Genomic DNA, 57671 nt, shown 5'->3' with positions numbered 1-57671 from the left:
ACACGGAAAAAAAGCTGCCTAAATCATTTTTTGTCGCCGATGATAGCATAGCAAAAAATGAAAAACCACTTTTGACCTATGATACATTTTTCAAACGGATCAATAGCTTTATAAACGGCAGTCATATAGTAGTTGCGGATGCCGGTTTTCCTTTATTGGGAGCTCAAGGCATCCGTATTGCAGAACCTAATGGATTTGTGGCGCAGGCATCATGGCTTTCTATCGGTTATTCGGTACCTGCTGCAACCGGAATAAAATGTGCCAGACCGGATAAAAGACCGGTGGTATTTGTTGGCGATGGTGCTTTTCAGGAAACCTGCCAGGCCATATCAACACAGAATAAACTGAAACATGATACTATTGTTTTTGTATTGGATAATGGTATTTATGGTATCGAACAAATGCTGGTGAATCCAAATCCTTTCCGTGGTGCTGATCAGGTAGATTATGATATCCCCGATTTAAACAGTGTCTATGACTACAATGAAATGCATCGTTGGAAATATGCCAAACTCGTTGATGTATTTGGAGGGAAAGGTTTTGAAGTGAACACTCTCGATGAACTCGAAGACGTTTTACAACAGCTTGATACTATTAAGGAAAATACAATCATACACGTGAACATTCCAAAAACATCCATTCCGGAAGCGATTGCCTATAAAACGGAGGAACCGGGAGAGGATGAATTTTTAGATAAAGACTGGAGTTTGTGTTAGGTTTGAAATCAATTGATTTGTTGCGCCTAAACATGATTTGTTATGATTAGGCTATAAGGAATATTATATGAATATCTAAAAGACAAATAAGTAGCATCCCTATAAAAAGTATGCAATGAGTAAATAAAATTCCGTTATCGGCAAAAATGTTCTAAAATAGGATGTAAAAATCATTTAATTTTTGCCGATAAGGAATTATGAAATAAAAAATGCTCCACTTCTTTTTCTACTGGGAGTATAGGCTAATGGTTAGCAGTTTCTATCTGCACCTTTGACAGAGGTTGGTGAAAGTGTTTTTTTAACCTGTAGATGGGAAGATAAGTAAACAATATTGAAAGCAGGCCTGCAAGAACAGCATCCAGAAGAGCCATAAGGGTAGGATCTAATTTATGGTTCGTGCTTAGGCTTTGCTGCGCAAGAAGCAATACAGCCAATAGGAATAAACCGGTTATGATACCGTGCAGCAGACATAATTTTGTGATAAACTTGTTTTTATTCAGCTTATGGTCTATTGCCACTTCGATTAATTCTTGTTTGGAGGCAACAATAACCCGATTGATGATATCCATTGTCAGGATTACAGGCAAGAAGATAGCCATTGGCAATGTTAAACGTGCTAAGCTTTGAGGACCGGCAAAAAAATGAGTATATCCTAATTCCTGGAAACTGGCGTAAGCAATAATAAAATTGAAACATACGTTGGGAAGAAAATAATAAATCGCACGTTTTCTTAAAAAGCGTTTGAGGGATGTTTTTTTGGACTGAGCTGCTGTTTTCATACGTAATTTATAAGGGAAAAGCCAGTATTTCCAAGGCCTTATCTTTAATTTTTGAAGCTTCTTGTTTCGGTAAGAAGTCTTCGTTGGACATTAAGGTAAAGTCCATTTGATCGTTAAAGGTAGTCGTTACTAAAGTGTTTGAATTTAGCCAGGGAAATGCTACTGTTGGACTGAAGATATCTTCCAGAATGAAATTTTTGTAATCGTTCCGGATTTGAAGGTTACCCATATTCGACAGCGTCAGATCGTGTGCACCTCGGCTGGATTTTAGCAGCGCAATCATTCGATGTACCAGAGGATGCATCTGTTCACCCATCCAGAGCAGTTCCCGGGCGTCCATTTTTTCTATTTTTTGAGCAAGATCTTTTTTGATGTGTTTAGCCTGATCCAGTATCTGATTTTTTTCTTTTTTTAAAGACAGTTCCACCGTTGGGGCAAAGGCAAACATTTGGTCTTTTCTGATTTCAGGAATAAAATGGCGGATATCAATAGGACTGATGACCTTTTTTTTCGCTGATTTTCCTTGCAGGTCCTGAAAAGCCTGCATAAAAGCGGTACAAAGAATGGCGTGTACCGAAATACCACTGTCTTTGCATTTTTGCTTTATAACGGCGGAGTTTGTTGGATCTAATTTCCAATGAATGGCATAATTTTTTCCAAGATTTCTTTTTTTATTTTTCCGTTGCAGTAAAAAGAAAAATTTCCCCAAAAATAAAAAAAGCTTTGCTTTGCGAGCTTTTTTTTGAAGATCAAACTGGGGCGTTAGGAAATTGTTGACCGATTGGAAGAGTGGATAGGGTTTCAGATCAAGTGTCGGATTATCGATTAAGGCAAGTAATTCCTGCATCAAAGTGACCATGCTGGTTCCATCGCAGATACAATGGGGCACTACCCATAACAATTCAGAGAATTTTTGTCCTTTGATCCATACCAATTGAGCCAAAGGGGAGCCTTCGCCTTTAAACTGCCGATACCATTCTTGTTCAGATTCTGCTAACCAATGGGTATCTGTTTGACGTTTTACGATGCGAAGCGGAATAGGTTTCATATTTTCCCTGATGGCATAAGCCGGATGCTGCTTATCCTGTAAATCAACCTCTGCACGGAGCAATGGATGCTTGTGTTGGATTTTTGTTAAGGCAATTTCGATCTGTTCTTGTAGAATTTCACCTTTTATTTTTGCTGTAAAGACACAGTTTAGAGGTGTGGCGGAATCCACATACATGATTCGTTCCACTAATAAGAGTTTTCGCTTGTTCATGAGGCGGCTTGATAATTTAATTGGCGTTTGATAGAATCAGTTATTTCATTACGAATGGCTAAGGCTTCGTGATAAGGCAAATAACCTTCGCTTCCCATAAACGAGAAGTCGATAACACCTTGATAAGTAGAGGTAAGGATAGTTGTTGTATTACCCAATGGCCCAATTACTGATGGACTGCGAATAGTTTCCAACGCAAAGGATTGGTATTGATGGGGTATCTGAATACGTCCCAGGTTAGAAAACATACAATCGTTGGAGGACTTGCCTCGTTTTAGAAGTTTTGTAAAGTTGTTCAGCGCCTTATGAGCAGATTCCATAACCATCATGGTGATATAGGGATTAAGTTTCGCGGTTTTGCGATCTACATGCTGCTGCATGACACGTAAATTGTCTAAGAAATCGAGTTTAGGATCTGATGACAGGACAATCATCAGGCCGAAGGCGAAAATATGATCTTTTTTTACCTGAGGAGCAAAGCGCCTGATATCTACCGGACAAGAAACTTTATTGAAGGCTTTGTTTCCGCGTACTTTTTTAAAGGTATCCAATACGATAGCACTTAAAAAAGTATTGACGGTTATGGCTAGTGATTGACAATGGGAAATAAGCTGTTGACTTGTGGCCGGATCTAATTTCCAATGAATCAAATAGTCTGTCTGTCGATCAATCGCTTTTTTGCTGACGGGAATGCATTTGATGGCGAATGTTGCCAGTCGACCAATCATTTTTGCTTTGAATCTTTGTCTGTTACTATTTAAAATTAGGGAAGGAACGACGTCCTGAATACCTAAAATAGGATTTTCAATGCCTATATCTGCTTTAGGATTATCCAATACTTTTAAAAATTCATGAATTAAATTCATCGCAGCACCACCATCACATAGACAGTGATGAAAAGTCAGGAGCATATCTGAAGTATCATTTCCTTTGATCCACACCAGGCGGATCAAAGGTTTGTTTTTATAATCAAAGAGTGTCTGCAATTCTCGCAAGGTTTCTTGTTGCCAGTCCTCTTCTCTTTTTTGATCCACAATACGGATAGGAATTGGATTCGGTAGCTTAGATAATTCAAACCATGGGATATTTTTTTCATCAATATGGATACATGCCCGTAACCAGGGATGTTTTTTCTGAAGTCTGCCCAAAGCATACTGAATCTCTTTTTCCTCCAATACACCGCGCAGGCGAAAAGGAATAACAACATGGAAGGGGTCTTTTCCTTCTCCCAAAAGCATACGCTCTCCAAATAACAATCTTCTTTTCATATTTTATACTGAAGCTAATACTAAACGTTCTTGTTTTACAAAATCTTCTAATAATGCAACCGCTTTGTCATTGCCGCCTGCTGTTAGAAAAGCGGTTTGAACTTCTTTGGCTGCATTTCTGTATTTAGGGTTTTCTAAAAGCTCAAAGACAGTTTTTCTCAGGTCTTCTATGCGAAGTCGTTTGTATCGAATGCTGATTCCACAGCCCGCTTGTTCAATCAACTTTGCGGTATGAAAGTGATCGTAAGCGATTGGTGTAATCAACATCGGCAGACCATTGGTAAAGGTGTCGTTTACAGTATTGAAACCACCGTGACAGATGACCATATCCATGTGGGGCATCAATGTAGATTGCGGGACAAAACCATTTACAATAAAATTAGAAGGCCATTTGTCAAATATATCAGGCGGTGTCGCGGCTATTATAGTAACGGGTTGGTCGGCAAATGCTTCAATGAGTTTGCCAAAAAAATCTTTTCGGATATCCACTAATAAAGTACCCAAAGACACAAATATTTTTGGCGTTGTGCTGGCTGCTAATCGTTCCCAGTCAAATGGACTATTATTAGGACGGCCTTTTACCGGACCTACAAATTTCATATGCGAGGGTACCGTTTCAAAACCGGCAAATGATTGCGAGGTGAACACCAGATTTAGTTGATGTGAATGTATGAAGATACCCTCATCAGCGATACCGACTTCTTTTTGCAGCTCTTTGATGAGATTTTGCTGCCATTCAAATATTTTGGGAGCACTTTTCTCGGTGTCCCCCATAACATCCGGTGGTACCGGGGTTGTTGTCACAGAAGGGATACGATGTTTGTGTGCAAATAAAGCGCCACCAAAAGTGATACAGTCATTAATAATTACATCAGGCTGCCAGTGACCGAGTAGTGTTTCTAAGCCCGGCATCATCATTTTGGCAAATGGAACATAGGTTTCTTCCAGTGCCAGTTTCATGACTTCCGGCCCCGAACAAGATGGGCCATCGTCTTGTCGTTTTAATATTCGCTGAAGTTCTTCCTGATAAGGCAGGAGATCTTCCTCGGGATAGATATAAGTTCCTCCTGTTGGAATATGTTCCTTCGCCAATGGTGTAATACCAAACCATTTGACTTCATGACCACGAGCCAATAAACTGGCACCCAAACTTAATGTTGGACTGATATGTCCGAAAAATGGCGGAACAACAACGAGAAATTTGGCCGGAGATTCAGTAGATCGCTGTGCGGAAATTATGGCATGTTCGAGTAGATCTGCTGCAGTCTTCGTTCCGCCTGCATCTATAAAAGATTGGCGAACTTTGAGGGCAGCTTCGCGATATTGAGGATTATTCAGAATATCATGAACACTACTTTTTAGATGATTTGCTTTAAATCGGTTAAAATTGAGACGTTCACCGGCTCCGGTACGTACGACACGCCCTGCAACATGTGACTGATCGTATGCAATTGGAATAACAACGAGTGGCAGACCCTGTGAAAGGGCTTCTGAGACCGTGTTGTGTCCACCATGGCACACAACAGCATCTAAATGAGGTAACAAATCCAATTGAGGAATTTGCGCATAGACCATAAAATTTTCAGGCCACTGATCAAATAAATCTGGATCTGAAACCACTACAACCGTTAGATCTTCGTCCTGAAAGGCATCGATTACCTTTTGAAAAAAGGCTTTCTTATGCTCGTGGTCGAATGTGGTGCCGATGCTGACTAAGATTTTTTTCCCTGGACTGTTTTTCAAACGCTCCCAATCGAAAGTGCTGGATATACGGCGTTCTGTTATTACCGGACCTGTAAATTGATAGTTTGAGCTGAGATCCATTTCTCCAAAGAAATACTGAGAAGTTAACACTAAAGTAAGAAGATCAGAGCAAGCCAGTGATTGTTTTTCTTTGACACCAAGCTCTTCTTGTAGCGCCAGGATCTGATTGACTTCCCATTCGTGTACTTTGGGTAACTCACTTATAATTTTGATTGCTGCCGGGGCGGTTACGGAGGTCGCATAAGGACGATTCACTTTTTTTGCCGCAATTGCCGCCGCAAATAATTGATGATCACCAATGACTAAATCTGGTTCATAGGCTTCCAACAGCTTAACAATTCCGTTATAACAATGTCTGTTTAAAGGGATCAACACTTCGTCGTATAAAAACTTGATACTGTCAATACCGTAAACGACCTTTTTTGAAATGATATCGAGATACTGTTCGCTCTCTCTTTTTTCTTCGTCAGTCTGATCGTATTGGATAAGCAGTAATTGTCCGCCTTCAGGAAGTTTAGATTCTAAGTTTTGGTCAAGACTGATCCATGCTACTTTATGTCCTCTTTCTAAAAGCTCGGCACCAATACTCAATGTAGGATTGACATGACCTGTTAATGGGGGGACAACAAATACAAATTTAGCCATAGTTCTGTAATAAAGGGTTAGTTAAAAATTGAACAATAGTTTCTGCTATCTGAATGGGAGCCTGAATGGGAATATTGTGATCTCCATCGATGAGTTTCAGCTCGGCTGTACCAATTTGAGATTCTAACCATTCTCCTGTCGGTTTACAGTCAGAAGCTGATCCATAGAGTAACAGAGTGGGTATGCGTAATTCGGAAATAAGAAACTGATACAGAAAATCTTTTTCTTTAACCATATCTGCTTTGATACTGGTCTGATTGAATAGAAACTCGTATAACCGATGGTTTTTTTCGAATTGTCTTTTCCCCATTTTCACTTTTGTGGTATCCGTAAAATTGGCGATGTAATGTTCGAGAAATTCCTTGCTGTAAGCTTCGATAATACCTCGTGCCTTTTCATCTTGCGGATCCGGTGCTTCAATGACAACCAATTGATCTACACGTTCAGGGGCTATCAAAGCAGTTTGGAGTGCAATAAGTCCGCCAAAGCTATAACCAACAAGTTGTGCTTTTTTGATTTGGAGGCAATCCATCATTGCGATTAAATCAGAGGACATATTTTCTAAATCATATCCTTCTAAGGTACGCTCACTTCTGCCATGACTTTTTAGATCATACATCACCACATGAAAGTGTTGTGCCAAAATGGGAGCAATGTTAAAATAATAAATAGAAAGATTACTAAACATACCGTGGATCAGTACCACGGTATCTTCAGCACCTTTATTGAGTTCCTGTACGTGAACTTTTTTATTATTAATAGTGATTATTGGCATTCGTAGATATAATTAATGATTTTATTCAGATCAAGATTGATCAGTTCATCCAAATCCATAGCAGACAACCAGCCCGTGAAATCGATCTGATCGCCAAAGTGTGCTTTGATTTTTTCTGAAAAGGATACAATTTCTATACTGTCCATTTCCAGATCTTTGGTAAATGAACTTTGCGGAGTGATATCCATTTCTTCTACAAATTCTTCACCAATAATTTCTGTAATAAAACCCTTTAAAAGGTTGAATAACTCCTCATGATTTCTTTTTAATGTCGTGTTTAAAGTGTCCATCCGATAATATAATTTAGGTGTTTGATTGTTTTGATTTCTACTTGATCGATCCACAGATGATCGCCTTGTATGCAGGTTACTTCGTGTCTTTTGGGGTTACCTTTCAGCCCCGTTCCCAATAATTTTCCATAAGCTTCTTTTGCTACCCAAAATCGGGTGGTCCATTCGGCCTGATCTCGTTCTTCCAGTAAGGCTAATTCTGTATCGGTGAATACCAATTGATAAAATTCAGGACTGCGTTCGGCAATGATTTCCATGTCAATACCCACCGGTTTATCGTGCCGCGCAATGGCTACAGCATCTTTTCCTTTATGTGCCAGTGAGATCTGAATCTGCTCTGTAGCATTGCCTTTGAGATGAGGTTTGCCTGTTTTATCAGAATAAATCTCAAAGGTGATAGGATAACTGGGCTGCTTTTTCTTTTCGCTCAGCACCTGTCTTACGGCATCTTTTACGGCTACACGGCTCACCATCCAATTTTTTCTGCGATTGGGCAGGAGCTCCTGATAGTATTGTTTTTCCTTTTGATTGAAATAACGTTTCAGTATAAAATCCCAGGAACTTACGCGCGAGTAGGCCTGATGAAAGAAAAAGACTTGTGGGGCAATTTCTTCTGACAGACGGTTATGGAGCGGAGACATGGAAACATTCCATAAAGCTTCGTCAATTTCTAATCTCCGGTTTTGCCATCCTTTTATCGCACACCAAACTTTTCCGTCTCTTTGTAGTACAATGTCAGCGATAGCAAACTCATCGTTTAATTCAGTCAATATACAGGTACACTCAAATACACCGTCCTGATCGTGCATATCTTCGAAGAATTCAATTTGTTTGATTTTGACCGGAAAAGCAATGCGGTCTTTGGTTAAGGTAAGCTGTAACCATAATCCAAACAATTGTCCGGCATTATCCAATAAGGAACCTTTACCGCCATTACCTTTTATTTGTCCAGTAATACCTTTCTTTCCAACAGCTGATATGACCGTAATACCCTGATATTTTTCTCCATGGAACATGTGCTTCTCATAGATTTCCAAAGGAGTTCGCTCAATAGGCAATCGTTCGCCTATTGAAAGATCAAAAGTAGGTTGTGGTGGATGTGATGCTGTTAAAAACACCTCTGAATTGGCAAAATTCTCTATGTCCAGATAGGCGTGATGGTTGGAACGCCAGACGCCTTTTATCATTTTTTCAAAAGGCCTGGCAACGTTCATCCATTGAAATACACTGACGTTCATGATTTTGTGAATTTTGGTTTCCGGCTGTTCTGCTTGTGCTGCTTCTGCCAGTAATTCAAAAATCATGGTCATTGGAATCACAGGTTCCATATCTGCCACATCCGACCAGCCTTTGGGTTGTCGCAAAAGGCTGTGATCAATCAGATAAGGATGCGTATCTAAATTGACGTGTAGTGTTTTTGTAAAAGGACTGTCGGTCAGTTGTTTTTTCGTTAAAACAGGTGTTAAAACGACGGCTTCTCCCTGATTTTGAAAGACATCCAGTACTTCTTCCTGCATTCGGATCATATCGGCGATATTTTCCTGAAAGGCACGGACCAAGGGGTGACTTACTTTTGCTTCGGTTAAAACCTTTTTGGGTTGTACGGTATGGATTGATTTCCGTAAGTTTTGCAGAGGTTCAAAATCACGTATAATAGGTGACCCTAATTGTAATTTTATGCCTTTTTTTGGGACTATTTTTCTGTGATTTTGAATGTTTAAAAAATCGAGCGCCAGTACTTTTCCTTCTACAAATAAAGCGGCTACTACCCGTTGCAGCTGAGCAAGTGCTGTTCGATTGGCTACACTTGAAGCAAGGGTACTGAAGGGGCTGCCTTTTAGCGTATCATCAATAAAACCGATTAATCCTCCTGTACCTACCTGAATAAAAAAACGAACTCCTTCCGCATAAAGTTTTTCGGTTAGTTCCCGAAATCTTACAGGCTGTACCAAATGTTCGGCGCTTAATTTACGGATAGACTTCTGATCTGCCGGATAAGGCAGGAGTGTAGTGGCTGACCACAACGGAATTTTTGTTTTTTGGAATTGAACTTTTTCCATACCGGCTAAGATCACATCCAGTTTATCTGCAACAAATGGAGAATGAAAACCGGATTGAAACGGTAAAACCTGGTGGAATATCTGTTTTGATTTTAATAAAGGGGTCAATTCCTGAAGTGCCGCATTTGTACCACACAGGATAACCTGATGTGGACAATTATCATTGGAAATATAAAGGTTAGGAATTTGTTCAATCAATGGCTTTACCTCTTCAAGACCTGCTCCGATAGCAATGAATTTTGAATCTTTTAGTTCAAATGTTTTCGGATCAAGAACATTGATTAAATCCTTGACAGAACTGGCTTCGGCCAAATCTGAAGCATATCCCGCTAACCATTCTCCTAAACTATGTCCGGCATTCATATCCGGATAGATTCCCAATTTTTTTAAGGAACTGTCCAGTATGCCACAAGTATTAAAAATACCTAATGCGTCGTTCAGCAGTCCTTCACCGGCTGTTTCTATAGGTGCTGTCAATCCAAAATATCGACTGACTGTTTCAACTTCGCCTTTTTCTAAACCGTCTAATCCCGGGAATACAAAAGCTAGTTTGCCGCCATTTTGTAAAAGGGGAGCAGAGGTGTACCAAATATCTTGTTTATTGCGCCACGCATTATTTTTGGACACAATTTTGATTGCTTTTTGAATACGCTCGGGTGTTGGATCAAAGAGTGCAATACGATAATCTCCATTTCCTACGGAGGTATCGTTATCCTGAAGAGCCGAAAGTAAAGCTTCACGTGTCGGTCTTGCAAGCAACAATACTTCGTCTTTTTTGGGAATATCATAACCCTCCAGAACTACGTGGGCGTTGATCCCTCCAAATCCAAATGCATTTACTGCTGCGATTTTGGGTAAACCGGTTTGTGACCAGCTCTTAGCTTCCTGAATCGGTGTAAATCTGGTGTCTTGTATAGAGGCGGTTGGGTTTTCACAATATAAGGTAGGTGGCAATGTGTCGTGATGCAGAGCCAGACAGGTTTTAATTAAACCCGCTATTCCGGCAGCTGGCATGGCGTGCCCTATGTTGGATTTGACTGATCCTATACCGGCGCGTGCAGCGGTTTCTTCTTTGCCAAAAAATTGAGACAGAGTTTGCAGTTCTGTTTTATCACCTAAGGGAGTTCCTGTGCCATGAGCTTCCAGATAGCCAATTTGTTCTTTATTTAAATTGGCTTGTGTCCACGCTTGTTCCAATGCTTTTAACTGGCCTTTTACAGAAGGGCTCATCACGCTTGTTCCATTGCCATCACTGCTGATACCAACTCCTTTAATAACGGCATAAATTTTATCCTGATCGCGTACAGCGTCTTCCAACCGTTTTAGGACAACGAAACCACAGCCTTCTCCAATGAGCAATCCGTCTGCATCTTCGCTAAAGGGCTTGATTTGCTGTTGCTGTGATAATGCACCCAATTGGCTGAATATGCTCCAAAATGCAGCATTTTGACCGGTATGAACTCCGCCGGCAATCATCATATCGCTTCGGCCACGCAGCAACTCTTGCACGGCATGGTCTACGGCTACAAGAGCGCTTGCACAGGCCGCATCAACGGTGAAAGCAACGCCTCCAAGATTGAATCGGTTGGAGACTAATGAGGCAACAAGGTTGGGGATTAACCCCATGGCGGTATCTGCAGAAAACCGCCCTTTGCGTTCCTGAAAGGCCTGTTTTATTTTTTCAATATCGGAAGAAGATACCTCCGGCAATAGTTCTTGCAAAAGTGAGAATATCTGTTCGCCAGTACGTACAATTTCAATGGCGCGTGTAGCTCCGGGACCTGTATAATTCCCTTTTCCGATGACAATTCCGGTTCGTTCCAATGAAACTTTTTTTCGGAATACACCTGCGTCTTCTAATGCTTTTTGAACGAGTTCGAGTGTTAATAGATGGTCAGGTTCAGTGCCTTCAACGGCAAGAGGTAAGATACCAAAGGCCGTAGGGTCGAATTCATAATCAGGAATAAACCCGCCACGATTACAATAAAAGCGGTCCGTAGCTTCCTTGCTTCCGTAAAAGTGAACAGGATCGATTCGATCTGCCGGAACAACTTGCGTGGAGTCGACTTTATTGATGATATTCTGCCAGAATTCGGCTGCATTTTTTGCACCAGGAAACAGGCAGGATAAACCTACAATAGCAATATCTGTTTTTTTCATAATAGAGGAATACGACGGTTATTACCAATTTTTGCCGGACATAATTAATACCTGACTTTCTGTTCCATATTTGATTTCGTTCAGAAACAGTTCTTTCCCTTCTTCTAGTGGAATTAATGAAATTCCGCGGCGTTCGTACTCACTTTCTAATGATGAAGAAACCATTCCTGCGCCTTTCCATGGCCCCCAGTTGATCGAGATTACTTTTCCTTTCAGCCTTTTGTTTAAGACCTTGGCATAATCATCCAATACACTATTGGCTGCGGCATAATCCGTTTGTCCTTTGTTACCATACACAGAAGCAATGCTTGAAAATAAAACTACAAACTGGCAATCTGAGCGCAATTGTTCCGCTAGTACACGTAAGGGTTTTACTTTTGTATCAAAGACACGTTCAAAAGAACTGGTGGTTTTCTGCTTGAAAAGTTTGTCTTCTAAAAGACCTGCACCATGAATGACACCGTCCAATTGTCCATATTGTTTATAAATATCATGGATAAGCTGAGTCAAGCCCTCTTCATCGCAAACATCTAAGGATTGATAGACTACTTTATTTCCCAATTCTTCCATATGTCGAATGGTACGCAGAATTTGATTGTTTTTGAAAATTCGCAGCGTCTCTTTTTCAATTTCAGATGGAGCACTGAAATTACCGGTCTTGATGAAGTAGCTTCTGATTTCTTCTTTCGATTCCATTAGTTCTAATTCTTTTGAATCGGTAATAACTTCTCTCGGATCTGTTGATCTGCCCACAAGAACATAGGTACATGGATAAGTGGCAGACATGTGTTTGACCAGTTCCGCAGTAATCCCCTGTCCTCCGCCAAGGACTAAAACAACCGATTTTTTGTCCAATTCGATATGTGCCCGATCAAGAGCTGTTAACATGGGCGAAGGTATTATTTCGACTTTATGGCGTTGATTGTTTTTGTAAATCACTTCAACGGATTGGTCTGTTGTCAGGATCTCGCGTAAAGTAATTTCGGCTATTTGGTCTACTTCCTGTGCCGTATTGAGACTGATCAGCCTGAAGTTGGTTTGTTCAAACTCACGAGCTAAACTTTTGAATAAGCCGGGATAACCCTGATAATGACGTAATGCACGGGTGTCTTTTAATTCTTCTACATGTGCCGGGATATCGGAGATCAAATAAATCCATTGCGCTTTTTCAAGATCCATATTCTTAATTAAACCAACGTGGTCGATGATACTATGCTTCACAGTAGCGGAGTATATATCGGTAATAATCAGTCCATCAAAGAGCGCTAGATTTTGTTCGTTATGAACCAATTCAGTGATTGCACCGTATTGCTCCAATATCGTTTTAATAGCCAATGTTTGTGTTCCATTGTCCGGAACTATTGCAAATCGTTTTCCTTTAAGGATTTCGGTGTTTTGTGCTTCGGAAATAAGGGTGGGTACTAAATCAAACCTCAGGCGTGTCAATAAACTTTGCACAGGTTCAGTTGTGCTCATTTCACTTATCCAGGCAGCTAAACCATTTAACGTTTTTATGGCGGCTAATTTTTCCATAAGATCATCAGCCTGCTCCTTGTCATCACCAAATCCGATTTTATTTTTCAGATCGCTGATGATTTCCATTCGTTTAATGGAATCTATACTTAAATCGGCTTCCAGATCCAGATCCAGTCCCAACATTTCTTTCGGATAACCGGTCTTTTCACTAACAATATCTAAAATAGCCGTTTGCAGTTCTGCAAGTGTCACGGTGGTTTTATCTGCTGGTACAGGTGATAATTCAATTTTTGTTGCAACTGAATCAACAGTACCTGTGTATTCCGTAAGCCAGATTACAAGTCCGTTTAAAGTTTTTATGGCCGCCAGTTGTTCCATCACCGTATCTTCATTTTCATGATCACTGTTGAGTATGCCAAGCTCATTACGGAGCGCGCCGATAATTTCAACTCTTTTAATAGAATCAATGCTGAGGTCAGCTTCCAGATCCATTTCCATTCCTAACATTTCCTGCGGATAGCCGGTTTTTTCGCATACCACTGTTAACAACAAAGATTTGATATCTCTTGAAGGTATTTGCAGGGATACTTTAGCTATCGGTTTATCGTTCGTAATTACGGTTGCTGCCAATGGATTAGCCGTCTTATTTTCTACTGTCGCAGCATAAACGGGAATAGGAGCTAGGTGCTGCTGTTGTCCTAAGAAGGAAAGCATGACATCCCGCTGCGCCTGGATCAACATTTTCATACTGTTTAAATATTCTTGTAGTATGTGTTCTGCGGCAGGTTGTGTATCTGGTGTCTGGATGATCTTGGAGTTTGTCATTTGAATGGGAGTTACGATTGGTAATGCACCATGAGCAGGTAAAGTACCTGTGGTTGGATGAGCGGCTTGTCCATTTACACGCCAAATCGTTGGGCTCTTTTGATAAAGATCCGGTTGATCGATTTGGATTAAATTTGCGTATCTGTCTTCAAAAAGTTTATTTAGATTAAAAGTGCGGCCAGTTCCAAGGTATTGTGCCAGCATACAAAGGAGGTGGGTGAGACTGTTATGATTGTTATCCTCAACATGTAGGATCAGTTCCTCTTGATTGAGGCAGGCCTTTGTTAGTCCTGTTAATATTTTTCCGGGACCTACTTCAATAAATATCCTTGCTCCATCGGCATACATGGCCTGGATTTCGTCAACAAAATGCACGGGTTGCACCAGGTGATCGGTCAATTGTGCTTTAATGTCAGATACCGCGCTTGGGTATAAGACTGCTGTGGTGTTGGACCAAACCGGAATCTGCATTTCCTGAAAAGGAATTTCTTTCAGAACATCGGCATACAAATCTTTGGATTTGCTCACCAAAGGACTGTGAAAGGCACAGGCAACCTCTAGTTTTTTGGCTGAGATGCGTTCGTTTTTAAGTGCCTCCATGAATTTATCAATGGCTGCGGTACTTCCGGCAACAACGCATTGAGTTGGCGAATTGTAATTGACCGGATAGCAGTCCTGATGTTGATCCAGAATTGTTTTCAAACGATCCGCATCAATGTTTACGGCTACCATAGCTCCGGGATCACCATCTGTAATGGCATCTAGAATAGATTGTGCACGTTTGCTGCTGAGTTCAACCAACTGTTGTTCGTTAAATACACCGGCAAAACATAAAGCCGGTAACTCTCCATAACTATGTCCTGCTAGCATATCAGGTACAATACCGAATGACTGTAACAATTGAGCTAAAGCAAGATCTACAATACCTAAAAGTGGTTGTGCCAGACGGGTATCCTTAATGGTTTCTTTTTGTTTTTTTAAGGATGCGGTATCAAATGTGGCTGCAGGGAAGACCACTTTTTCTAAATCAGGATATTGTGATATGATTTTTCGCAGAGCAGGAAACAGCACGAACAGATCTCGCGCCATATGAATGTTTTGGCTGCCTTGTCCGGGAAACAAAAAGGCAGTTTTACCCGCTCGTTTACTGACCATAAAAATATCTTTACTTTCAATGCCCGTTAACAAGAGTTCGATTTTCATCACCAGATCTTCGGCTGTATCTGCAACAATGCTCAATTGTATCGGTTTTTCTGAACCCACGGCTAAGCTGTAGGCAATGTCTTTTAAAGATAAACTATCATTGATTTGCAATAAAGTTTTTACCTGTTCTAATTGAATTTTGGCTGCATCATAATTATCTCCCCGGAAGACGAATAATTCGGAGGGCCAGGATTGCAGAATGGCGGCTTCTTCTTTTTGTGGATGATTTTCGATTACCATATGAAAATTGGTACCACCAAAACCGAAGGCACTAATACCTGCATAACGCTCTTTTTCGGACCATAATCCTGTTTTTGCATGAAAAGCAAAAGGACTTGTGTGGGCATCGAAGTAGGCATTGGGCTGTTGGAGATGAAGGGTAGGAGGTTTTACTCCGTGGTATACGGCCATCGTGGCTTTGATCAGTCCGGCCAGACCGGCAGCACATTTGGTATGTCCGATTTGAGTTTTTACAGATCCAAGATGGGTCTGAGACGGTAAAGCCCCGGATTTTAGAAATAGATTGGTGAGTGCCGTAAGCTCTGTTTTATCTCCTACCACTGTTCCGGTACCATGAGCTTCAACTAAACCAACTGTAGCGGCACTGATACCTGCCTGATCATAGGCGCGTTCCAGTGCGCGTTCCTGACCGATTTTTCGCGGTGCGGTAAGACCAAGGGCTTTACCGTCGCTCGATCCTCCGACACCTTTTATCACCGAATAAATACGGTCACCATCACGAAGGGCATCTTCATATCGTTTTAAGACTAAAATAGCGACCCCTTCGCCCAGCGCAATACCGTCGGCAGCACTGTCAAATGTTGCACAGCGCCCTTTGCGGGAGAGGGCATGCGTGCTGGAAAACATCAGATAATCGTTGATACCGTTATGCAAATCTGCTCCTCCGGTAAGTACCATATCCGATTTGCCCAGGATCAATTCCTGGCATGCTAAATCAATAGCAGCTATTGATGAAGCACAGGCAGCATCTACGGTAAAATTTCTTCCTCCCAGATCCAGACGATTGGTGATTCTGCCGGCAATTACATTGGCCAATATACCCGGAAATGAATCCTCGGTGGTTTGTGGAAATGCTTTTTCTACTTCTTCGTGAAGCTCTCCGAAAACTTGTTTGTAATAACCTCTGAAACTGTAACTGTTGGCAAGATCATTTCCGCCTTCAGCACCAATTATAACCGATATATTTTCTCTGTTGATTTGTTTTTCACCATAACCCGCATCTTCCATTGCACGTTTGGCAACGAGTAAAGTTAAAAGCTGCGTTGGCTCTATGGCTGCGAGAGATTGTGGCGGAATGCCAAATTCTAATGGGTCAAAATCTATTTTTGGAATAAAACCGCCCCATTTTGAATGTGATACATCCGAACCATTAGAATCAGGCTGATAATAGAGGTCTTTATTCCATCGTTCCTCCGGTACTTCCGTAACGCAGTCTTTTCCAAGAATGATATTACGCCAGTATTCTGCTAAATTTTTGGCACCCGGGAACACGCATTCCATACCTATAATAGCGATATCCAGGGCTTTGTCGGCTGATGAAGGTTTTTCCGGCAGAGCAGCCTGTTCAATGTATTTTTGATTTTCGATAGCAACGTTATGATGGAGTGATTCCAGTGTAATCACCTGATTGTGCATGGTGGCTACCTGCCCAATCATATACATACCTAAATCAAGTTGTTGGTTTTTAGGTATCGTTACGAGTGCATCACCTTGACGGTCAATGCCTTTTGCTGCAATCCTGAGACGTCCTACATTCAGTTTTTCAAGCTCTTCCCAAATTTGCTTTTTGTCCGTTCCAAGGGCTAGTAACTTTTTCTTTTCATTGTCGAAATGTAAGGCGAATGCCGTATTTAAACAACGTGTTTCATGACCTGGTGCCGTTTCCAGCAAGACGGTATCTTTAGCTTTCATTGCTTGCTGCTGAAACTCTTGCTGAATTGCTCCTGTACTCACTGCTTCTTGTGTATACAAATAGGCTGTTCCCATTAATACACCAACTTTTACACCTCGGGCAGCGAGAGTGGCGGTCATAATAGATACAAAGGCCGTGGAAAAAGCATCATGAATTCCGCCGGCAAAAAATACACTTATATTTTCCGGATGATCTTCTTTTAAAATACGTTCAATTTGTTTTTCCCAAAGTACTGTGCTGGAGAGCGGGCCAACATGTCCACCACATTCCCGACCTTCAAACACGAAATTTTTGGCGCCTTCTTTTAGGAAAATATCCAGTAACGCTGGGGAAGGTACATGTAAAAAGGTAGTTATACCAGCTTTTTCAAATACTTTAGCTTGTGCAGGCCGACCTCCTGCGATCAATACTACGGGAGGTTTGGCTTCAAGGATATAGGCGGTTTGTTCTTCTCGTAATTCTTGTGGAGCAAAACCTAATATCCCTACACCCCAGGTTTTATCACTGGCCAGTTTTTGAGTTTCGATGACTAATGCTCTTGCTTGTTCTCCTTTGAGTAAAGAAAGAGCTATAAAAGGTAAAGCTCCTGTTTCGGCTACCGCTTTGGCAAATGCCGGAACATCACTTACGCGGGTCATCGGTCCCTGGGCGATCGGGTAGCGTAGGCCAAGTTGTTTGGCTAATGGATTATTTTCGTCAATAATTGCAGATGCTTTTGCTTGTTTCAGATGACCATATAGGGCTTCATGAAATCCAAAAATCAATTTTTTCAGCGTTTTGAAATTTTCATACAAATCTGTTGCTAAAGCAATGTCTTGCCCCATCGGAATGTAACTATTGTTGGGGTCAAGGTCATTAAAGTACTGTTCTAACTCTTCGATAGAAATATTTTCAGATAAAACAGGCGAGTTGGGTCTAACCAATACGCGATGCTGGGCGATGATTTTGGTTTCTGTTCCATTTAATTTCGAACATAGATTTTTGAGTTCCTGAGGAACGGAACTTTCGGGATATAATGCCAATTGACTGTCTAACACAATACCTTTTGCTCCAAGGGCTTTTACAGCAGCGGCGGTATGAAGGCCTATTCCTCCTTGTACCCATACAGGTATGGTCTTGATTTCTTGTATGACACGCTGAAAGAGAACAAATGTGGATTCATAACCAACTAATCCCGCAGCTTCGTTTCCTTTTACAATAATTCCAACAGCTCCCAGTTGTTCGGCTTCTCTGGCTTGTTCAAGATTAGTTACCTGATAAATTCGTGATACGTTAGGATAGATTTCTACTGAGATTCCAAATGGAAGGATCGCAAGGCTTACCTGCTCGGGCAGTTGAAGGGATGTTAGCCTGTCATTGGTAAGGTATATACCGTAGGAAGGTATATTGTTCCCGTCAAGTTGATGTAATGCTTCCTGAGCGATTTCGATATCATGTCCTAAACTTAATACGGGGAATGCTCCGGCTTGAAATAATTGAGACATTAGGTTGACGTCTGGCTTTTCAAAAGGCGTTAATCCTATAATAGTAGAATTTTTCATAGGTTGATAAGATTGAAATGAGATTTGGAAATGGTGTAACTTCAATAATGACCTTTGTGGTACTATAGTAGTTATCGTGGTATAGTGGAATAAAAGTAATAAATTTCTTCTAAATTATGAGTATTGAAATTTATTTTATAATGATTTTTTTACAAAAACTTTAAATACTGGATTATTTTTAGCTTGTTTGTAAAAAAATACTTCTTTTTTTATGGTTTTTATATTTTTTCTAAATTCGTTCATACTGTTATCTAATGTATTTGTTTCATTTTTGAATAAGTACGATGAGAATTTTACTTCTAAAATAGTGCTCAGTGTTTCAGTTAGAGCGAATTAAAACTTAAATGTACCTCTTAGTATTTATAAAAATCTACGGTATTTTGCAGGAAAAATTACGGTTATTTGCATGAAAAATCTGATCACTTGCGTTAGGTGACCTCTAAAACTAACAAAGAAAATTGTTGTTGTTGGTGTTGATTTGGGATGGAATGAAGTAAAGAAAGCTTTCTCTTTTGATTGAAAAATAAAGAGATCAATTTCGCTGTAAAGAAGTTTAGAACCCTGGCTTTTAGAGGTTTGTTTTGCCGGTTTTCTGTTTTTATGAAATTGTAGAGGGAGCAGAATTAACCATATGTTGTAAAATATAAGGAAATTATAATATTTTGAAGCAGTGATTAAATTTCTTTAAGATTGTCTTTATAAGTACGGCCTATTGGCAACTCTCTGCCATCTCTGAGCTGTACCATGCGTGAATTGAATGATTTTACGTGGCTTTTTAAAACCAAATACGACTTATGTATTCTGATAAAACCCAGGTGTCGGTGCATTTCTTCAAACTTTGCCATGCGTTCCAATACCATGTGATTTTTATAGCGGGATACAATTTTAAGGTATTCGCCAAAACCTTCTATCCAGAAAATATCATCCAGCTTGACTTTGTTCACAATATAGTCTGACTTAAACATAATATAGTCCTCAGCAATATCTTTAGACTTTATAAAATGATGGTATTCTTTGGCCTTTGTAATGGCTTTTTCAAAACGTTCGATACTTATAGGTTTTATAAGATAATCTACCACATCAAGTTCAAATGCTTTGGCAGCATGTTGTTCTTCAGCGGTTATAAAAATGCAGAGAGGCTTGTTGGGTGTATTTTGCAGTAACTCTATGCCGTTGATGTCGGGCATATTAATGTCGAGGATAAGTAAGTCAACTTCATTTTGCTGCAAAAAATCGATGGCTTCCTGTGGATTGCTAAAGGTAGCGAGCAGGTTAACACCATCAGTATTGGCACAGTAGTTTCTTATTAGCTCCAGCGCAAGGTATTCGTCATCTACGCCCACAGCCTGCAATTGTTTCATAATTTAATTTTGAGAGTAGAAAAGTACGTCTTATTTAATAATTCGTCAAACAATTGATAATTTTCTGCATATTTCATGGTGAGGATTTTTTTCAGTGCAACGAGCCCCATTCCGTTATATCCGTTATGGTTATTAAAGTGAATCTTGTCCGGTACAGAATTTTCTATCCTGAATACGAAGGTATCATCAACCTTATCAAAGTTCACCTTAATATAGGCTTCTCTATCCGCTCCAATACCGGAGTGTTTTAGTGCATTTTCAAAAAGTGTAAAATATACAGAAGGAGGAACCTCTACCTGTTCCTGTACTTCACTATCATTTAGATCAAATACTATATTCAGCGCATTGTTGTACTTAAGTTGATACAAACCTGCAAGAGCTTTCATCATTTCGAACTCTTTGTGTATCGCAATAGTTTTTTTATCGGTTTCGTATATAACATATTGTAACAGCTGGCTTAGTTGTAGTATTGCTTCAGTTGTATTGCCATGCTGGTTGTAACTGCCCGCGTAAATGTTGTTAAGGGTATTGAGTAAAAAGTGAGGATTTATCTTTGACTTCATGAGGTTGAGGTCGGTCTCATTTTTTTTCACCTCAAGGTCGAGATAGTCGTATTCGATTAAGAATTTATGTCTTGATATTCCTAAAAAAGAAGCAACTAAAATCACGATACTCTGCGAACTGTACACACTGATCAAAAACAATGTCTGGTCTTGTACTGCATCGTTCTCTTGCGAAAACTCAGGTTCAACAAGCAGCCTTAGCAATGTTGTTGATATAAATAATATCAGTGCATATAACAGGTATTCGGGATACTTATTGGTTTGGTAATAGGCGGGAACTAAATAGGAATAACAAACAAAATATAATACCGTGTTAACCGCCATAATAAAAAGTATTCTATACAACGCAAAAGGCATTTCGGTAAAATAAAGTGTCGAAATTACCAGAAAGGTGGTGTATATCATAAAAAACAGGACGTGTTGAAATCGGATAAGGTTTGTCCATTGTTTTTTCATGAGACTGCCTATAATCTTTTGTTCAAACAGTAATCGGAAAGCTACAAGGAGGATAATGATGTTTATTAGTAAAACCATACTTTTTTGTGTTAAAAATTATTCACCCTTTAAAATTATATCATTAAAAATACAAATATCATTATTTTAAAACAGGCACTTTGCGTTGTTTGTTTATTAAATGAGTCGTTCGTTGAAAATTACTTTTTTGAAAAAATCAATCGTATACTTTTACCTCAGACAAATAAATTAACGATTTATCAAAATGTATAGAAAATATATATCAATCCTGTTTTTTTTAATGATTTTTTCTACGAAAGCAGTAGCGCAACAAGATAATTTTAACATGTGGCTGCAATATACAATGTCCGCAAAATTAAGCGAAAAGTACAGCTTTACGGCACTTTCTCAATATCGGGCATACGATTTAGTAATGGATTCACGTCTTTTTTTAGTTTCTACCTACCTGGAAAGAAAGTTAGATCATGATCTTTATCCGGCTGTGGGGTATATGTTTTTGGTACTTCAGCCCTATACAAGCGACACCGATAAAAAGCTGCGTTATGAAAACAGGCCGTTTCAACAGTTAACAATCAAAAATAAAATTGGCCGTACTACCTTATTACACCGTTATCGTGTTGAAGAACGTTTCTTAACCAACCCGGATGATTTTGTGGTGAGATTGCGTTATCTCCTGTCGTTAAAAATTCCATTGGGTAAAGAAGGAGGGAAGAATTTATTATACGGTATTCTGAAAAATGAAATCAGGATGAATGTAGTAAAGACGGAACAATTTGACAGCAACAGGATCACTGCCGGATTAGGGATTAATGTGGGTAAACAATCAGCCATAGAACTTTCATTTGTCAATCAGGTTAGTCCGGACGATACCAGTAATTATGTGTTGGCGGGCTATAGAAACTCATTTGACTGGTCGTCAAAAACAGAAAATAATTAAACTTAAAATATACCGTCATGCTTACAATTTTAGGATTCTCAATGATCATTGTATTTATGTACCTGATCATGACCAAACGTTTGTTTCCGTTAACAGCGCTCATACTTATCCCTATGCTTTTTGCCATTTTTGGTGGCTTTACAGCCGATCTTGGTTCTATAATCATGGAAGGTGTAAAAAATATTGCTCCCACCGGCATCATGCTCATTTTTGGTATACTGTTTTTCAGTATCATGATTGATGCAGGATTATTTGATCCGTTGGTAAATCTGATATTAAAGTTTGTAAAAGGTGACCCGGTTAAAATAGCTTTAGGAACAGCTTTCCTAACGGTATTGGTTTCGCTTGATGGCGATGGTGCGACTACCTATATGATCGTTGTAGCCGCAATGTTACCGCTATATAAAAAACTGGGTATGAATCCGCTTGTACTCTCGTGCATTATCATGCTTGGCGGCGGGGTAATGAACATACTGCCTTGGGGCGGGCCTACAGCACGTGCGATGACTACCCTTAAAATGGATGCATCAGAACTATTTATGCCTATGATACCAGTCATGGCAGGTGGTGTACTATGGGTAATATTTGCAGCATTCTGGCTTGGTCTCCGCGAAAAAAGAAGGATTGCCCGTGAAGGAGATATGAACAAGCATCTTATAAACGAGGAAGAAACTGTAATAGAGCGCGAGCTCAAAAGACCTGGTCTGATATGGTTTAATCTGCTGCTGACCATACTGCTGTTGGCTTCAATGATGTTTGATGTATTGCCGCTGGCTGTTTCCTTTATGATTGCATTTTGTATTGCACTGATCATCAATTATCCAAAAGTCGATGAACAGCAAAAAGTACTAAAATTACATGCAGGCAATGCCCTTTCTGTAGCATCGATGATATTTGCAGCAGGTATTTTTACCGGTATACTTTCCGGTACGGGAATGATGGATGCTATGGCAGCTTCGATGATATCGGTGGTACCGGATACTTGGGGAAATGCTTTTCCTGTGCTAACAGCGGTAAGCAGTGCACCGTTGACCTTCTTTTTGAGTAACGATGCTTACTATTTTGGTATACTCCCACTGATTACCGAAACAGGATTACATTTGGGGGCTACAAAATTAGAAATAGGAGCGGCATCGCTCATAGGTCAGGGAGTTCATTTGTTAAGCCCGCTGGTACCTTCTACTTATCTTTTAGTAGGATTGGCCGGAGTTGAGTTTTCTGATCACGTAAAATTTACTATAAAATGGGCTTTGGGTTCGTCACTTGCCATGCTCATTGCAGCATTGCTTATCGGGTTAATAACTTTTTAAAACTACCTTTGTATAGCAACTTAATGAGTAAGGTTTAAAAAGATGAATACCACACCACAATATCCGGAAAGCAGCAGAATACCACAAAAGTATTTGAAAAATTTAGCAGCTTATGTTACTATAGCATTGCTGTTGGGAATTGCTGTAGGACACTATTATCCTGAAAAGGGTATTCAATTGGATTTTTTAGGCAGTGGATTTTTATATCTTATTGAACCCCTTATACAGCCCATCATATTTTTAACGATTATTATAGGGGTAAGCAGTATTGGCAATCTTAAAAAAGTGGGTCGTGTAGGGCTTAAGGCATTCGTTTATTTTGAAATAATAACGACTATTGCCATGATCATGGGGATAATGGCAGCGTTGTTTATAGAGCCCGGTAAGATCGAAAAAAGACTCATAGACGTAACTCTGCCCAAACATTTTACAGCTACCGAATCACTTGATAGCGGTTGGTTTAATTTTATAGTGCTTAATCGTCCCCTGGTATTGCTTCTGTTGGCCGTTGTAACAGGTGTTTTGCTTAGTCTTTCGCCAGGCAGAGCAAAGTATGTAGGGATCTTGCAAAAAATTATGACCTTTTTGTATAGCGTACTCCTGTATCTGTTTTTACTAATACCGGTTGCGGCTTTTGGCGGAATGGCTTATGCAGTATCGCGATTTGGTATACATAGTCTTTTGCCTTTGGGAAAACTGCTGGCTACGACTTACATCACAATGGCATCTTTTGTATTTATAGTATTGGGGCTTTTGCTGCGTTATTACAACATCAGCCTTTGGAAATTTCTGAACTATATTAAAGAAGAACTGCTTATTGTTTTTAGTACATCATCATCCAGAACAGTGTTTCCTTTGATTGTTGCAAAGCTGGAACAGGCGGGGTGTGGTAAAGCTGTCGTAGGGCTTTCAATACCACTGGGTTATTCTTTTAACCTTGCGGGAGCATCTATATTTTTGCCTATATGTACGTTGTTTGTTGCTCAGTTGTTTAACATTCCGCTTACGTTTCGCGATATCATCACTATAGGGTTGGTTATCATGGTGACCTCAAAAGTAGCATCGGGAATACCGGGATCCGGTTTTGTAGCACTAACCATAACTTTTACAACACTTAATAAATTTCCTTTAGAAGGCTTGGCGTTACTTTTTAGTATTGATAAGTTTATGAACGAAGCTCGTACTATAACTAATTTTATAGGCAATGGAGCGGCCGTTATACTCCTCTCTAAATATGAAAATGACTTTGAACCCAATCCAGAAATTGACCTTTCCATAACAAAATAAATAAGCCATTAAGGCACCATACTTTAAAATAATAAATATGACTGATTTGATTACTACTTTTAATAGCCTTTGGCAAGATATTATTGCGCATCCGGGTACATCACTGGCAATTATTGGAAACCTTATTCTCATTGAGAGTCTGCTCTCTGTAGACAATGCAGCCGTACTGGCTACGATGGTAATGGATTTACCGGAAAACCAGCGTGAGCGTGCGCTTAAATACGGTATTTGGGGCGCTTATATTTTTAGAGGTATTGCGATGGTATTTGCTTCGGCACTTATTGCTATTTGGTGGCTTAAACCTATCGGCGGACTTTATTTGCTCTATCTCGTATATTCCTGGTACAAAGACAAGCAGAAAGAAGGCAGTGAAGATGAAAAAGTAAATAAGGAGGGGAACTGGTTGTATCGTCTTACAGTGAATACGATAGGTCATTTTTGGGCTACAGTTTGCCTTGTGGAGCTTATGGATATGGCTTTTTCAATAGATAATGTATTTGCAGCGGTAGCCTTTACACCCAATATCATATTGGTATGTATTGGAGTATTTATAGGGATACTGGCGATGCGTTTTATAGCACAGAGGTTTGTGAATCTTTTAGAAAAATATAAGTTTTTAGAAACCGCAGCTTTTGTAGTAATTGCCATCTTAGGGATCAAGCTGGCCTTATCTTTATACGAACATTTTTATCCTGAAACAGCATTCAGTAAATTCTTAGGCAGCCATGCCGCAGATATTGGGATCTCGGCCCTTACCGTTGCCATATTTTTTGTGCCCATACTGACCAGTACCTTTTTTGATTTTCCAAAGAAAACTAAATCTGTTGTGAGATAAATTTCATTATAAAGGATAACAGATAAAGTCTATCATTACGCCGCAAAGTTACTCTTTGCGGCGTAATGACGACTAAAATTACATAGACTGCAAAACTTTCTTCAATTGCAGACAAAGCAGGACCAACATTACACTTCCAGGTCCATAATCCAGTAGAAACTATTTATTGAATTACCCTCCAGCGCCTAATAATTTAAATAAAAGCAAAGAATTCCGGTTTTATATTTTCATCAGTATTTCATTTCGAAATAATTAAATGCAGATTTATAACTAACCTAAAGCAGCGACGTCATGTTGTGAATGTCACAATATTAACAAATTATTAAATGACAGAATTCAAAAATTAACAATTGAGGTTTATCATACATTTGTAAGGGTCTTCTTTAACAGTTGAAATTTTTATTATGAGTTCTAATTTAATTATAAGGTTACGTGCTGGTGATGATTCATGCTTTAAAGAAATATATGATTTATACCATTTTAAAGTATTTTGTTTTGTTAAAAAATACACCTCACAATTAGCAGATTCAGAAGATGTAACACAGAATGTTTTTATTCATCTTTGGAAATATCGTACCAAATTAGATCCTCAGGTAAGTCTTGAAGCTGTTCTGTTTAAGAGTTCTAAACAGGAAATTTCCAGATGGTATAAAAAGCAAAACCGAATCTTTTCGGTTGAAGATAATGCACTGATTCTGGAATTGGATAGTAAAACACAGTCTGAAGAAGAAGTGAGTTTACAGATGGAAAGAATTGAATACCTATTGGATAAAATCCCTGCTAAAAGAAGAAAAATATTCAGCCTGCACAAGTTTGAAGACCGCAGTTACAAGGAGATAGCCGAAGAAATGGAGATGTCTCCGGGGGCTGTTGCCAATCAAATTTCTAAAACCTTACAATTTCTTAAGAAAAACTCTGTACATAATCATGAACTCTATTGGTTTGCTTTATTCTTTGTATATCAGACAGAATTAGTATTGTAGATACATTCAGAAGATAAAACTCGTTGGGTGTAATTGATAAAAAAATTACTTAGCACACAGAGACATTGGCTTAATGCTCATAAAAGGGTACAAAAAGAAACATGTTTCCTATATAGTAGTCTTTGTGTGTTTACAATAAGAGAAACGCCTTTTATGAGAGCGTTAAATCGATGCTTCTATGGGTTTAAAAAAAATTGCACCCAATGGGTTATGTAGGCATTTTTAAGGTATTTGCGGATTGATTTTGTTCTAAACTCTTGTTGTTAAATCTTTATTCAGATTAAGAAAACGTTAATAGTAATATTGCACCGTGATATTTGCCGAAGTGAGAATCTAATGTAGTTGAATTGATAGCTGTACGTAAATTTCAAATATTAAATGTTAACTCGAATGAAATCCAAAAGAATGAAAGAAGAATGGAATGTGATCCCCAACCGTGGTATACTTCCTGACAATATTGAGGCAAGAATGTGGAACAATATACGCAGGGTTACGATTGATAAATATAAAAGACTGTATAACTGGATGGCTGTGGCCTGTGCTGTATTTGTAATTTCAATTGGAAGCTATCACTTTTTCGATTTACATAAAAAAACAGATATTGAAATTACTTCAACAAGTACATTTAAAAATGATATCCGACTTATAAGTTTGCCTGACGGAACAAGGGTATGGCTGAATCAAAACTCTCAAATTGAATACCCGGTACGCTTTTCAGATAACGAAAGAAATGTGAGCTTAAAAGGAGAAGCTTTTTTTGAGGTAAAACGGGATACTTCAAGACCATTTGTAATTACTTCAGGAGTTATAAAAACAACCGTTTTAGGAACTTCATTCAACATTAAAGCCTACAACGAAAAACAGCCTGAGGTAAATGTCAGAACCGGAAAAGTAAAAGTTGAAGGTGAAACAAATACGGTATTGTTGCTAAGAGGAGATAAAGCGGTCTATACTGTGGTATCATCTACCGTAAAAAAAGAAAAGACAGACATGCTGGAACCTGAATGGAAAAAAGCATTACTGTATGTTGACGGATTGACTCTGGAGCAGGTTTTAAATAAATTAAAAGAAGAAAATGATTTTAAGGTAAATTATTTAGAAGAGGATTTAAAAAACCTCACCATTCAGGGTACACTCGACAGCAGGCAGGGGATTTACGAAATGCTGCAGACTGTTGCATTTGCTTTAGAAATAAAAATCAGACCTACCGGTAATAATACCTATTTGATCAGCAGGTAAAAAAGAATACACCATTTTAATGCGATTTTTTGCAGCCTATAACTTTTGAAAAATAAGGTTTATAAGCAGCCGGGGATTTTTATGCCCAAACTTAAAAGATTTAACACGTACATCATATTCAAAAACAAATTCTAATAAACTAATAATTATCAATTATGAACAATGATTTTTCCAGGCAGTTTTCTTTTGTCTTATGGATTTTATTTTTTGGAGTTTTTCTCGGAACAAATACGATTTATTCGCAAACCGGAACTGTATCAGTTGATTTTAAAAATTCTTCGCCTCAAAAAATTATCGAGAATTTAAAATCACGCACACCTTACCAATTTATTTATCAAAAGGATTTAGATCTTAGTCTGCCTCTTATAACACTAAAAAAAGACAACGTTTCCATCGATGAAATTTTAAGTGATTTACAAAAAATGACCAACTTAAATTTTAGAAGAAACGAAAATAATATAGCCGTAAATAGTAAGGATGCGGACAAAAAAAAAAAGAAAGGAAAAATTACAGGTAAAGTTGTAGACACCAATGGACTTTCACTTCCGGGAGTTAACATTAAAGTAGTGGAATTAAATTACGGAGTACAGTCTGATATCGATGGTAATTATATTTTAGAATTAGAACCTGGAGAATATACGATTGAAATCAGCGCTATCTCTTTTCAAACACAGAAAATTACAGGTGTAAAAATAACGGAAGGAGGAGAAACACCTTTGGTTGTTTCCTTAAAAGAAGCCGCTCAGTCACTCAAAGAAGTTGTAATTGTGCAAAATTACAAACAGGCAACAGCTTCAATTCAGGGATTACTGTTACAGCAAAAAAAAGCAGCACAGTTCTCTGATGGTATTTCTGCAGAACAAATTGCGAGAACACCGGACAGAGATGTAGCAAGTTCACTAAAACGTATCACAGGTGTAACAACCATCGATAATAAATATGTTGTAGTTCGTTCTATGGGAGAAAGATGGAATCAGGCCGTTATGGACGGAATTACACTTCCCAGCACCGATGCCTATCAGCAAAACTTTTCTTTTGATATTATTCCAACCTCAATGGTGGAAAGTATTGTAGTCAGTAAATCAGCAACTCCGGACATGTATGCCAATTTTGCGGGAGGTTATGTAGAAATTAAAACAAAAGATATTCCTAAAGAAAACTTTAATAGTTTCTCGATTAGTACTTCATACAACAGCAGAAGTACTTTTAAAGAAAGGCTTACGAAGCAGGAAGGTGCTTATGATTATTTAGGTTTTGATGATGGGAGAAGAGATTATCCAACGAATTTGACAGCCTTACCAATACCAACAAACGAAGCTGATTCCGGGCTTTTTATAGAACAGTCTAAGAGGTTTACAGCAGACAATTTTACGACTTATAAAACTTATGCTGCACCGGGAACAACACTTCAATACGCGATGGGAAGAGCGTATAAATTAAAAGATAATAACAAGTGGGGTTTTGTAGGATCGTTATTTTTTAAAAATACTCAGGATAAACTGGATATTGAGCATACACAAAGAGCAAGTAATGCCGATAATTCACTTTTTGTTCCGGAGACGGATAAAGCATTGTATTCAACATTTACCAAATACGGATTCAGAAATTCAGGAGCCAACTATACGTTTAATTCAACTTTGGCGGGAATGTTTAATGCGGGAATTCAGTTTGGTAATCATAAAATAACGGCACGTAATACAGTGATGCACATTTACAACAATCAGCTTACTCAGGTAACAGGATGGAGTGACAGTGATGCTATATCTGAAATTATGAATGGATCGATACTTCCTTCTACTTCAGAAACAGATTATCCTGTTTATCAGACCTTGCTGCAAAGTAAAATAGAAGGGAGTCATAAGTTTGGTAAGTTGGATGTCAATTGGTTCGGAGCTTACAATACCGTTTCAAAAGATACTAAAGACGCTACTTTTTTGGATACCTACAGAAAAAAAGTGGGTGATGACACTTTACTTTATCACTATGTATACAACTCAGAAACAAGATTTCCTTTCAGCAGAAGTAACTTTACAAATGATGAAACAGATTATAATTTCGCTATAAATTTTAAGTACTCTTTTGACTTTAGCGATACGTACACCAATGATATAAAAGCGGGATATTTTGGGACCTATAAAAAAGCTACCAACCAGCAGGAATCGGCAAAGGTTGTGGTAATTGGTACAGGTGCAGATAAAGCGGAAATTTACGAACCTCTTTCCAAATTTTTAGACGGTTCAAGATATCATTATGGAGGTTTTGGATGGCAGGATTATGGAGTATACGGTAACAGATACGTAGGTGATGTAAAAGTACATTCGCCCTTTTTAATGCTCGATGATAAAATTGGACGTTATGTAAGATTAGTGTGGGGAGTAAGAGCAGAAAGCTATTTGTATACCGAAATTGAAAGCCAGTCTGAAGCTGCCGGAGATTTTGGAAAAGATCAAAAAGACGATAAGTTGTGGCAGTTTCTGCCATCGGCAAGTTTGGTTGTAAGTCCTACCAATAAACTGAATATCAGGTTGGGATATAATAAATCAGTTTTGCGTCCTCAATTTGCAGAACGTTTGAGTATTCCTTATTATGATCCTATTCAGTCTGCCAAAATTTATAATTATTCAGGCGGAATGATTTCCAGTGTTTCCAACAATTATGATTTGAAGTTAGAATGGTTTCCATCGGGGGGTGAAATTTTATCTTTTGGTGTATACCATAAAAATATAGACGATCCTATGGAATCAGTGGGAAGTTTAAATCCATCAAGAATCAGAAACATTTATAACCTTAATTCAGCCAATGCTAAACTTTGGGGAGTCGAAGTAGAGCTGTATAAAAGTCTTTCTTTTTTAGGGGAAGGAGAAGCCCTTAAAGATATTTTTATCTCCGGGAATGCTTCTATTAACAGAACTAAAGTAACCTCTTATGTCGCCATTGATGGAACAGGAGGACTGTATGAAGCAAACAGACCGCTTTACGGACAGTCACCCTATACTTATAATTTAGGATTAGACTACGTGGGAGATCGTTTAGGATTTAGTGTGAGACATAATGCTATAGGAGATCAGTACATATTAGTAGGATTTGATTATCAGTCTGAAGAAATCAGAATGCCTTATTCTATTACAGATGCGCAGATTAGTTATAAGTTTTTTAAAGAAAAAAATCTCGAATTCAAATGCAGTATGAAAAACTTGTTTGATGCAGCAATTAAAACCTACGATAATTCAAACAGTTATTCACATATTGAAAATGTGCCGGTAGGGTCAAATCCACGAGACCGATACAGCTTAGGGGCAAACGCCACAAATAAATACGACGAAGATATTGACAAAGTATTGTTTAAAGCTAAAAGCGGCAGAACGATAAGTGTTTCATTGAGTTATTCATTTTAAATATACAATTCATTTAAGAAGCTATATCGGAAGGAGTAAAGGATTACTTCAGACAAAATAAATTAGGAGAGAGACTTTTATTTGTCTGAGAAAAAGAGCGGTTTAAGTCAGAAAGATCCTCGATATTAAGAAACCGTTAACAATAAAAATAGTGGTGATATTTTGTTCTTATGAAGTCTAATATAGTTGTAGTAAGATTAATTTTTTAATTCTTCACTAGTATTAATCAAGGTCTATTGTTTTTTTTTTTGCAGTCCCTGTATGGTCTTTTAAATACTTACAACGTTATAAAAAGACCTGCAGTGATTGCATCAAAAGATCAGGAAGAATGGAAAGCAATCCTTTCATTGCGTTGGAAATCCTAAGAATGAAAGATGGAGTTTAGGTATAAACCTCCGATGGTAAAGCGGAAAAAGTTTATCAAAAAGATCTTTGCCAAAAACGAGAAAGACCTAAGGAAAGATATTTTGCTGCTCTCTCCAAAGGCCTAGTTTGATTAGCAGCAAATATAGCAATAATTAAATTATTATGAAAAATTTTTTTCTATTTGCAATGGTAGCTCTACTTTTGGGCTCTTGCCAAAATGATGATTCTACTGCAGATTCTTCTTTTTCAATGAAAGCTTCAGGTGCTGATTATGCTCATCCACCTACAGTACAAACAGTAAGCGGTGCTATTACCTCTAATACAACATGGACAAACGACAGAGTTTGGGAAATCGATGGTGTTATTACAGTAAAAAATGGCGCAAAATTGACTATTCAGGCAGGAACTTTTATTAAAGCAAAACCTTTGGCACCTGGAGTTGCTACAGGAGTTTTGGTAATTACTAAAACGGGACAAATTGATGCACAGGGAACTGCAGAATCTCCAATTGTTTTTACAAGTTATAACTTATTAGATGACAATGCTAATACTTCAGCTCTTCCGGGAGATTTTGGAGGAGTTGTTATTTTAGGAGATGCAGAGGTTAATACAGGTTCTGTAACTAACATTGTTGAAGGATTAGACGATCAGTCTAATTTCACTGAATTTTATTATGGAGGTTCAAACAACAACCACAATGCGGGAATCTTAAGCTATGTACGTATTGAATTTGCAGGACGTATTTTAGATACAGATGTTGAAATTAACGGTTTAACATTGGCTGGTGTTGGAAGCGGAACTACTGTTAACCACATTCAGGTATCTTATGGTAAAGATGATTCATTTGAATTTTTTGGAGGTAAAGTAAACGCTACTCATTTAGTTTCTTTTGCTGCAGATGATGACAACTTCGATTTCGATTTTGGTTACACAGGAAGCATCACAAAAGCTATCGCACTTGCCGACAGTAATTCAACTCATAGTTTAAGCGGAGGAAATCCTGATTCTAATGGTATTGAATTAGACAACAACGCTACCGGAACACTTACTACCATTATCACACGTCCGGTTATTTCTCAATTGTCTATTATTGGTGTAAGCTCTTCTACAGTTGCTGATTTGTATGAAAATGCCATTCACGTACGCAGAGCTGGTAACATCAGCCTTACAGATGTAACTGTAACGGGGTACAACACAGGAATTAGATGGGATTCACCTTCAGTTCCATCAGGATCTTCTTATTTAAGAGTTTCAATCCACGGATTTGATAATGTTGCTCTTCCGGTAGGAACAACTTTAACAGGTCTTGGTACAACTACTTCTACTGTTGACCCGGCTACAAAATGGAGCTTAAACCAGCCTTTCTTTAATAATGGTGCTCTTAATTTTACAGGAACAACAGGAGCCTTTAAAACAGAATCTAACTGGACTAATACCTGGACAAAGTTTTCTAATTTCTAATTAGAAAAAAACAGCTTACTAATTAAATACTGTATGGGCAGAGAAATCTGCCCATATTTAAAATAAAAAACATGAAAAAAACACTACTTTTTTTTGCTTTTATAATGATTACAACGATATCATCTGCTCAATATACAATCTGGGAAGATGATTTTGATGATTCTAATGTTTCAGACTGGAATTTACTGGACAGAGATGGAAATGGAAGTAACTGGATGGCCAGAAAAAACATTCAGTTGGATGCGAGTACCGGAAGTGTAATTGACGGAACTATTGATGTTTTGGGAACCTACAATATTGATTTTAAAACAGGCGGACCGCTTGAAGGATTAGAAAACAATCTGGCCATCAGTCCGGCTTTGAATATTTCTTTTTACTCCGGAAAAATTAGTTTGACCATAAAAGCGCAGCCAAGTATTTACGACAGTAATCAGAATATTGCTATCTATGGTTCTACCTCTGCAGATCCCGCTTCTTTTAAACTTTTGCATACTATTACCCTGGAAAGAAATACTGTTGAAGATGCAGAATTTAAAAATTATACGGTAGATATTTCGCAGTTTGCCGGCAAAGCCGAAGTATATCTGGCATTAGGAAATAATCTTTCAGGCCCTTTTATTGGTTACGAAATAGATAAAATTTCAGTAATGGCAGAAGCTTTATTAGGAACAGCTGATCATACATTAAAATCATCCTTATGTTATTTAAAACAAAATCCTGTTCAGGATAATCTGGAGTTAGAAATAGCAGAAGAGTATAAAAATGAAGAAACAGTTTTAAAAATTTACAATACGAGCGGCGTTTTAATAAAAGATTCTTCTTATAAGCCTGAAGGTTTATCTGTTAGTGATTTAATGCAGGGCATTTATTTCCTTTCTGCAAACAATAATGGAGCTTCCAAAAAAATAAAATTTATTAAAAAGTAATCTGATTTTCAAATCAAATTATGCAAACAAAAAAACAAACATGATGAATTTATTGCCAAAGTTATTCGTTTTTTTAATTTTAATTACTCTTGTAACATCTTGTTCTACGGATGAAAAACTGCCTTTTTACAGCAATGAAACCAATCAGCCGGGAAGAGTAACCATTAGCGGTTACAGTGCTTTAAATGATTCACTACAGGTAAGGGTTAACGATAAAATTATTGAAATTAGTAAAGACAAAAAAACGGCCTTCGTCAAAAAAATAGAAAAAGAGTATGACTTTGTATATTTCGGCGGTCAGGGAAAGACTATTTCTATATTAAACAAAACCACTAAGACAGTATTACATACCTATCAGTTTAATGCACAAAAGGTTAAGGATACCATTTCCTTTTTTGCAAAAGATAATTTCTGGATTGATAATGTTTCGCGTATAAAGCCGGGTGTTTTAAGTAAAACGGCTAACAGTGGTTATAAATTTATTTTTCCCAATCAAAACGCGTATTCTAAAAATAGTTACACAGGTAATCTTGACGGGATTATACGCAAAATCAACGGACAGGTTTTAGGAACCGTAGAAAATATAAATAAAGAAAAGTTTAGTTCTTTTATTGAATTTCCATTCAGCTCGCCTCCAACCATTTTAATGGAATTGGTAAAACACGGTACGACAGAATCGTATGTCCCGGGACAAAAAGTAACGGTTATTATGACCATGTCTGTTAATAAATCAAAATTAATTGTACTGGAAGAAAAATTAGATGCAAATGGTAATTTTTCGGGTGTAGAAGGAACTTTAAACCTAACCGATTATTTCGTTTTTAAATAATAATAAATCTTCATTTGCGGGAATATAAAATCATTACTAACAATCAAAATTAATAAATGAAATATTCAACTATTTCTGTTTTATCGTTATTTCTTTTTTTATCTGTTTTTCTATTCTCTTGTTCAGATAATGATTCTCCCGCTCCGGTTTATGAAGCAGGCACAAATGAATATGTTAATGAGTGGATGTACCAGCAGATGAAGAAATATTATCGTTGGAACAGCACAATGCCGGAAAAAGGCCGCTTAGATCTTTCTCCCAAAGAATACTTTGCAGGTTTACTGCAAAAAGACGATCGATATTCGTATGCTGTGCATCCTGAACAGCCGGAAACGGCACAGCAAAGCCTCAGACGTAAATTTGGATTCGAAGTTTCTTTTTTTGAATTTGAATCGAAATTTTATGGCGTAATTCTGTATGTATTAGAAGATTCTCCTGCCAAAAGAAATGGTTTAAAGAGAGGGCAGCTGATCACAAAAATAGAAGGAACAACACTGAGCCAAAATAATTATGATGCATTATATATTAAAATGACCGCATCAACACAGCTGAATTTGCAGACCGTTTCTTATGCGGTACAATCAGGGTTTACTAATGTAAAAGAAATTTCTATACTGCAGGGCTATAGCTTTTCGCAACCCATCAATTATACTATTATTGAAGCTAAAAGCAAAAAAATTGGCTACGTCGAAATTTCTCATTTTGATGCTGGACAGGCACAGTCGTATCTTCAGACTTTTCAGGAACTTAAAAGTAAATCAATTACAGAACTTGTTGTAGATCTGCGGTACAATGGAGGAGGAGATATCGCAGCTGCAACAGCTTTAAGTATTATTCTGGCTCCTAATATTCAATCCAACACTCTTTTTATAAAATTTGAAGGAAATACTAATGGCGGAAATGTAGACCAATCCTTTAAACAGGCTTTAGAAAGTAATGAATCAAAAATAAGTTTTGATGCTCTTCGAAATGCTCATCCATCCATAAACAGAGTCTATATTTTATGTGGTCAGCACACTGCATCTGCCTCAGAGCTCATTATAAATAATCTAAAACCTTATATGGAAGTTATAACCATTGGTAACAAGACCTTTGGTAAAGATGTAGCCGGTTTTCCGCTTATAGACGATAGAATATCAACAAAAAAGGGTTGGACTTTATATCCGGCTATATATAAATTGTTTAATTCCAGACATGAAGGCAATTATTCAAAAGGAATTGATCCGCTCATTTCTTTAGATGAAATTCAGCAGCCGGAAGTTTTTCCTTTAGGAAACAGTTCTGAGGTTTTATTAGCCAAAGCTTTAAATTCTATTAACGGAAATACTGCTAAAAATAGTCTGGTAACAGCGAAAACGTTTCCTTTATCTGCAAACGAAGCAGACGCTGATTTCTTAATGACAATTCACTAATTCAAACACGATTTTTACTTCATTATGCAGGGTATCGATAAAAGAGAACATCGGAAAATGGAAGAGGTTTTTAATAAATATAAAAACAGTTATAGCAATTCTGTAATTAAACCGGAAGAGGATAATATCAAGATCTGTCAGAATATGGAAGAATTGGATGTCTTATATAGTAGTTTTATGATTCTGCTGACGGAATTGCAAAGATGTGCCAGAAATTACGAACAGAAAAAAATAGTGACCCGAAGCATACTTCATAAAAATCTAAGAAAATTGAATTCAGAAGCTTGCCGAAACAGATAAAGAAGAAAAATGTTGTAATTCCAATAGAAAGTAAAAGCCATGAGACTTTACACAGCCGGAGTGTTTGTGTATGTGACTCATGGTTTTATCTAAATAAAAAAAAAATGATATTTCACCTGGTTAGCATGATAAAAACAATACTAAACTCTAACAGCGTTGGAATAGAATGAATTAGTTATTTTCGTTGGCAACTACTTTAGTTGCGGCAGAATTGACCGGAGAATAATTAAATTTTACTATGTTGAATTCATAGTTAAACTTGTCTAAATCATTACACTCACAGTCTATTTTATCAAATTGATCTTTGGTCGTTTTGGTGGCGGTAACATAAGTAAATGTGGTTACGGTTGTTCCTGTTAGTTCAACATAACCTACAACGCAAGTTAAAATGCCAATCGTTTCAGCTGTTGCCCGTTTTGCATCTTCTTGTATAATTTTCATATATCGTAATAGATTTGATTCCAGGTATTTTAGTTTATCATTCGAAATCCCTAGTACATCTTCAAAGAATTGTAAATTCACGGCAGAGGGTGTACCGCTATACGATTTTGTGCTGGAGTATGCCGATGTTTCCCCCATTCCATTTATAGTGATCATAGCGTTCTGCATTTCGGTGCCGTCTACCAGATACAATCCTCCAACAAAAGGTGTTGTATGGCATGTTTTTTTTAGAGCGGCTCTTATTTCAACGAATAATGCGAGCGCATTCTTAAATGCTTCCAGAATGATTGTTTCTGTTTTGTTATCTGTGTCCTTTGACAGCGATGCCAGCAATAAATTTTCATTACAGGTGTGCAGCCACGCGCCATCAGGGGTGGGCGTAATGCAATATGGTATAGATTTGTTCATGGGTATGTTTTTTTGTTGTGTACGAAAAGTTCCTTATTGCAATTGAAAAACTTGTTCGAAAACTGTTTTTTCTATTGCAGCAAAAACAAATTTGGCCATTTTATGCACTCTTTTCCATTGAATAGAGTAAGTATTCCTTTCAAAGAAGTGCATAAACTGACACAAATTAATTTCTCTTTACGAAACAGGAGTTCCGAAAAAGTTTTGTTGTTGAACTAAAGAGGTTCTACATAGGAATAACCAACTTTTGTATAGTCTACATTATAAGAAAATTTGGTTGAATCGCTTGAGCATTTGTGCTTGATCAGTACAGCAGCAGAAGAAGCTTTTGAAACTGCATATACAACAGACGTTGTAGGTATATTCAGACCAGGTACTAAGGACAGAAGAGTGATAGTTGTACCAAGGTTTTGAGCTGTTGTGTTACTCGCAGCCGCAGCCTGAGTTGCCGCCATCGCTCTGTTAAGATAGTCCCGCATTGGGTTTACTGAACCGCCCACGCCTGATAGGATATCGTTAAATAACTGCTCATTTGCTTGCTGTATAGTACCATTACCAATTAATGTTCTTTGGACTACATTAGTTTGTGACATTCCTCTTATAGAATTCAAAGCTTTCACCATAGCAGGTTGATCTAGTGTATAAAGACCATCCACCACTTTTTGTCCCGAAGTGGCCAAAACAGCATCTTTTATTTTGTTAGGAACTTGTAAGGCTCTTAAGAAGGCTTGTCCCATTATTTGGTTTTGCTCTGGGGTCCACATATCTAACTTATAATAGAAAATGTAATCGTTTCCTTCTGTATGTATCCATGTGCCATCATTAGTAACGCCACGTGTTTCAAGTATAACATAATCATGTTTCTCAAAATTGTCAATAATAGTGCTCATTGTTTATTTGTTTTTGGGGTTGTAATCATTGCTACAAGAATTTATCACTACCTGTAACAACTAACCTCAGACCACCAGACTTTCTGGCATTTCTAAGGTATTTGTCTTACTCATGAGGCTTTTCAGTTTCCGCCCCTGTAATAAAAACCTTTACAGGAAGGTTTGTTTAAGTGGGTAATGCAGCATTGTTTTTTTCTACTAATAAACGAATTAAGCAAGACCATAAATCCGTGTTTTTTTATTTTACTTTTTAGAATATCGTATTCTAATTACGCTTGGTATTGTAAAAATTAGCTTACTGATAGTTTTTTGTTTTGTAATATTAATCTTCAAAATTACTTTTTTATAAAATCATGAGATAGCGTATAAATACTTGATTTTAAATAAATTAGTGTTTTTTCTGTTTGTAAGGCCAATCAACAGTTTATACTAAAAAATAGGTTGAAACAAAAAGTCCTGATTTTCATCGGGACTTTTCCTTTTGCAGCAAAAATGATATCTCTTTCAATGTGCTGTTGTAATGTATTTCGAACTTCTTAAAATCAAAAGAACTTAACAGGGCGTTTTCATTAAAATGAAACAGAGTGAATTATGGATGGTTGGTCTCTTACGAGGGAAAGTCCGTAATTTTTATGTGAAAAATCCGTAATTTTTAGGTAAATGTTATTGCTATTTTGGTGAAAAATCTGTCATCTTTTGATTTAGACATAAGGGATGGCAAATAAGAAGGATTAAAAAAGAATAACATAGAAATATTTAGTCTTGTAAAGTCCTTAGTGCTTGTTAAATAAGCATTAAAAAGGAATACCGGTTCTGATTAAAACACGCGAATGTGAAATTTATGGAAAGAAACATGGAATCAAATAATATTTATTTAGTTTCAAAATATTGGAAGAAAAAAATATTGAACAGAGAAAAAATTCTTGAGTTGCAACAGCAACAAAATAGTCTTCCCTGTATTACTATTAAGGCCCAAGAATTAGATTATTTTAATAGACTTACCAATAAAAACGTAATAGCTCAATATACAGTTATAAGTGCGATCTATTCTTTTTTGTTAAAGAAACTGATCCATGAATTTGATGGTTATCTGGTGTCAAACTATAAAGATCAAGACAATTCTTTACTTCTGTCATTTCCTGTAGATTTAAAAATTTCATTTAAAGAATATCTTCAAAAAGTAAAACTTGAAATTTTAGAGACCTTAAAAAATTCCGATTATAATAATGCTTTTATAGCTGAAAAAACAAATGTTAATGATTTAAGTCTTTTATCTCATTACGGTATAAATTTCAATTCAGACACTAAGTTAGAGTGTAACGGTATTTTGTTTCATGTAAAAATAGAGGATACTATAGAAATTCACGTTTCTTATTTAGAAGGTTTTGTAAAGCAAACCATAGTGGAATATCTGGTTCAGCATTTGAATTATTTTATTGTTAATTTAGAGCAGAATGTAGCGTTTAATTTATCAGAATATCCACTACTATCCCCAAAAGAAAAGCACCAAGTATTAGTAGATTTTAATGATACTAATGTCGCTTATCCGAAAGATAAAACAATAGTAGATTTATTTGAAGAGCAAGTAGCAAAAACACCAAATAATGTTGCTGTTGTATTTGGAGAAACAAAATTGACTTATATCGCATTAAGCGAAAAGGCAAATCAGCTGGCCCATTATATTTCGTCGAAACATATTGTAAATAACGGAGATATAATTGGAGTGTTTCTGCCTAAATCAGATACAGGAATCATTTCGTTATTGGCAATAGTAAAGTTAGGCGCAGTTTATCTACCTATAGACACTAATTATCCTCAGGAAAGAATAGATTATTTAATAAAAGACAGTGGTTTAAAATTGTTAATTGCTAATGATGCCACTTTAGCTATTGATAATTGTGAGACAGTAGCTGTAGAATCAATCCATTTTGAGAATAGCAGCAGCGACACTATCAATAAAGCGATTTCATCTGAAGATTTAGCTTATGTAATTTATACTTCAGGTTCTACAGGTCGTCCAAAAGGGGTAATGGTAGAACATCGGAGTGTCATAAATATGGCATTAGATCAAATTAGATCTTTTAAAATTTCCGAAAGCGATACAATCGCATGGTTTGCTTCGGTTTCTTTTGATGCGTCTATATCAGAGATTCTGATGAGTTTGTTTAGTGGTGCGACGCTATCTATTCCGACAGAAGAAATAATTAAAGACCAGGATCAGTTTATAAGCTTTTTAAAAGACACAAAAGTATCAGTTGTAACTTTTCCTCCAAGCTATTTGGGATTATTGACAGAGAATGATATTTCTGGACTAAGATGTATCATTACAGCCGGTGAATCTGCTAATCCGGGTAAAGCAAAAGCAATTGTAAAATCAGGAATTGATTATTATAACGCATACGGCCCCACAGAATGTGCTGTTTGCGTATCGATATACGAAGTAAAAAATGATTTTGATAAGTCTATTATTCCAATTGGCAAACCGATCTCCAATACCCAGGTGTACATCTTAGACGAAGCCTTACAGCTGCTGCCAATAGGAGTTACAGGAAAGCTGTACGTATCAGGAGCAGGTGTTACCAGAGGGTATTTGAATAAACCAGAACTTACAGCAGAAAAGTTTATATCGAATCCTTTTATGGAAGGATCCCGAATGTATGATACAGGAGATTTTGGTTGTTGGCTGCCTGACGGTACCATTGAATTTTTAGGAAGAAAAGACCATCAGGTCAAAATACGAGGCTACAGGATTGAACTGGGCGAGATAGAGAATGCCATTTTAGAATCTTCAGAAAATCTCCAACAAGTCGTTGTAGAAGTAAAAGAGCACCAGCAGGAGAAAGTTTTAGTGGCCTATCTGGTGGCAAAATCCCATATTAATAAATCGGAACTGCGAGGTTTTCTGCAAGAGCGTCTTCCGGATTATATGATTCCGGGTTTCTATGTAGCGCTGGACGCTTTACCCTTAACCCCAAATGGCAAAATAGACCGTAAATCGCTGCCGAATGTTGAGGGAGAAGACTTCATACGAAAAACATATGTAGCACCCAAAACCGACATTGAAAACAAACTAGCCGTTATATGGCAGGAAGTACTGGGAATTGATACCATCGGAACAACAGACAATTTCTTTGAACTGGGCGGACATAGTCTGATCATTTCTCAGGTAATCAACAGAATCCATAAACAATTAGGCAAAACCGTATCCTTTAAAATATTTTTTGCCAACCCTACAATCGAAGGACTAAACAAACAATTGCAAAAAAATGAATACAGCGCCATCACCAAAGCACCGGAAGCAGCATCCTATCCATTGACCGCGTCCCAAAGCAGATTATGGACCTTGAGTCAGTTAGAAGGTGGCTCCTTAGCTTATAATATGCCAGCTGTAGTTAAACTAACAGGAATTGTTGAGATTCATAAACTTGAAGAATCGTTTCGATTATTAATTCATCGCCATGAAATTTTAAGAACTTACTTTAAAACAAACGATGAGGGAGAAGTCCGTCAACATATACTACCTGCAGCACAAGTAAACTTTACCATCACAGAGAAAGATTATAGTTCAGTTGAAAATCAGGAAGGAGAAATTGCGGCTTATTTGCAAAATAAAAACAACGAACCTTTCGATTTAGAGCAGGCACCACTTGTAAGAGCCTCTTTAATCAGGTTAAAAGAAAACGAATATCTATTTTTTCTATCCCTGCATCATATAATTGGAGACGGATGGTCAATCGAGATACTACTATCAGAAGTCATAAAAACCTATAACGCACTCACACAAGGAAAAGCAATTGACTTGCCGGAACTAAGCCTGCACTATAAAGATTATACATTATGGCTAAATGAGCAGCTCAATCAGGAGAAACAGCAGGCATCAGAGCAATATTGGCTGCAACAGTTTCAGGGAGAATTACCCGTTTTGGACTTGCCAGCTTTTAAAACACGCCCATTAATTAAGACCTATAACGGACATAATCTCACGCATCACTATTCAAAAGCATTTTTAGAGAAACTAAAAACATTTTCAAAAGAACAGGATGTCACCTTATTCATGACCCTAATGGCAGGGATAAATGCCCTGTTGCATAAATACACCGCTCAGAATGATATTATAATTGGAACCCCAATAGCAGGAAGAGAACATCCGGACCTGGAGAATCAGTTAGGATTGTATCTGAACACCCTTGCCATACGCACTAAATTAAAAGAAAAAAACAGCTTCTTAGATTTAGTAGCTCTGCAAAAGGAAACCTTGTTAGGCGCTTACGATCATCAAAATTATCCTTTTGATGCACTAGTAGGGAAATTGAATCTAAAGAGAGACACCAGCCGTTCGGCTTTATTTGATGTCTTAGTGGTATTACAAAACCAGGGACAGTTAAACAATCTCAATAACGAAGAACTGATAAACTTCGAAATAAGCGATTACGATTTTAAGAGTAAAACAGCTCAGCTTGACATGAGCTTCACCTTCGTTGAAACAGAAGGATTAAACCTTAGAATTGATTACAACACTGATATTTATGAAGAGAGTCTCATCGAAAGAATCTTTCTTCATTTTGAAAACCTGCTTACCGCATCAATAGAACAGCCAGAAAAAAATATCCGGGAAATACATTATTTAAGCGAAAAAGAAAAGCAGCAACTACTAGCTGATTTTAACAACACAGCAGTAGTTTATCCGAAAGATAAAACCATAGTAGACCTATTTGAAGAACAAGCAGCAAGAACCCCAAATATCATTGCAGTGGTATTTGAAGAAACCGAATTGACCTATCAGGAACTTAATCAAAGCGCCAATCAATTAGCCAATTATTTAAGAGAAAACTATTCCATTGAACCGAACGATTTAGTTGGACTCAAATTGGAAAGAAACGAGAAAATGATTGTCGCAATGTTAGGCATATTGAAATCCGGAGCAGCCTATGTGCCCATAGATATCCATTATCCCGAAGATCGAATAGCCTATATCGAAAAAGACAGTAACAGTAAAGTCATTATCGACGAAGCAGCATTAGAAAGTTTCAGTGAAGTTCAGGAGCAATATGCAAAAGAGAATCTGGAAAAAATCCATACAACTCAAGACTTAGCCTACGTTATTTATACCTCAGGAACCACAGGTAATCCAAAGGGAGTGATGGTAGAACACCGCAACGCCTTTGAATTGATTAACTGGTCTGACTTGGAGTTTGATTCTTCAAAATTTGAAGTGATGTACGCTGTAACATCCTATTGTTTTGATTTATCGATTTATGAAATTTTCTATCCCTTATCGATCGGGAAAAAAATAAGAGTTCTAAAAAATGCCTTAGACATCAAAAACTATATCCATAAAGAAAGCAAAATCTTATTAAACACAGTTCCTTCCGTCGTTAGAAAATTAATAGAAGAGAATACAGATTTAAATAACGTATCCTTTATCAATATGGCAGGAGAAATAGTGCCAGTTGATATTGTTTCCAAACTTCAAGCAGAAAAAGCAGAAGTTAGAAACTTATACGGTCCGTCAGAAGACACCACCTACAGTACCAATTATGTCATACAAAATCAGGAATACAGATCAATTCCAATTGGCAAACCGATCTCCAATACCCAGGTGTACATCTTAGACGAAGCCTTACAGCTGCTGCCAATAGGAGTTGCAGGAAAGCTGTACGTATCAGGAGCAGGTGTTACCCGGGGTTATTTGAACAAACCAGAACTTACAGCAGAAAAATTTATATCGAATCCTTTTATCGAAGGATCCCGAATGTATGATACAGGAGATTTTGGCTGTTGGCTGGCTGACGGTACCATTGAATTTTTAGGAAGAAAAGACCATCAGGTCAAAATTCGCGGCTACAGGATCGAATTGGGTGAGATAGAGAATGCCATTTTAGAATCTTCAGAAAATCTCCAGCAAGTCGTTGTAGAAGTAAAAGAGCACCAGCAGGAGAAAGTATTAGTGGCCTATCTGGTAGCAAAATCTCATATTGATAAATCGGAACTGCGAGGTTTTCTGCAAGAGCGTCTTCCGGATTATATGATTCCGAGTTTCTATGTAGTGCTGGATGCTTTACCCTTAACTCCAAATGGCAAAATAGACCGTAAATCGCTGCCGGCTCTGGAGGGAGAAGACTTCATACGAAAAACATATGTCGCCCCAAAAAATGATATTGAAAACAAATTAGCAACCATATGGCAGGAAGTACTGGGAATTGATACCATCGGAACAACCGACAACTTCTTTGAATTGGGCGGACATAGTCTGATCATTTCCCAGGTAATCAACAGAATCCATAAACAATTAGGCAAAACCGTATCCTTTAAAATATTTTTTGCCAACCCTACAATCGAAGGACTAAGCAAACAATTGCAAAAAAATCAATACAGCGCCATCACCAAAGCACCGGAAGCAGCATCCTATCCATTGACCGCGTCCCAAAGCAGATTATGGACCTTGAGTCAGTTAGAAGGTGGCTCCTTAGCGTATAATATGCCAGCTGTAGTTAAACTAACAGGAATTGTTGAGATTCATAAACTTGAAGAATCGTTTAGACGATTAATTCATCGCCATGAAATTTTAAGAACCTGTTTTAAAACAAACGATGAAGGAGAAGTCCGTCAACACATATTACCTGCGGCACAAGTAAACTTTACCATCACAGAGAAAGATTATAGTTCAGTTGAAAATCAGGAAGGAGAAATTGCGGCTTATTTGCAAAATCAAAATAACGAACCTTTCGATTTAGAGCAGGCACCACTTGTAAGAGCCTCTTTAATCAGGTTAAAAGAGAACGAATATGTATTCTTTTTATCGCTGCATCATATAATTGGAGACGGATGGTCAATAGAGCTACTACTATCAGAAGTTATAAAAACCTATAAAGCACTCACACAAGGAAAAGCAATTGACTTGCCGGAACTCAGCCTGCACTATAAAGACTATACACTGTGGCTTAATGAAGAACTGCATCAGGAGAAACAGCAGGCATCAGAGCAATATTGGCTGCAACAGTTTCAAGGAGAATTACCCGTTTTGGACTTGCCAAGCTTTAAAACACGCCCATTAGTGAAGACCTATAACGGACATAATCTCACGCATCACTATTCAAAAGCATTCTTAGAGAAACTAAAAACATTTTCAAAACAACAGGATGTCACCTTATTTATGACCCTAATGGCAGGGATCAATGCCCTGTTGCATAAATACACCGCTCAGGATGATATCATCATTGGAACCCCAATAGCAGGAAGAGAACATCCGGACCTGGAGAATCAGTTAGGATTGTATCTGAACACCCTTGCCATACGCACTAAATTAAAAGAAAAAAACAGCTTCTTAGATTTAGTAGCTCTGCAAAAGGAAACCTTGTTAGGCGCTTACGATCATCAAAATTATCCTTTTGATGCACTAGTAGGGAAATTGAATCTAAAGAGAGACACCAGCCGTTCGGCTTTATTTGATGTCTTAGTGGTATTACAAAACCAGGGACAGTTAAACAATCTCAATAACGAAGAACTGATAAACTTCGAAATAAGCGATTACGATTTTAAGAGTAAAACAGCTCAGCTTGACATGAGCTTCACCTTCGTTGAAACAGAAGGATTAAACCTTAGAATTGATTACAACACTGATATTTATGAAGAGAGTCTCATCGAAAGAATCTTTCTTCATTTTGAAAACCTGCTTACCGCATCAATAGAACAGCCAGAAAAAAATATCCGGGAAATACATTATTTAAGCGAAAAAGAAAAGCAGCAACTACTAGCTGATTTTAACAACACAGCAGTAGTTTATCCGAAAGATAAAACCATAGTAGACCTATTTGAAGAACAAGCAGCAAGAACCCCAAATATCATTGCAGTGGTATTTGAAGAAACCGAATTGACCTATCAGGAACTTAATCAAAGCGCCAATCAATTAGCCAATTATTTAAGAGAAAACTATTCCATTGAACCGAACGATTTAGTTGGACTCAAATTGGAAAGAAACGAGAAAATGATTGTCGCAATGTTAGGCATATTGAAATCCGGAGCAGCCTATGTGCCTATAGATATCCATTATCCCGAAGATCGAATAGCTTATATCGAAAAAGACAGTAACAGTAAAGTCATTATCGACGAAGCAGCGTTTCAAAAATTCAATCAAGTCCAAGAGAAACATTCAAAAGAGAACTTAGAAAAAATCCATACAACTCAAGACTTAGCCTACGTTATTTATACCTCAGGAACCACAGGTAATCCTAAGGGAGTGATGGTAGAACACAGCAATGCCTTTGAATTGATTAACTGGTCTGACCTGGAGTTTGATTCGTCAAAATTTGAAGTGATGTACGCCGTAACGTCCTATTGTTTTGATTTATCGATTTATGAAATTTTCTATCCCTTATCGATCGGGAAAAAAATAAGAGTTCTAAAAAATGCCTTAGACATCAAAAACTATATCCATAAAGAAAACAAAATCTTATTAAACACAGTTCCTTCCGTCGTTAGAAAATTAATAGAAGAGAAGATCGATTTAAACAACGTATCCTTTATCAATATGGCAGGAGAAATAGTGCCAGTTGATATTGTTTCCAAACTTCAAGCAGAAAAAGCAGAAGTTAGAAACTTATACGGTCCGTCAGAAGACACCACCTACAGTACCAATTACGTCATACAAAATCAGGAATACAGATCAATTCCAATTGGCAAACCAATCTCCAATACCCAGGCGTACATCTTAGACGAAGCCTTACAGCTGCTGCCAATAGGAGTTACAGGAAAGCTGTATGTATCAGGAGCGGGTGTTACCAGAGGGTATTTGAATAAACCAGAACTTACAGCAGAAAAATTTATATCGAATCCTTTTATCGAAGGATCCCGAATGTATGATACAGGAGATTTTGGTTGTTGGCTGCCTGACGGTACCATTGAATTTTTAGGAAGAAAAGACCATCAGGTCAAAATACGAGGCTACAGGATTGAACTGGGCGAGATAGAGAATGCCATTTTAGAATCTTCAGAAAATCTCCAACAAGTCGTTGTAGAAGTAAAAGAACACCATCAGGAGAAAGTATTAGTGGCTTATCTGGTGGCAAAAAACAGCATTGATAAATCGGAACTGCGAGGTTTTCTGCAAGAGCGTCTTCCGGATTATATGATTCCGAGTTTCTATGTAGCGCTGGACACTTTACCCTTAACCCCAAATGGCAAAATAGACCGTAAATCGCTGCCGGCTGTGGAGGGAGAAGACTTCATACGAAAAACATATGTCGCCCCAAAAAATGATATTGAAAACAAATTAGCAACCATATGGCAGGAAGTACTGGGAATTGATACCATCGGAACAACTGACAATTTCTTTGAATTGGGCGGACATAGTCTGAAAGCCATAAAAGTCATTAATAGGATAAAAACAGAAATAGGCTCTGGAATAGAAGTTTCGGACATCTTTAAATACCCTACAATCTCCTCACAGGGGGGGCGTCTCGATTTGGCCTTCAAAAAAGTGTATTCACCAATCGTTTCGATTCCTAAACAAGATTTTTATGAGATGTCTGATATGCAAAAGAGACTTTGGATTATTTCAAGCATGGAAGAACAGGCTATTTATAACATTCCTTTCGCTTGTATCTTATCCGGATCTCTAAAGGTAGAGATGTTTAAGGAGTCTGTAAAAAGATTAATCCAAAGGCATGAAAGCTTAAGGACCAGATTTGTTTTTTTTGAAGGAGAGCCTAAACAGCAGATCATAGCACCCGAAAACTTAGAGGAGAATCTGATCCATTTTATTGACCTGTCGGAAGAATTCAATAAGGAAGAGATTGCAGAGAGACTTACCCGTCAGGAATTAACACTCTCTTTTGATCTGAAAAAAGAGTTGCCTTTAAGAATAAACATAATCAAACTAAGCGATAACGAACACATTCTAAACATCACATTAAACCATATGGCCGCAGACGGCTGGTCTTTAAAAATACTTTTTGAAGAACTCATCAGGTATTATGACAGTCTGGTAAAAGGGGTAGATATTTCTTTACCACCATTGCGAATTCATTATAAAGACTATGTATCATGGAAAAAGAATGATGAGGAACAACTGGCTAAAGACCAGAAGAGCAAAGAATTTTGGCTGCGGCAGTTGCACGGAGAACTGCCCGTATCTAATCTTCCGGCAGACTATCCACGCAAGAGTACGGTTAAGAATTATGCAGGCGGAAATGTTTATTTAGAGCTCTCTCAGGAACTGACCGCAAGTATAGAAAAACTGGTAGTCAGGAAAAACTCAACGCTTTTCTCTTTCTTACTATCGGTATTAAACATAGCTATTTTTAGATATACAAGGAATCAGGACATCATTGTAGGCACAGTTGTTTCAGGAAGAGACATGCTCGAATTGGAAGAACAAATTGGGCTTTATATCAACACTATAGCCATCCGGAATATATTCGATCAGGATATTGATTTTACAGCACTGTACGAACAGGTACACCTTAATAATCTTCAAGTTTTTGAACATCAGAACTATTCTCTCGATTTACTGATAGACGAATTGTCTTTTAAAAACGACGACTTAAAAACAGCTTCAATGTTTAATATAATGTTAGCGGTACAGAATTTTGACATTATCAAAAATAGAGAAATAGAGGGATTAGAAATTATTTCTTATGACGGTAAGTACTCGGAAGGAATAAGTAAATATGATCTGACTCTCGATGCAATGGTACAGGACAACAATACCATGCTGATAAACTTCGAATTTAATTCCGGTTTATTCAAACCTGCTACCATTAAGGCATTTTCTAATTCATTTATACAAATTATGGAACAGGTGCTGCGTAGCCCCGATATAAAAATTTCAGAAATAAATTTATCCAATACAATCAAGTCAGAACCTGAAAAAGTTAGTAAAAAAATAAGTTTTAATTTTTAAAGTAAAAAGTATGTCGCAAACAAAACCTATTGTAAGTTCTTACAATGAATGGGACCCGTTAGAAGAAGTAATCGTTGGAACAATGGAAGGTGCATCAGTACCGCCCTGGCATGTTACCCTGAAAGCAACAATGCCTGAAAACCACTGGGATTTTTATAAAAAAAATGGAGGAAAATTATTCCCTGCCGAACAGATAAAAGCCGCGCAGCTGGAACTGGACAACCTGGCTCATATATTGGAACAGGAGGGAGTAATCGTTAGAAGACCGGATCCGGTAGATTTTAACAGACCTTACAGCACTCCTGACTGGAAAAGCGAAGGCGGGTTATATAGCGCGATGCCACGCGATGTTTTATTGGTTATAGGTGAAAACATCATTGAAGCTCCGATGCCTTGGAGATCAAGACATCATGAAGTGAATTCTTTCAGACCTCTGATAAAAGAATATTTTAATAAGGGAGCAAAATGGTCGGCAGCTCCGAAGCCGCAATTGCTGGATGAACTTTATGATTATAATTATCAGGAAGGAAGCGGCAATGACCCTATTAATTATGTTATAAATGATTTTGAGCCGGTATTTGACGCCGCTGATTTTACCAAATGCGGTAAAGACATCTTTGTGCTTAAAAGTCATGTAACCAATGATGCAGGTATTAAGTGGCTCCAGCAACACATTGGGGATGAATATACCATTCATAAAATAGATTGCAATGACAGGCACCCGATGCACATTGACACCACTTTTGTACCGTTGGCACCAGGTAAACTGTTGATCCACCCAGACAGGATGAACAAAATTCCTGAGATGTTCAAAAGTTGGGACATTATGAAAGCCCCTGCACCGGTTATGCCGGACAGCCAGGTTTTGTATATGAGCAGCAAATGGCTTACCATGAACACGTTTATGATTGACAGTGAAAGAATTTTGGTAGAGAAAAACGAAAAACCAACCATCGAAGCACTGAAAAAATTTGGGATGAAACCGATACCGTGTAGTTTTTACAATTTCAACACTTTTGGCGGAGGTTTTCACTGTGCAACATTGGATATACGAAGAACGGGCGAACTTAAATCCTACTTTTAATGCAAAATGAGCAAATAATTAGTACCGAAAAGGAGAAATCTTTTGTCCAATCGTATCGGCATCGGGAATGGAATGATGTTCCTGATGAGAAATGGAACGATTGGAAATGGCAGTTAAGCAACAGGCTAAATAGCTTTGAAGAAATATCAGAAATTATCAATCTTACGCCTACCGAAGCTAACGCTTTAAATCAGAACTCGTTGTTTAGAGTTGACATTACGCCTTATTTTTTGAGTCTGGTTGACAAAGACGATTTCAACTGCCCGATAAGGAGGCAGGTCTTGCCGACCGAGAAGGAAATGTATGATTTTAGCGGTATGAACGAAGATTCTTTAAGCGAAGATGAGTATTCACCCGTGAATGGTATCGTACACCGGTATCCGGATCGCGTTTTAATGCTGATCACTACCCAGTGTGCATCTTATTGCAGATATTGTACAAGAAGCAGGTTGGTAGGAGACAGTTCAAAAAATTACAACTCCACTGATTTTGACAATCAGATTGAATACATAAGCAACAATCCACAAATCCGGGACGTGCTGCTGTCGGGGGGTGATCCTTTACTGCTGCCAATTAAAAGACTGGAATCGATCTTAATGCGATTGAGAGAAATTCCTCATGTCGAAATTATTAGGCTTGGTACGCGGACACCGGTATTCAACCCCAATATTATAACTCAGGAGTTTTGCGATATGGTAGAAAAATACCATCCATTTTGGCTGAACATCCACGTGAATCATCCTAAAGAAATTACTCCGGAGTTACAACAAGCCTGTGACAAGCTGTCGAAAGCCGGAATTCCTTTAGGCAACCAGACCGTATTATTAAAAGGGATCAATGACACTGTCGAAATACAGCGTAAGCTTTGTACCGAATTAGTGAAGATGCGGGTAAGACCTTATTATTTGTATCAATGTGATTTAGTAAAAGGAGCAGGCCATTTTCGTACTCCTATATCCAAAGGCATCGAGATTATGGAAGGACTAAGGGGGCATATTTCGGGATATGCCATTCCAACTTTTGTAATTGATGCACCTTACGGAGGCGGTAAAATTCCGCTGGCTCCAAACTATGTTTTAAGTCAGTCCCCAAACAAAGTTGTTTTAAGAAATTATGAAGGTTTTATTACCGTGTACACAGATTCGGATCAGGAACCGGATCAGGAAATTACTTCAGGCAACAGGAAGGGCAAAGACATATCCATTATGGATTTGATTCAGGGCAATGAAAAATTTATAATGCCGCAAAATTTTAGAAACTCAAAAAGAGAAGATTAATGGAGAATACCAATACCACTTTAGACACCGTTTTAACTCTTACATCTGCAAAGTTCCTTAAACAAGAAAAATATTGGTCTGAAAGAATCGCTCAAATAGCAGAGAAAACGCACTTAGTATTTACTAATAATACCCCCGTTTCTGATGATTTTGAGAAAGAGGAATACGTTTTCAGTATTGATGAGCAAATCAGTGAAAAGATTTTTTCCCTGGCGAAAGGAAATGATCTGTCTGTTTATGTCCTATTGGATGCTGTTCTGAAAATCATGCTTTATAACTATCTGGATCAGGATACAATCACTACAATTTCGTCAGTTTTAATAGAAAATGCCGATGAAGAAACACTCAATGATTCGGTTTATATATCCGGAGAAATTGATGCTTCAAATTCTTTTAAAGAGTTTGTAATGCAATTGAGTGAGACTGTTGAGCTGTCTTATGAGAATCAGGATTATCCCCGGAATGTTTTAGCCGAAAAAATCAGTGGTAACAGCAACGACCTGTCCAACGTGTGGCATGTATTTGAGCCAATCCATGGTAGAGCTGAATCAACTGGCAATGATATCGTTTTTACATTTGAAAAAACAGGCAATGTGCTTGAGGGGAAAATAGAAGCCAACCCGGCTGCTGTACCAGGCATCTATCTTAAGCAGATGGGGATTCATTTCCTGAATGTAGCGAGGTTGGTAATAAGCAACCCCGAAATTCTTATTCAGGATATTAGCCTATTTTCTGATAGTGAAATAAAATATTACGAAGACGGATTGAATCCACCTGTGAGTTTAGCTACCTTTTCGGCTGATACGATTCATGCTGTTTTTGAAAGTCAGGCGGATAGTAACCCCGATAATTTATTTTCAATCGATTCCCAAAGCCAGCTTACTTATAGACAGGTAAACGAAAGGAGCAATCGGTTGGCACATTATCTATTGGAAAAAAAGGACACTAAAAATGCTGTAATTGGAATCTATTTAGAAAGATCGAATGACCTTATCATCTCCATATTGGCCATACTAAAGGCAGGCGGTACATTCTTCATGATAGATCCTACACTTCCTGCCGACAGGATTGAGGTGATGCTTGCAGAAGTAAAAGTTCCGATCATAATTTCAAAAGCTCCCTACAGTAATGCTGTAGCAGATGAAAGCAGAACAATAGTAGATCTGGATCATTTGTCCTTAGAGCATTATCCTGTTGGAAATATTAAAGCTACGGCGGGTCCAAAAGATCCGGCATATCTTATGTTCACTTCCGGTTCAACGGGCAGCCCGAAAGCAGTACTTATTTTGCATGAATCTTTCGTTGCCAGAATGAGCTGGTTAACAAAACAGTACAATTTCACAGATCGCGATGTAACCATTCAGAAAACACCTTTGTCTTTTGATCCTTCCATTTGTGAAATGTTTCGTGGTGTAGCTTCAGGAGCAAAAATTTATTTTTTACCCAATGGCGAAGAGAAAAATCCAGAAGCAATTCTTGAGGCAGTAACTAAGTATAAAGTAACCACTATGGATTTTGTTCCATCCATGCTTTCTGTTTTTTTGGATTATATCAATACGTTTGAAAATCATATTGAAAAACTGGCTACTTTAAGATGGATATTTACGGGTGCTGAAGCTCTTTCGTCCAGAGTTGTCAATTCTTTTAACGATACTTTGTTTGCTACAAATGGCACAAGATTAATAAATACGTGGGGCGCAACAGAAGTAACGGTTGATGTGACTTATTATGATTGTTCTGCATTTCCGTCGGAGCTTAAAAAAGTTTCAGTAGGAAAACCAATTGAAAATGCACGGCTTTACTTACTCAATAAGCATAAAAAGTTTACACCAATGGGAATGATTGGTGAACTTTATGTAGCCGGTATTTATGTGTCAACTGGCTATTATAATGCTGAAGAACTGAATACGGAGAAGTTTGTTACCATTGAAAATTTTGGTACTACGCGATTTTACAAAACGGGTGATTTCGCAAGATGGCAACCGGACGGAAATTTAGATTTTATAGGAAGAAAAGACAATCAGTTAAAGGTTAGAGGTATACGAATAGAAAGTGCCGATATTGAGTACCAAATTTTAAAATTGAATGCCGTAAGTCAGGCTTTTGTAACGGTTATTCAGGATCCAAAAACAGAAAATGATTATCTGGCTTGTTACATCGTTCCCAAAAACAATAGCGAACCCATTAAGGCCGTAACGATCAAAGAAGAACTGAAGACAAAACTGCCGGAGTATTACATGCCGGACTATTTTTTCTTTTTGGACAGCTTTCCTTTAACCGCAAATGAAAAAATCGATACCGCAAAACTTCCAAAGATTATCAATGCAAAAGACAGTCTGACTTCGGAATATGAAGCTCCTGGTACTGACTTAGAACGCAGCATTACCTTGATTTGGCAGGAACTCCTCAATTTGGAAAAGGTTGGGGTTAATGACTTGTTTTTTGACATTGGCGGGCATTCTTTAAATGCGGTCTCGCTAATCTCGCTTTTGCATAAAAAATTGAGTATTAAAATTGAGATAAAAGATATTTTTAAATACTCTACCATCAGATCGCTTGCCTCGTATATTGAGGAGAATAAACTGGATTCGGCCTATTCTGAAATTCCAAAGATTTCGGAAAAAAAATATTATAAAACAACCAGTTCTCAAAAGCGTCTTTGGTCTTTAAGTAAATTTGATGAGGCTTCTGTAGCCTACAATGTCCCGGTGGCCGCTGAACTTAAAGGGGAACTAAATATTGATTACTTAAAAAAAGCTTGTGCCGCTTTAATCGAAAGGCATGAAATACTGAGAACAGCTTTCGTTCTTTTGGATGACGAAATCGTGCAGAACGTGTTGCCGTTCAGCCCGGAATTTTCAGCGTTGGAATATCTGGATTACAGCAAAGCAAACAATGGTGAGGTAAAAATCAATAACTACATTGAGGATTTCATTCAGCATAAATTTGATTTAGAAAAGGGACCGCTGATACAGCTAAGTCTCTTGAAAAAAGCAGATGACGATTATTTACTGCTCATCTGCATGCACCATATTATATCCGATTCGTGGTCTCTCAAAATAATAATGAAAGATATCTTATCGTATTATAATGCTTTTTCTGCCCAGATTCCGGTAAATCTTTCTCCTCTGGAAATTCAGAACAAGGATTATGCAGAATGGGAAAATAGTAATATCGATTGGAAAGAAAGAGTATACTGGAGTCAGAAACTCGAGGGAGATCTTTTGAAGATAGATCTGCCTTCGTTCAGCGAGCGTCCGAAAACGCAGACTTATAACGGAACCTATGTGGTTTACACGCTTCCGTCAAACAGTACAAAAAACCTGCATGCACTTGGTAAAGAATACAATGCGACGCTTTTCATGACTGCAATGTCTGTTTTTAATTATATATTTTATAAGTATACAGGAAATACCGACATCGTACTGGGTACTGTTATTGCCAACAGAGAAAAATTATCGTTACAAGATCAAATCGGATTCTATATTAACACCTTAGTCATAAGGACACAATTTGATCGGGATTGTAAATTTTCGGACCTTATAAGTCTAACAAAAAATAATATAATTGAAGCCTTTGAACATAAAGATTATCCTTTTGATGAGCTGGTCAATGATATAAATATTAAGAGAGATTTAGGCCGTTCTCCGGTTTTTGATGTTCTGATTGAAACTCAAAATTATGCCAATACCATTTCTTCGGATGATAATCTGAGTGCAGAATCTGTCGAAGTGAATGTGATCAAAGCAGATAATAAAACAGCGATCTGTGATTTGAACATCATGCTGGTGGAACAAGCGAACGGAGAAATTATTTTCAATGCGAGATACAATACGGACGTTTATGAGTCTGAGCATATCGAGCGTTTGTTCACGCATTTTAATTATTTGTTAGATCAGGTTGGAATTGATTCGGACAAAAACCTTAGCGATTATGATTTGTTGATTGAAGAAGACAAAAAACGCATCAGCCAATTCAATAGCACCGATAAATTTGTCCCTCAAAAAACAATTCCAAACTATATAAAAGAGCATTCGCAAACCAATCCAGATTTATGCGCGATTTTATATAATGGCGTGCAAACCAGCTATGGTGAACTTCATAAGGAAAGTAGTCAGATTGCAGATTTCCTGTCATTAAATACCGATAATAAACTTATAGGTGTTTTAATGAAACGCTCCCCTGAAATCGTAAAAACAATTACAGGAGTATGGAAAGCAGGTATGACCTACCTGCCTTTTGACCCAACTTATCCTTACCAGCGTATCAAAAAGTTAATCAACGACGCCGGTCTGGAGATGCTTGTGATCGATAGAAACTTTGTAAAAGAAGCAATGTTATTGCAGTGGGATTGTCCGGGTCTTAAAAGCATCTTTTGTGTCAACAGTGAAAATATCTTTCTGGAAGCCGAATCAAAAAATGCTTCTATGAACAGAGATCTTTGGGAGTATGTAGCCGAACGTTCTACTGATGATATCACAGCTGGTGGCTGGCTCAACAGTTATACCGGTAAACCTTTCAGCCGGGAAGAAATGAACGAGTATCGTGAAAATGCCCGATTCAAGATAAGCCAGGAAATAAATACAAATTCTAAAGTACTGGAAATAGGCTGTAGTTCAGGAATTACCATGTTTGCCATTGCTCCTTTGGTTAAGGAATATCACGGAGTAGATTTATCGGCAAACGTTTTAAAAAACAACGAAGCAACGATTAAGGAATTAGAGCTTGATAATATTCATCAACACAATCTTTTTGCCCATGAAATTGACCAAATTCAGACGGGTGATTTCGACCTGATTGTGATCAATAGTGTTATACAGAATTTTCATGGCTATAACTATCTCCTGGATGTATTGGAAAAATGTTTTGCCTTATTGGGCAACCATGGGAAAATTTTCATTGGAGATATCATGGACAACGATAAGAAAGAAAGTCTGATAACTTCCCTGCAAGATTATAAAGAAGCCAATAACAATGAAAGAGTTAAACTGGAGTGGGACGAAGAATTTTTTGTGGAAAGATATTTCTTCGATGATTTAAAGTTTAAATACAATTTCATCAGTGACGTACTGCATACCGATAAAATTGGAAGTATTGAAAATGAATTGTATTCTTTTCGCTATGATACCCTGATATCTTTAGATAAATCTCAAACAAACACCGCAGGAGGTGTGCAAAAAAGGTATCAGTACGACAAGCGTTCCCTTAAAAAAGAGAACGATACCTATTCTGATTGGTCCAATTTAAACGAGGCTGCTTATATCATTTACACTTCCGGTTCAACGGGTGAACCCAAAGGTGCAATTTTACATCATTTGGGGATGATGAACCATATCTATGCCAAAATTGACGACCTCGAAATAACGGCTGATAGTGTAGTGGCGCAAAATGCTTCACAAGGATTTGATATTTCAATATGGCAGTTTTTTGCTGCTCTGGTTCAGGGTGGGTCAATTGTCATTTATGATGATGATACGATAACAAATCCCGAAAACCTGTTGTATCATTTAACTTCAGATCAGGTAAGTATACTTGAAGTGGTGCCTTCCTACCTGTCGCTATTATACAATTCGGCAGAAAACAATGGTTTTAAGGAACTGGAGCATTTAAAATATCTGTTAGTTACGGGTGAGACAGTACATCATGCCCTGATCAGCAAATGGTTTGATGCCTTTCCGAATATCCCGATTGTGAATGCATACGGACCAACAGAAACCTCTGATGATATTACACATTATATCATGAAAGAGTGTCCTCAGGGGCCAAACATATTGATTGGAAAAACTTTACAGAATTTCAGAATCTACATCATCGACGATTCGTTTCAACAGGTTCCGATAGGAGTAAGGGGAGAAATTGTAGTTTCAGGTATAGGAGTCGGATATGGGTATCTGAACAATCCTCAAAAAACGAGTGAGGTGTTTTTGGAAGATCCTTTTCAGTCTTCAAAAGTTCCTATGTACAGAACAGGAGATATCGGAAGATACAGACCAGACGGAAATATTGAATTTTTCGGACGAAGAGATTTTCAGGTCAAAATCAATGGCAGGAGGATCGAATTGGGTGAAATAGAGAACAAAATATTACAGATCGCTGAGGTCAAAGAAGCGGTAGTCATTTTGAACAAAAACAATGACCAAAACTATCTTGTAGCCTTTCTAATCATAAACAATGCTGTAACAAATGAAGATATAGAGGTAGAAACTGAAAAAATCAGGAGACGCCTTGCACAAAGCGTGCCGGAGTATATGGTTCCTTCAAAGCTGTTTATTGTGCAGAGTTTTCCAGTGACTTCTA

The 57671-nt window shown here is 37.8% G+C and carries 29 protein-coding genes (2 of these 29 cut by a window edge); 17 read left to right on the top strand and 12 right to left on the bottom strand.

Annotation, left to right across the window (positions count from 1 at the left end; all coding sequences use genetic code 11):
* Positions 1-716 carry the final stretch of an alpha-keto acid decarboxylase family protein gene (locus M4I44_RS19005; protein WP_249965761.1) on the top strand. 1048 nt of this gene lie to the left of the window's left edge, so the window shows 716 of its 1764 coding nt (coding positions 1049-1764); the start codon falls outside the window, past its left edge; the stop codon is at positions 714-716.
* A gap of 242 nt (positions 717-958) precedes the next feature.
* Here the strand turns inward: M4I44_RS19005 and M4I44_RS19000 are convergent, their stop codons facing one another.
* The 10 genes from M4I44_RS19000 to M4I44_RS18955 form a co-directional block, all read right to left on the bottom strand.
* Positions 959-1495 carry a hypothetical protein gene (locus M4I44_RS19000; protein WP_249965760.1) on the bottom strand — a complete coding sequence of 179 codons (537 nt, stop codon included), beginning with the start codon at positions 1493-1495 and terminating at the stop codon, positions 959-961.
* A 7-nt stretch (positions 1496-1502) separates the two neighbouring features.
* Positions 1503-2756 (bottom strand): condensation domain-containing protein, encoded by a 1254-nt coding sequence (locus tag M4I44_RS18995; protein WP_249965759.1) that lies wholly within the window; start codon positions 2754-2756, stop codon positions 1503-1505.
* The gene (locus tag M4I44_RS18990) at positions 2753-4024 is read right to left on the bottom strand and encodes a condensation domain-containing protein (RefSeq protein WP_249965758.1); all 1272 of its coding nucleotides are present in this window, start codon (positions 4022-4024) and stop codon (positions 2753-2755) included. The genes M4I44_RS18995 and M4I44_RS18990 overlap by 4 nt, the downstream gene beginning before the upstream one ends.
* Positions 4025-4027: 3 nt before the next feature.
* Positions 4028-6433 carry a glycosyltransferase gene (locus M4I44_RS18985; RefSeq protein ID WP_249965757.1) on the bottom strand — a complete coding sequence of 802 codons (2406 nt, stop codon included), beginning with the start codon at positions 6431-6433 and terminating at the stop codon, positions 4028-4030.
* Positions 6426-7208 carry an alpha/beta fold hydrolase gene (locus M4I44_RS18980; protein ID WP_249965756.1) on the bottom strand — a complete coding sequence of 261 codons (783 nt, stop codon included), beginning with the start codon at positions 7206-7208 and terminating at the stop codon, positions 6426-6428. The genes M4I44_RS18985 and M4I44_RS18980 overlap by 8 nt, the downstream gene beginning before the upstream one ends.
* Positions 7199-7498 carry an acyl carrier protein gene (locus tag M4I44_RS18975; protein ID WP_017496316.1) on the bottom strand — a complete coding sequence of 100 codons (300 nt, stop codon included), beginning with the start codon at positions 7496-7498 and terminating at the stop codon, positions 7199-7201. The genes M4I44_RS18980 and M4I44_RS18975 overlap by 10 nt, the downstream gene beginning before the upstream one ends.
* Positions 7486-11718 (bottom strand): type I polyketide synthase, encoded by a 4233-nt coding sequence (locus M4I44_RS18970; protein ID WP_249965755.1) that lies wholly within the window; start codon positions 11716-11718, stop codon positions 7486-7488. The genes M4I44_RS18975 and M4I44_RS18970 overlap by 13 nt, the downstream gene beginning before the upstream one ends.
* A gap of 21 nt (positions 11719-11739) precedes the next feature.
* The gene (locus M4I44_RS18965) at positions 11740-18639 is read right to left on the bottom strand and encodes a type I polyketide synthase (RefSeq protein WP_249965754.1); all 6900 of its coding nucleotides are present in this window, start codon (positions 18637-18639) and stop codon (positions 11740-11742) included.
* 731 nt (positions 18640-19370) lie between these two features.
* Positions 19371-20057 carry a LytTR family DNA-binding domain-containing protein gene (locus M4I44_RS18960; RefSeq protein WP_249965753.1) on the bottom strand — a complete coding sequence of 229 codons (687 nt, stop codon included), beginning with the start codon at positions 20055-20057 and terminating at the stop codon, positions 19371-19373.
* Positions 20054-21154 (bottom strand): sensor histidine kinase, encoded by a 1101-nt coding sequence (locus M4I44_RS18955; protein ID WP_249965752.1) that lies wholly within the window; start codon positions 21152-21154, stop codon positions 20054-20056. The genes M4I44_RS18960 and M4I44_RS18955 overlap by 4 nt, the downstream gene beginning before the upstream one ends.
* A 220-nt stretch (positions 21155-21374) precedes the next feature.
* Here M4I44_RS18955 and M4I44_RS18950 point away from each other — a divergent pair, with 220 nt between their 5' ends.
* From M4I44_RS18950 to M4I44_RS18895, 12 genes are all read left to right on the top strand, one after another.
* The gene (locus M4I44_RS18950; protein WP_017496311.1) at positions 21375-22031 is read left to right on the top strand and encodes a DUF2490 domain-containing protein; all 657 of its coding nucleotides are present in this window, start codon (positions 21375-21377) and stop codon (positions 22029-22031) included.
* 17 nt (positions 22032-22048) lie between these two features.
* Positions 22049-23341 (top strand): CitMHS family transporter, encoded by a 1293-nt coding sequence (locus M4I44_RS18945; protein WP_249965751.1) that lies wholly within the window; start codon positions 22049-22051, stop codon positions 23339-23341.
* A 42-nt stretch (positions 23342-23383) separates the two neighbouring features.
* Positions 23384-24628: a cation:dicarboxylate symporter family transporter gene (locus M4I44_RS18940; RefSeq protein WP_017496309.1), complete on the top strand. Its 1245-nt coding sequence runs from the start codon at positions 23384-23386 to the stop codon at positions 24626-24628.
* A gap of 37 nt (positions 24629-24665) precedes the next feature.
* The gene (locus M4I44_RS18935; protein WP_249965750.1) at positions 24666-25463 is read left to right on the top strand and encodes a TerC family protein; all 798 of its coding nucleotides are present in this window, start codon (positions 24666-24668) and stop codon (positions 25461-25463) included.
* A gap of 404 nt (positions 25464-25867) precedes the next feature.
* Entirely contained in the window at positions 25868-26446 is a 579-nt protein-coding gene (locus M4I44_RS18930) for an RNA polymerase sigma factor (RefSeq protein WP_017496307.1), read from the top strand.
* A 390-nt stretch (positions 26447-26836) separates the two neighbouring features.
* Positions 26837-27685: a FecR family protein gene (locus M4I44_RS18925; protein WP_249965749.1), complete on the top strand. Its 849-nt coding sequence runs from the start codon at positions 26837-26839 to the stop codon at positions 27683-27685.
* 155 nt (positions 27686-27840) lie between these two features.
* The gene (locus tag M4I44_RS18920) at positions 27841-31080 is read left to right on the top strand and encodes a TonB-dependent receptor (RefSeq protein WP_165769237.1); all 3240 of its coding nucleotides are present in this window, start codon (positions 27841-27843) and stop codon (positions 31078-31080) included.
* 528 nt (positions 31081-31608) lie between these two features.
* Entirely contained in the window at positions 31609-32907 is a 1299-nt protein-coding gene (locus tag M4I44_RS18915) for a hypothetical protein (RefSeq protein ID WP_249965748.1), read from the top strand.
* Between the two features lie 71 nt (positions 32908-32978).
* On the top strand, positions 32979-33833 hold the full coding sequence (locus M4I44_RS18910) for a T9SS type A sorting domain-containing protein (RefSeq protein ID WP_249965747.1): 855 nt from the start codon (positions 32979-32981) through the stop codon (positions 33831-33833).
* Positions 33834-33873: 40 nt separating this feature from the next.
* A complete protein-coding gene (locus M4I44_RS18905; protein WP_249965746.1) occupies positions 33874-34662 on the top strand; it encodes a hypothetical protein in 789 nt (262 codons plus the stop codon).
* A gap of 56 nt (positions 34663-34718) precedes the next feature.
* Complete coding sequence (locus tag M4I44_RS18900) at positions 34719-36074, top strand: S41 family peptidase (RefSeq protein ID WP_249965745.1); 1356 nt, start codon at positions 34719-34721, stop codon at positions 36072-36074.
* A gap of 57 nt (positions 36075-36131) precedes the next feature.
* Complete coding sequence (locus M4I44_RS18895) at positions 36132-36374, top strand: hypothetical protein (RefSeq protein WP_232424344.1); 243 nt, start codon at positions 36132-36134, stop codon at positions 36372-36374.
* Between the two features lie 171 nt (positions 36375-36545).
* On the opposite strand, the gene M4I44_RS18890 is transcribed toward M4I44_RS18895, so the two are convergent.
* Together M4I44_RS18890 and M4I44_RS18885 are read right to left on the bottom strand one after the other, a co-directional pair.
* Positions 36546-37223, bottom strand: coding sequence for a hypothetical protein (locus M4I44_RS18890; protein WP_249965744.1), 678 nt, complete (start codon positions 37221-37223; stop codon positions 36546-36548).
* A gap of 215 nt (positions 37224-37438) precedes the next feature.
* On the bottom strand, positions 37439-37960 hold the full coding sequence (locus M4I44_RS18885) for a hypothetical protein (RefSeq protein ID WP_157495804.1): 522 nt from the start codon (positions 37958-37960) through the stop codon (positions 37439-37441).
* A gap of 994 nt (positions 37961-38954) precedes the next feature.
* Here M4I44_RS18885 and M4I44_RS18880 point away from each other — a divergent pair.
* The 4 genes in view from M4I44_RS18880 to M4I44_RS18865 are tightly spaced (at most 10 nt apart) and all read left to right on the top strand, a layout consistent with a single transcriptional unit that may run on beyond the window.
* The gene (locus M4I44_RS18880; RefSeq protein WP_249965743.1) at positions 38955-49013 is read left to right on the top strand and encodes a non-ribosomal peptide synthetase; all 10059 of its coding nucleotides are present in this window, start codon (positions 38955-38957) and stop codon (positions 49011-49013) included.
* A gap of 10 nt (positions 49014-49023) precedes the next feature.
* On the top strand, positions 49024-50097 hold the full coding sequence (locus M4I44_RS18875; protein WP_017496293.1) for a hypothetical protein: 1074 nt from the start codon (positions 49024-49026) through the stop codon (positions 50095-50097).
* Positions 50097-51374 carry a KamA family radical SAM protein gene (locus M4I44_RS18870; protein WP_249965742.1) on the top strand — a complete coding sequence of 426 codons (1278 nt, stop codon included), beginning with the start codon at positions 50097-50099 and terminating at the stop codon, positions 51372-51374. The genes M4I44_RS18875 and M4I44_RS18870 overlap by 1 nt, the downstream gene beginning before the upstream one ends.
* Positions 51374-57671: the 5' portion of a non-ribosomal peptide synthetase gene (locus M4I44_RS18865; RefSeq protein WP_249965741.1), read on the top strand. It continues 4727 nt past the right edge of the window; 6298 of the gene's 11025 nt are visible here — the first part of the coding sequence; the start codon lies at positions 51374-51376; its stop codon lies beyond the right edge, outside the window. The genes M4I44_RS18870 and M4I44_RS18865 overlap by 1 nt, the downstream gene beginning before the upstream one ends.

The sequence above is a fragment of the Flavobacterium sp. B183 genome, assembly GCF_023539155.1.
Classification (GTDB): Bacteria; Bacteroidota; Bacteroidia; order Flavobacteriales; family Flavobacteriaceae; genus Flavobacterium; species Flavobacterium tructae.
Note: the sequence above shows the minus strand (reverse complement) of the source record. Positions and strands in the feature narration are given on the sequence as shown.

Excerpts from the sequence above, each read along its gene's own strand:
- M4I44_RS18975 (WP_017496316.1), bottom strand. The coding sequence starts at position 7,498 with ATGGACACTTTAAACACGACATTAAAAAGAAATCATGAGGAGTTATTC.
- M4I44_RS19000 (WP_249965760.1), bottom strand. The coding sequence starts at position 1,495 with ATGAAAACAGCAGCTCAGTCCAAAAAAACATCCCTCAAACGCTTTTTA.
- M4I44_RS18895 (WP_232424344.1), top strand. The coding sequence starts at position 36,132 with ATGGAAGAGGTTTTTAATAAATATAAAAACAGTTATAGCAATTCTGTA.
- M4I44_RS18885 (WP_157495804.1), bottom strand. The coding sequence starts at position 37,960 with ATGGGACAAGCCTTCTTAAGAGCCTTACAAGTTCCTAACAAAATAAAA.
- M4I44_RS18930 (WP_017496307.1), top strand. The coding sequence starts at position 25,868 with ATGAGTTCTAATTTAATTATAAGGTTACGTGCTGGTGATGATTCATGC.
- M4I44_RS18990 (WP_249965758.1), bottom strand. The coding sequence starts at position 4,024 with ATGAAAAGAAGATTGTTATTTGGAGAGCGTATGCTTTTGGGAGAAGGA.
- M4I44_RS18870 (WP_249965742.1), top strand. The coding sequence starts at position 50,097 with ATGCAAAATGAGCAAATAATTAGTACCGAAAAGGAGAAATCTTTTGTC.
- M4I44_RS18980 (WP_249965756.1), bottom strand. The coding sequence starts at position 7,208 with ATGCCAATAATCACTATTAATAATAAAAAAGTTCACGTACAGGAACTC.
- M4I44_RS18960 (WP_249965753.1), bottom strand. The coding sequence starts at position 20,057 with ATGAAACAATTGCAGGCTGTGGGCGTAGATGACGAATACCTTGCGCTG.
- M4I44_RS18955 (WP_249965752.1), bottom strand. The coding sequence starts at position 21,154 with ATGGTTTTACTAATAAACATCATTATCCTCCTTGTAGCTTTCCGATTA.
- M4I44_RS18950 (WP_017496311.1), top strand. The coding sequence starts at position 21,375 with ATGATTTTTTCTACGAAAGCAGTAGCGCAACAAGATAATTTTAACATG.
- M4I44_RS18945 (WP_249965751.1), top strand. The coding sequence starts at position 22,049 with ATGCTTACAATTTTAGGATTCTCAATGATCATTGTATTTATGTACCTG.
- M4I44_RS18890 (WP_249965744.1), bottom strand. The coding sequence starts at position 37,223 with ATGAACAAATCTATACCATATTGCATTACGCCCACCCCTGATGGCGCG.
- M4I44_RS18940 (WP_017496309.1), top strand. The coding sequence starts at position 23,384 with ATGAATACCACACCACAATATCCGGAAAGCAGCAGAATACCACAAAAG.
- M4I44_RS18900 (WP_249965745.1), top strand. The coding sequence starts at position 34,719 with ATGAAATATTCAACTATTTCTGTTTTATCGTTATTTCTTTTTTTATCT.
- M4I44_RS18935 (WP_249965750.1), top strand. The coding sequence starts at position 24,666 with ATGACTGATTTGATTACTACTTTTAATAGCCTTTGGCAAGATATTATT.
- M4I44_RS18910 (WP_249965747.1), top strand. The coding sequence starts at position 32,979 with ATGAAAAAAACACTACTTTTTTTTGCTTTTATAATGATTACAACGATA.
- M4I44_RS18965 (WP_249965754.1), bottom strand. The coding sequence starts at position 18,639 with ATGTCTCAATTATTTCAAGCCGGAGCATTCCCCGTATTAAGTTTAGGA.
- M4I44_RS18920 (WP_165769237.1), top strand. The coding sequence starts at position 27,841 with ATGAACAATGATTTTTCCAGGCAGTTTTCTTTTGTCTTATGGATTTTA.
- M4I44_RS18970 (WP_249965755.1), bottom strand. The coding sequence starts at position 11,718 with ATGAAAAAAACAGATATTGCTATTGTAGGTTTATCCTGCCTGTTTCCT.
- M4I44_RS18995 (WP_249965759.1), bottom strand. The coding sequence starts at position 2,756 with ATGAACAAGCGAAAACTCTTATTAGTGGAACGAATCATGTATGTGGAT.
- M4I44_RS18985 (WP_249965757.1), bottom strand. The coding sequence starts at position 6,433 with ATGGCTAAATTTGTATTTGTTGTCCCCCCATTAACAGGTCATGTCAAT.
- M4I44_RS18875 (WP_017496293.1), top strand. The coding sequence starts at position 49,024 with ATGTCGCAAACAAAACCTATTGTAAGTTCTTACAATGAATGGGACCCG.
- M4I44_RS18925 (WP_249965749.1), top strand. The coding sequence starts at position 26,837 with ATGAAATCCAAAAGAATGAAAGAAGAATGGAATGTGATCCCCAACCGT.
- M4I44_RS18905 (WP_249965746.1), top strand. The coding sequence starts at position 33,874 with ATGATGAATTTATTGCCAAAGTTATTCGTTTTTTTAATTTTAATTACT.
- M4I44_RS18915 (WP_249965748.1), top strand. The coding sequence starts at position 31,609 with ATGAAAAATTTTTTTCTATTTGCAATGGTAGCTCTACTTTTGGGCTCT.
- M4I44_RS18880 (WP_249965743.1), top strand. The coding sequence starts at position 38,955 with ATGGAAAGAAACATGGAATCAAATAATATTTATTTAGTTTCAAAATAT.